Source organism: Enterobacter sp. 22466, from assembly GCF_052044775.1.
Classification (GTDB): Bacteria; Pseudomonadota; Gammaproteobacteria; order Enterobacterales; family Enterobacteriaceae; genus Enterobacter; species Enterobacter dissolvens.
In genome coordinates this window covers 1-51,901 of the sequence record NZ_JBQENX010000008.1, presented here as the reverse complement: position 1 = coordinate 51,901, position 51,901 = coordinate 1, and the positions used below count along the sequence as shown (strand labels likewise).

Genomic DNA, 51,901 nt, shown 5'->3' with positions numbered 1-51,901 from the left:
ACCGCTTCGGCATGGCTGCGCTCCACCAGCTTTTGCACCTCCTGCGGGTGGTGCAGGCTCACAGAGATATGCTCCTGCAGATCCAGCCCCACCTGGAAGGTGCGCAGCAGCCGTTTGTATTCGTGGTTCTTGTTGGCGGCCAGCATGTGCAGTTGCTGGTAGCACTGGCTTATCAGATCCACCACCTTCTGCTGGCGCGTCAGCAGCGGCGGCAGCGATTTTTCCGGGTCGGTATGCTGAGTCAGCAGCGTGTATTTGGCTTCGCAGTACTCTGCGAGCTGGACATAGAGCAGGCTCAGGGATTCACGCAGCGGCTGTTCCCGCCACAGCCAGAACCAGAACCAGTTAAACAGGCCATACCATAGCGTACCGAGGGCGTAGATCAGCAGCGGCTCCCATACCGGCATGTTACCTGCGAGACTGAGGGTAAAGATGGCCGCAATGAGTGAGGCGGGCAGTAAACGCGCGTGCAGCGAACTGATTTCGGCGGTCACCCCCAGCGTCATCGCCAGCACGCTCAGGATCAGCGGCAGCGGAATATCGCGGGCCAGCAACAGTTGCACGGCGAGGCTACACCCGGCAAACAGCGAACCGCCAATAATCAGTCGTTTGAAAAAACGCTTATGCGGGGTGTCGAGACCGGCAATATTGCAGCAGGCAGGTACGAGAGAGAACAGCAGCCCTTGTTGAAGATGTCCAAGGATCAGGCCCACGGCCACAGGAAGGCACAACACCAGCGTTTGTCGCAGTGCGTAGTTAACTTCCGGGTGATAAATCAGCCTGCGCCACATGAGGAGTAGAGACAAAAACGGCGTGACACCTTGCGATGGCACGCCGTTTTATCGGGATTAACGGGTTCCGTAAACCACGATGGTTTTACCGTGGGCAGAGATCAGGTTCTGATCTTCCAGCATTTTCAGGATACGGCCCACTGTTTCACGGGAGCAACCGACGATCTGACCAATTTCCTGGCGGGTAATTTTAATTTGCATGCCGTCAGGGTGGGTCATGGCGTCTGGCTGTTTCGCCAGGTTCAGCAGCGTTTGCGCGATACGGCCGGTCACGTCCAGGAAGGCGAGGTTACCCACTTTCTCTGATGTGACCTGCAGACGGCGAGCCATCTGCGAAGAAAGACGCATCAGGATATCAGGGTTAACCTGAATCAACTGACGGAATTTCTTGTAGGAAATTTCAGCCACTTCACATGCTGTCTTTGCACGAACCCAGGCGCTACGTTCCTGGCCTTCTTCAAACAGGCCCAGTTCACCGATGAAATCGCCCTGGTTCAGATAAGAAAGGATCATCTCTTTCCCTTCTTCATCTTTGATCAGCACTGCCACCGAGCCTTTGACGATGTAATACAACGTTTCCGCTTTTTCACCCTGGTGAATCAGCGTGCTCTTCGATGGGTACTTATGAATGTGGCAATGAGACAAGAACCATTCGAGAGTCGGGTCTGTTTGCGGTTTGCCAAGCACCATGCGCTGTTATCCTCTGTTATAAGCTGTCACCAGAGTCATAAGATGCATCCGGACTCTGGGGTTGCAATCGAATTCTTACCCATACCTGGGAAGTCGGCTGTCGTAACGTTTCGCAGCCAGTAAAGTTTGATGTCCTCTGCATACATGTGTAACGTCAATGTATTACTGTAGCATCCAGAGTGTTTTAGCATAGCTTTCGCCGCGTGTCTCCTGGTGTCTCGCTTCAGCATGACGCAGGTCGCCTTCCATTGCGAGAAATGTAACGCACGCGTAATCTGTCACCAAAAATGCAACGTTGGAGTTAATGAATATGCAAGCGCGCGTGAAATGGGTAGAAGGTTTAACGTTCCTGGGCGAGTCCGCTTCAGGACACCAGATTTTGATGGACGGTAACTCCGGCGATAAAGCACCCAGCCCAATGGAGATGGTGCTGATGGCGGCTGGGGGATGCAGCGCAATTGACGTGGTGTCGATTCTGCAAAAGGGCCGTCATGATGTGACGGATTGCGAAGTTAAGCTCACGTCTGAACGTCGCGAAGAGGCGCCACGCCTGTTCACCCACATCAACCTGCACTTTATTGTCACCGGGAAAGAACTGAAAGATGCGGCCGTTTCACGCGCGGTCGATCTGTCAGCGGAGAAATACTGCTCTGTGGCATTGATGCTGGAGAAGGCGGTAAAAATTACCCATTCGTATGAAGTGATCGAGGCGTGATTGATGGGGCATCGTGCGTGTTGATGCCCTCATCCTAACCCTCTCCCACCGGGAGAGGGAATATGATTATGTGATCTGTTTCCCTTCCATCAACCGCTGCACCAGCGGCGTCATGATCAACTCCATCGCCAGCCCCATTTTTCCGCCGGGCACCACTAACGTATTCATGTGAGAAATAAACGAACCCTGCAGCATCGCCAGCAGCCAGGGGTAATCGATGCCGTCGAGATTACGGAAATGGATCACCACAAAGCTCTCATCCAGCGACGGGATACTTTTGGCCGCGAACGGGTTGGAGGTGTCCACCGTCGGCACACGCTGGAAGTTGATGTGGGTGCGGGAAAACTGTGGTGTCAGATAATTGATGTAATCTTCCATTGAGCGCACAACCGAATCCATCACCGCCTCACGCGAATGGCCGCGCTCGCTGATATCACGCGTCAGCTTCTGGATCCACTCCAGGTTAACGATTGGCACCACGCCGACCAGCAGATCCACATGTCGCGCCACGTCGTGATGCGGCGTCACCACGCCACCGTGCAATCCTTCGTAAAACAGCACGTCGGTAGGTTCCGGCAGCGGCTGCCAGGGAGTAAAGGTGCCCGGGACCTGGTTCCAGGGAACGGCTTCGTCGTAGGTGTGCAGATATTTGCGGGACTGGCCTTTGCCGCTTAGGCCGTACTCCTGAAACGTTTGCTCCAGCAGGCCGAAGTCATTGGCCTCCGGGCCGAAGTAGCTGATGTGTTTGCCCAAATCGCGCGCTTTGCGGATGGCCATGTCCATCTCCGGGCGCGTGTAGCGGTGAAAGCTGTCGCCTTCGACCTCTGCCGCACGGAGATTCAACTGGGCGAAAATCTTGCGAAACGCGAGGCTGGTGGTGGTGGTTCCCGCACCACTCGACCCCGTAACGGCAATAACCGGATGTCTGGCAGACATAGCAACTCCCTGACTGGAAAGGTTGAAAGATCAGCCGTGAAACGCGTTGCGGGGCATGATATTGACCGTCTCATGCAGTTCAGACCACACCAGCACCACGTCGCCGCTTTTAAGCTGGCGTTTAACATCGTTGACCTTTTGCTCAAGCGAGCGTTCATGTTCACCATAATCGGTGCCTTCACGCAAGACAAAGGTTTCAATCAGATTATCGAGCGTTTCGGGCGCCAGATCCTGCCAGGGGATAATCATGTTGCACCGTCCAGGTAAGGGGTTAACCAGTCAGGAATGCGCGTCTCCAGCCACATTTTCGGGCGACGCAGCGTTCCGCCGACAAACCCCACGTGGCCGCCGTGCTCGGTCAGCTGATAGTGAACGTTGTCGGGCAGAAATTCCTGTGCAGGGATGGAGTGATGATCCATAAACGGGTCATCTTTCGCGTGAATGATCAGCGTCGGCTGAGTGATCTTGCTGAGCAGCGGCATGGCGCTGCACTGACGATAGTAGTCAATGGCATCGGCGAACCCATGAATTTTGGCGGTGATCAGGTCGTCGAACTCACGAATGCGGCGGACCTTTTTCAACTGACGCAGGCTCACCGGAAGGGTATCCGGATAGGCCTTCAGCTTGCGCGCCGCATTGGCTTTCAGCAGGTTGAGCAGGTAGCGCTGATAGACCCGGGAAAAGCCTTTCTCCATGTGGTAGCTGCACTGTTCCAGCATAAAGGGGGCAGAGACAATCACCGCAGCATTCAGCGGCACCGCGTCACCCTCTTTAGCCAGCAGACAGGCCAGCATATTTCCGCCGAGCGAATAGCCCACCGCGGCCGTCGGCACGGTACCGAAATTCTCCCGCAGCCAGTGCAAAAACCAGGTGCCATCTTCAGTTTCGCCGGAGTGATAGATGCGTTTCTGGCGATTCGGCTCGCCGCTGCATCCCCGAAAGTGCATCACCACGCCCAGCCAGCCGCGCGCTTTTGCTGCCTGAATTAACCCATGTGCATACGGGCTGTGCAGACTGCCTTCCAGACCGTGAAACACCACCAGACGGGGTTTGTGGCGCGCCTGTTCGGGAGCTTCGCTCCAGGCGAGATCCAGAAAGTCACCGTCCGGCAAATCCAGCCGCTGCCAGTGCGGGGTGAACTGCACCTTGCGGCGGATCAGGCGCGGCAGCATGGTCTGCATGTGGCAGTTGGCCACGCCGCGCATGGGCACGAACTCTGTGCTGTCTTCGGCGGTGAGGTCGAAGTCTGATGGAATGATTTGGGTCATAAGGGTGATGCTGATTCTTGTCGGAAATTTACGATACTTTCCGAATTGTACCCCGTTTAGCCTGGTTTGCCGAACCATGAACTGATCCCGATCACAAATATTTACCTTGATTATTACTCTCAGGCTAATGATTCCACTCTACGCTTAATTGATGCCTTTCTCGCCTGGGTGCAGACTTTACTCAGCGTTAAGCAAATCAAAATGATGTGCTGAATCAGGAGGTTAATAATGTTATCTGGGCAAATACCCACCCGGCAATGGAACACCCGACGCAGCGAAAAAGCGCGTCGTCTGGCCTCCGTACCGGTGCAGGGCAAGGTTCTGCCAACCGGCGATCTTGTCGCCATGCTGGAAAAGCTGATCGCACCAGGCGATAAGGTCGTTCTGGAAGGCAACAACCAGAAGCAGGCGGATTTTCTTTCCCGCTCGCTGGCCGAAGTAAACCCGCAAATTGTGCATGACCTGCACATGATCATGCCAAGCGTTGGCCGCAGTGAACATCTGGATATCTTTGAGAAGGGCATTGCCCGTAAGCTGGACTTCTCCTTCTCCGGCACGCAGAGCCTGCGCATCTCCCAGCTGCTGGAGGATGGTCAACTCGAAATCGGCGCCATTCATACCTATATCGAACTGTATTCACGTCTCTACGTTGACCTTTCACCAAACGTGGCGCTGATTGCCGGGTTTAAAGCAGACCGCAAAGGCAATCTCTATACCGGGGCAAGTACCGAAGATACCCCGGCGCTGGTGGAGGCCGCCGCGTTCCACGATGGAATCGTCATCGCACAGGTTAACGAGCTGGTGGACGACGAATGCGACCTGCCGCGCGTCGATATTCCTGGCTCCTGGATTGACTACGTGGTGGTGGCCGACAAGCCATTCTTTATTGAACCGCTGTTTACCCGCGACCCGCGCCTGATCAAACAGGAACATATCCTGATGGCGATGATGGCCATCAAAGGCATCTACGCTGAACATCAGGTGCAGTCCCTGAACCACGGGATCGGGTTTAACACCGCGGCAATTGAGCTGCTGCTGCCCACCTACGGTGAACAGCTCGGCCTGAAGGGCAAAATCTGTAAACACTGGACGCTGAACCCACATCCGACACTGATCCCGGCGATTGAAAGCGGCTGGGTGGAGAGCGTGCACTGCTTCGGGGGGGAACTGGGGATGGAAGAGTACATCCGCGCCCGTCCGGACGTGTTCTTCACCGGTGCTGACGGCTCCATGCGCTCCAACCGCGCCTTCTGCCAGCTGGCGGGCCAGTACGCTGTGGATATGTTTATCGGCTCCACCCTGCAGGTGGATGGTTACGCCAACTCCTCAACGGTGACCCGCGGTCGTCTCTCCGGCTTCGGCGGCGCGCCAAACATGGGCCATGATCCACACGGTCGTCGCCACGCCACCCCGGCCTGGCTGAACATGATCACCGAACCCGACCCGATGCAGCGCGGTAAAAAACTGGTCGTACAGATGGTGGAAACCTTCCAGGCGGGCGTGAAGCCTACCTTCGTGGAAAAACTGGACGCCGTTGACGTGGCGAAAGCCTCCGGTATGCCGCTGGCACCGGTGATGATTTACGGCGATGACGTCACCCACGTGCTGACGGAAGAGGGGATTGCCTACCTCTACCGGGCAAAAGATCTGGAAGAGCGTCGCGCCATGGTCGCGGCCGTGGCCGGTATCACCGATATCGGTCTGGGTGTGGATGCCAGACGCGTGGCGGAACTGCGCCAGAGCGGCAAAGTCGTGTACCCGGAAGACATGGGGATTCGTCGTACCGATGCCACCCGCTCTCTGCTGGCCGCGGGCAGCGTGGCTGACCTCGTTGAGTGGTCCGGCGGTCTCTACAACCCACCTGCGAAATTCCGGAGCTGGTAATGACACTTCTGCCCCAGATTCAGGTTGAAGGCGGTGCCGAATGGCTGGCGCGAACCGCCACGCAGTGTCTGATCGACGAAGCACGCTTAAGCCCGAAACCCGGTCTGGTGGACAGTCGGGGGAACGGTGCGCACCACGATTTATCGCTTGCGCTGATGGAGCGCTCCGCGCACAGCCTGACCTCCACGTTTCAGGCGCTGGCGCAGCAGAGCTGGCAGCGTCCGGCGGATATTGCCCTCAGGCAAACCGTTGGCCGCCTTGGCCGCGAAGGCGAACGGCAGATGATGATCGCCACCGACGGCGTGAATACGCACCGTGGCGCAATCTGGGCGCTGGGGCTGCTGGTGAGCGCGGTGGCGATGCTGGGCGGCGACGCCCGCGCGCAAACCGTCGCTAACACCGCTGCACAGCTGGCGAAACTCCCGGACGACGCTGCACCGAAGGTGTTCAGTAAGGGGTTACGCGCCACGCACCGCTACCGCGTGCCGGGCGCGCGGGAAGAGGCTCAGCAGGCGTTTCCGCACATCATGCAGCGCGCGCTGCCGCAGCTTCGCCTGAGCCGTCTCAACGGCAGCAGCGAAACGAACGCCAGACTCGACGCGCTGATGGCAATCATGACCTCACTCACCGATACCTGCGTGCTGTCGCGCGCCGGAATGGAGGGGCTGGACGTCATGCAGAACGGCGCCCGGGCGGTACTGAACGCCGGAGGATGCGCAACGCTCGCGGGGCAGCAGGCGCTGGCGCGATTAGATCGCCAGATGCTGACGCTCAATGCCTCACCGGGCGGTGCCGCCGACCTGCTTGCCGCCACGCTGTTTCTTGACCGTGTCGAAACGCCCTATTCAAAGCATTAAGAGGATGTTATGGAAAAAATCACATTGACCATGCCAGCCAGCCGCACGTTAAGCGGCCGGGCGCTGGCAGGGGTAGTTGGATCCGGGGATATGGAGGTGCTGTTCACCGCCGAACCGGGCCAGACCTTAACCATTGATATCACCACCTCCGTCGACAACAGCCGTGGGCGCTGGGAGGCGTTATTCAACCGTCTGGAGACCGTCAGCAGCCTGCCCGCAGGCAAACTGACCATCCACGACTTTGGCGCGACGCCGGGCGTGGCACGCATTCGTATCGAACAGGTTTTTGAAGGGGTGAGCCATGCGTGATGACAGCAGCTTTATCGAATTAAAAGCGCGCCAGCGTGCGCAGGCGCTGCTCGACGAGGGCAGCTACCGCGAACTGCTGGATCCGTTTGCAGGCATTATCTCTCCGTGGCTTGGGCCACAGGGCATTGTGCCGCAGGCCGATGATGGCATGGTGGTCGCGAAAGGGACTATCAACGGCCATCCTGCGGTCGTCGTGGCGATTGAAGGCGCGTTCCAGGGCGGCAGCATGGGCGAGGTCTCCGGCGCGAAAATGGCAGCAGCGCTGGAGCTGGCGGCGGAAGATAACCGTAACGGCATTCCGACTCAGGCCGTGCTGTGCCTCGAAACCGGCGGCGTACGCCTGCAGGAAGCCAACCTCGGCCTGGCGGCGATTGCCGATATCCATGCAGCGATTGTTGACCTGCGTCGCTACACGCCCGTTATCGGGATTGTCGCCGGGACCGTGGGCTGCTTCGGCGGGATGTCCATCGCGGCGGCGCTTTGCAGCTACCTGATTGTGACCCGCGAAGCGCGTCTGGGGCTAAACGGTCCACAGGTAATTGAGCAGGAAGCGGGCATTGAAGAGTACGACTCCCGCGACCGTCCGTTTATCTGGAGCATGACTGGCGGTGAGGTGCGCTATCAGAGCGGGCTGGTGGACGCGCTGGTCGGCGACGGCGTGAATGCGGTGAAAGCCGCGATGAACGAGGCCATCGCCAAAGGCGTACCGGCAAAACATCGTACCGATAACTACGACGATTACCTGAACCGCCTGATGAATTTCGACACCCGCAAGCAGGCCGATGCCGAACAGATTAACGCGCTTTTTGCCCGGGAGGTGAAATGATGAGTAACGCAATGAGCCGTGGCGAACGCTGGCTGGAAACCCTCTCCCCGAACGCCAAACGTATTGAGGGGCTGTGCCCGTCCGTGCAGGCGGCAGACGGCGAGCTGCACGGTGAAACGGTGCGTTTTATCGCCGTGGTGCCGGATGCAAATAACCATTTCCCGCGTGCGGCGCAGGGCGAAGTCGGTCTGCTGGAAGGCTGGACGCTGGCGAAAGTGGTCAGCGAAACCGTCGCGGCGGATGCCGATAAAGCCGTCAAACGCCCGATTGTGGCGGTGATTGACGTCCCAAGCCAGGCCTATGGCCGTCGTGAAGAGGCGTTTGGTATTCACCAGGCGCTGGCGGGAGCCGCTGCCGCGTATGCGAACGCGCGCCTGGCCGGTCATCCGGTGATTGGGCTTATCGTCGGCAAGGCGATGTCCGGTGCGTTTCTGGCGCACGGCTACCAGGCCAATCGCCTGATTGCCTTTAACGACAAAGGCGTGCTCATCCACGCCATGGGGAAAGCGTCTGCCGCGCGGATCACCCTGCGCAGCGTGGAGGCGCTGGAAAAACTGGCTGCCACTATTCCACCTATGGCATATGACATCAGCAACTACGCCACGCTGGGGCTGCTCTCCAGCCTGCTGGATATCAGCAACCCGGATGCCCCATCCGATAGCGACCTGACGCTGGTGAAAACCACCCTGCAACAGGCCATCAGTGACGCTCGTCAGGATCCGACGCTGAAAAGCCGTCTGGGTGCTGACAATCGCCGCAGCTCGGCGCTCGTACGCGAACGTATGCGCGCCAGCTGGTAAGTAAAAAGAGACCTGCCAGATGCACAACCTCACGGGCGTATCCGTTACGCCCGTGCGGGAAGCTGCATCCTGAAAATAATAATCATCGCGCCAGTGCTACTTCTTTTTAATCACAGGTGATTTATGACTTACGTAATTGTTCATGCTCTCGCACCGATTTTCGTCATCATGCTGCTGGGATTCTGGGCCGGTAAGGCAAAGATGGTCGATAACAAAAATGTTTCCCTGCTCAATATCTTCGTTATGGATTTTGCCCTGCCTGCCGCGCTGTTTAGCGCGACCGTGCAAACCCCGTGGACCGGTATCGTGGCGCAGTCGCCGCTGATCCTGGTGCTGACCCTGGCGATGTGGATCACCTACGCAGCTATCTATTTCCTTGCCACGAAGGTCTTTAAAAAATCCCCTCAGGATGCGGCCGTGCTGACGCTCACCGTCGCGCTGCCAAACTATGCGGCGCTTGGTCTGCCGATTCTGGGCAGCGTGCTGGGTGAAGGATCTTCCACGTCTCTGTCCGTGGCGGTCTCTATTGCCTGCGGTTCCGTGCTGATGACGCCGTTCTGTCTGCTTATTCTGGAGCGAGAAAAAGCGCGTTCCGAAGGCAATACCTCCGGCTCAACCCTCTCTATGCTGCCGGTGCTGATGTGGCGATCCATTAAAAAACCGATCGTGATGGGTCCGCTGCTCGGTGTGATTTTATCCGCTATCGGCATCAAAATGCCGGATCTGGTCCTCGCTGCGATTAAACCGCTGGGACTGTCCGCCACCGCCGCCGCGCTGTTCCTGACCGGGGTGATCCTCTCTGCCCGTAAGCTGCAGATCAACACCATGGTGATCACCTCGACCATCGCCAAACTGCTTATCCAGCCAGCCATTGCCTGGGGTATCGTTTTAATCTTCGGTCTGCACGGCTCCGTGGCGATCACCGCTATCCTGATGATTGCGCTGTCCGCGGGTTTCTTCGGGGTAGTGTTTGGTAACCGCTTTGGCGTGCAGTCACCGGATGCAGAAGCGGTACTGCTGTTAAGCTCAGTCCTGTGTATCCTGTCGCTGCCGCTGTTTATCTCATTGACGTCAGGAATGTAATCATGACCACAACATTACGCCCGCACGACCTCATCTGGCTTACCGCGCGTGACGCGCTGGAAGGGATCACTGAAACCTGGGTGGATGCCGCCTGGCATACCGGCCTGCCGGTGGTGGTGCGGCGTGATGTTGATAACGATGGCCGAATCCCCGTTGGCGTGCGCGGACTGCGCCGCGACCAGCGGGCGGCCGGATGGGTGAAGACGGAAAACGTACGCCGCGTGGTGTCACCTGAAGAGCTGTGCGTCACCGCCGATCTGCTGCGTTCTCCGTTTGTCACTCAGCCACCTGTTCAGGTGGCGTTACAGCTTGCGCAGCAGTCGTGGCCGTGGACGTGGGGCATTACCGGCAGCACCGGCTTTGCGCTGGCGACCGGCATTCCGGTGATCCATGCCGACAGCGATCTTGATCTGCTGATCCGCGCCCCGCAGCCGATATCACCCGACGCGTTTACCGCCTGGCAGTTGCAGTTAAGTGGTGCGCTGTGCCGGGCTGATACCCAGGTGGATACGCCAGAGGGTGGATTCGCGCTGGCGGAGTGGCTGCGCGATGGCAAAACGCTGCTGAAAACCCGCCGTGGGCCACGCCTGGTGGCAGACCCATGGCGCAGGGAGGAGTGATGAAAATACTGTTTACCTTTCCGGGGCAGGGTACGCAGCATGAAGGTATGCTGCAAAACCTGCCGGGAACGGAACTGGCTCAGGCGCGTGAGGTGCTGGGTGCCGAAGTTGATACGCTGGACAGTGCCGCCTCGTTAACCCATACCCGTGCGGTTCAGCTTTCCCTGCTCATTGCTGGCGTCGCATGGGCGCACGAGCTGGAGCGACGTGGCGTGTCGCCTGACATCGTCAGCGGTTTATCGATTGGCGCTTATCCCGCGGCGGTCGTGGCAGGGGCGCTGGAATTTACGGACGCCCTTAAGCTGGTGGCGCTGCGTGGCGATCTGATGGAGCAGGCGTATCCGCACGGCTACGGCCTGACGGCGATTATGGGGCTGACCCTGCCGCAGGTGGAGCAACTTATCGAAGGCACCGGAACGTATATTGCTAACCTGAACGCCGAAACGCAGATCGTCATTGCCGGATCCGATGGAGGGATGGCGCAGGTGGCAAAACGCGCCCTGGAAAAGGGGGCGAGCAAAGCGCAAAGGCTGGCAGTCAGCGTGCCATCCCATTGTGAACTGCTGGCGGAGCCGGCACAAAAGCTGGTCTCGGCGTTTGAAGCGGTCACCCTTTCCCGACCGCGCTGTGCGTACCTGAGCGGCAGCACCGGGCGCGTGCTCTGGCAACCGGAGAGAATCGCGGACGATCTGGCGATGAACATGGCGCGCACCGTGCGCTGGCAGGAGGCGATGATTTCCGCGAACGAACGTGAAGCCCGGCTGGCGATCGAGATGCCGCCCGGCGGCGTACTGACCTGTCTGACGCGACAGGCCGCGTGGGAAGGGGAGACCCTTTCACTGGAGCGCAGCGGGGCGGATGTGGCGGTGCATCTGGCAGGAAGGCTTCGTGCGTGAGTTTTTAGCCCGGTAAGCGTAGCGCCACCGGGCAATACATCAGACTCCGTCCTGCAGGCTGCGGGCATACATTCGCCCTTCGGCGGCCAGCGCCCGCAGACTCGGGTCCTGTTCGCGGTTGCGGGCAAAGACAATCGCGATTAACTGCTGCATCTGGTACGGCTGCGCCAGCTTTAACAGCTGCACCGAGTTCTCATACACCTTCTTCATCCTGCCCGGCATCAGCGTAAAGCCGACGCCCGCCTGAACCAGGCTGAGCATTGAGAAAATGTCATTCACGCGGGTGACAATTTCCGGTTCAAATCCGGCGATATGAAATGCCTCCTGGAACCCCGCATAGGTGGCAAACCCTTCTGCCAGCGAGACAAATTTCTGATCTTTATAATCGCGTAAATCAGCCAGCCCGCTGGTATTCAGCGTGGCAGAGGCAGGCGCGGCCAGGAAAATGTCATCATGAAACAGGGGCAGGACTTCAAGGCTGTTGCGGTCGATATCGCTTTCGGAAATCGAGATGAGGATCGCGTCCAGCGAACCCTCGTCCAGCATATGCAGCAACGTATCGTTGGAGCCCATGGTCAGGTCCATCTCCAGATCCGGGCGACGCAGCTTCATGCCCATGATCAGGCGCGGCACGGTTTCCAGCGTCAGCGAGTAGAGCGTGCCGACGCGCAACCGCCCCTGACCAATACCGGCGATTTTACGGGACTCTTCCAGCCCGCGCTCCATCACCTGCATAACTTCCTGACAATACTCCAGCAGCGTCCAGGCGGACGGAAGGGCAATCAGGTTACGTCCCTTATGGGTAAAGAGCGGACAGCGGACGTTCTCTTCCAGAGTATGCAGCGCACGATGCACGCTGACACCGCTCAGACCCAGCGTTTCGGCGGTACGGGCGATATTGCCCTTCTCCATAAACGTCATGAAGATGCTGAGCTTACGGAATGTAATTTCGCTCGTGATATCGAACCCCATAACCCTCCCGGCGGTCAGTCAGCCTGCAGCATCGCTTCCAGCTGTTCCTGGGCATCCAGCCATGCCATTTCGCACTCTTCGAGGCTGGATTTGGTCTTCGCCTGGGTTTGCAGGCAGTCGGTCAGCTCCGCTTTACGGCTCTGGTCGTACAGACCGCTGTCGCCCAGTTTTTCTTCAACGTCTGCAAGCGTGGCGTTGAGTTTCTCCATCTCTTTTTCGAGACGGGCAATCTCTTTACGCAGTGGCTGAGTCTGCGTACGCAGTTCAGCTTCACGGCGCTTCTGATCTTTACGCGCCTGCGCGCTGTTGGCGTTCTCTTTCGCCGACTCTTCCGGCTGGTTTTCCTGCTTCTGCACGTCCGTCAGCCACTGCTGATAGTCTTCCAGGTCGCCGTCAAACGGCTCGACTTTTCCGTCGTGCACCAGATAGAGATCGTCCGTGGTGGAGCGGATCAGGTGGCGGTCGTGCGAGACCACAACCAGCGCGCCCTCAAACTCAATCAGCGCTTCGGTCAGCGCCTGACGCATGTCAAGGTCGAGGTGGTTGGTCGGTTCATCGAGCAGCAGCAGGTTCGGGCGCTGCCAGACAATCAGCGCCAGCACCAGACGGGCTTTTTCGCCGCCGGAGAAACGCTCGGTGTTTTCGGTGACCTTATCGCCCTGGAAGCCAAAGCCGCCGAGGTAGTCGCGTAGCTTTTGCTCCATCTCCTGTGGTGCCAGACGCGCCAGGTGCTGGATAGGGGATTCATCCGCGCGTAAAAATTCCAGCTGATGCTGGGCGAAGTAGCCAAGCTTGATACCTTTTGCCAGGCCGATCTCGCCGCTTACCGGGTTAAGCTCGCCCGCCAGCAGTTTGATGAGTGTTGATTTACCGGCGCCATTACGTCCCAGCAGACCAATACGCGAACCCGGCACCAGGTTGAGTTTGATGGAGTCGAGGATGATGCGATCGCCGTATCCGGCGCTCACTTTTTCCATCTTCAGCAGCGGGTTTGGCAGGCTTTCCGGCTCGCGGAAGCTGAAGTGGAACGGGTTATCCACGTGCGCCGGGGCGATCATCTCCATGCGTTCCAGCATCTTGATGCGGCTTTGGGCCTGTTTGGCCTTCGAGGCTTTGGCCTTGAAGCGGTCAACAAAACTCTGCAGATGCGCCACGCGCTGCTGCTGGCTTTCGTACATCGCCTGTTGTTGAGCGAGGCGCGTTGCGCGCTGGCGTTCGAAAGAGCTGTAGTTTCCGGTGTACTCGAACATATTTTGCTGTTCGATATGAATGATTTTATCCACCACCGGATCGAGGAAGTCACGGTCGTGGGAGATCAGAATCAGAGTGCCCTGATAGCTCTTGAGCCACTTCTCCAGCCAAATGACCGCATCGAGATCGAGGTGGTTCGTCGGTTCATCGAGCAGCAGCAAATCAGAGCGGCAGATCAGCGCCTGCGCCAGGTTAAGACGCATACGCCAGCCACCGGAGAAGTCGCTGACGGGACGTTCAAGCTGTTCGTTGCTGAACCCCAGGCCGTGGAGCAGGCTGGAGGCGCGGGAGCGAATGGTCCACGCGTCGATGGCGTCCAGCTTGCCGTGGACGGTGGCGATGGCGTGGCCATCGTTGCGCTCGTTGGCGGCGTTCAGTTCCGCTTCCAGCTTACGGTATTCACGATCGCCATCAATAACATAGTCGAGCGCCGGCTCACTCAGGGCGGGCGTCTCCTGGTTTACCCAGGCGAGCTGCCAGTTTCCCGGATACGTAAAGTTACCGCCATCCGCGCTAATCTCGTTTTTCAGCAGCGCCAGCAGGGTGGATTTACCGCAGCCGTTTTTGCCGACCAGACCCACTTTTTGACCTGGATTAATGGTGGCGGTGGCGTTATCCAGCAGGACGCGCACGCCGCGACGAATTTGTAACGAGGAGAAAACAATCATAGAAGCGCCGTATGTTCCGACTATGTTAATTTGTCATTATGATAATGTAAGGTGTGGGCCATTTTCCGCACCGGGCCGCCATGGTAGCCCAAAACAACGACGATACACAAAAACAGAAACAGAACCGGGAGGGGAGTGATGTCTCAGACAGCAAAAGTGCTGCTGCTGTATGCCCATCCGGAATCTCAGGACTCGGTGGCAAACCGCGTCCTGCTTAAGCCGGCTACTCAGCTCAGTAACGTGACGGTGCACGATCTCTACGCGCACTACCCTGATTTCTTTATCGATATTCCGTACGAGCAGGAATTGCTGCGTCAGCATGACGTGATTGTGTTCCAGCATCCGCTCTATACCTATAGCTGTCCGGCCCTGCTAAAAGAGTGGCTGGATCGGGTGCTGAGTCGGGGATTTTCCAGCGGGGTGGGGGGCAACCAACTGGCGGGAAAGTACTGGCGTAGCGTGATTACCACCGGTGAGCCGGAGAGCGCTTACCGCTACGATGGCCTTAACCGTTATCCGATGAGCGATATCCTGCGGCCCTTCGAGCTGACGGCGGCGATGTGCCGTATGCACTGGATGAGCCCAATTATTATCTACTGGGCGCGGCGTCAGGATCCGAAGGAGCTGGCGAGCCACGCCAGAGCGTACGGTGAATGGCTGGCATCACCGATTCCGGCAGGAGGGCGTTAATGGAAGGATCGAATTTACTCCTCGCCGGGGTGCTGTTTTTGTTTGCCGCGGTGGTGGCGGTACCGTTGGCCGCACGGCTCGGTATTGGCGCGGTGCTCGGGTATCTGCTGGCGGGGATCGCAATTGGCCCCTGGGGGCTGGGATTCATCAGCGATGTCGATGAAATTCTCCATTTCTCCGAGCTGGGCGTGGTGTTCCTGATGTTCATCATTGGCCTGGAGCTGAACCCGTCAAAGCTGTGGCAGCTCCGGCGCTCAATCTTTGGCGTTGGCGCGGCGCAGGTGGTGTTCAGCGCAGCCATTCTGGCCGGGCTGCTGATGCTCACTGACTTTTCGTGGCAGGCGGCGACCATCGGCGGTATTGGCCTTGCCATGTCCTCAACGGCGATGGCATTGCAGCTGATGCGTGACAAGGGCATGAACCGCAGTGAGTCGGGGCAACTGGGCTTTTCGGTGCTGCTGTTTCAGGATTTAGCGGTGATCCCGGCGTTGGCGCTGGTGCCGCTGTTGGCCGGGCCCGGTGACGATCATTTCGACTGGGCAAAAGTCTCCATGAAGGTGCTGGCCTTTGCGGGCATGCTGATTGGGGGGCGTTTCCTGCTGCGTCCGGTGTTCCGCTTTATCGCCGCGTCAGGCGTGCGTGAGGTGTTTACCGCCGCAACGCTGCTGCTGGTACTGGGCTCTGCGCTGTTTATGGACGCGCTGGGGCTGTCGATGGCGCTCGGTACGTTCATCGCTGGGGTGCTGCTCGCCGAGAGCGAATACCGCCACGAACTGGAAATTGCGATCGAACCCTTTAAAGGGCTGCTGTTAGGGCTGTTCTTTATTTCGGTAGGCATGGCGCTCAATCTCGGTGTGCTCTATACCCATCTGCTGTGGGTTATTGTGAGCGTGGCTGTGCTGGTGGCGGTGAAAACCCTGGTGCTGTACGTCATGGCGCGTATATCCGGGCTGCGCAGTTCGGAACGCATGCAGTTTGCCAGCGTGCTTAGCCAGGGGGGAGAGTTCGCGTTTGTGCTGTTCTCTACGGCGTCGTCGCAGAAACTGTTCAAAGACGATCAGATGGCGCTTCTGCTGGTGACGGTCACGCTGTCGATGATGACCACGCCGCTGCTGATGAAGCTGGTGGATAAACTGCTGTCGCGCCGCTTAAACCCGGCTGACGATGAAGATGAAGCTCCGTGGGTGGAAGACGATAAGCCGCAGGTGATTGTGGTGGGGTTTGGCCGCTTCGGGCAGGTGATCGGTCGTCTGCTGATGGCGAACAAAATGCGCATCACGGTGCTGGAGCGGGATATCAGCGCGGTCAACCTGATGCGCAAATACGGTTATAAGGTTTATTACGGTGATGCGACGCAGCTCGAACTGCTGCGATCCGCAGGCGCGGAGGCGGCGGAGTCGATCGTCATTACCTGTAACGATCCGGAAGACACGATGAAGCTGGTAGAACTTTGTCAGCAGCATTTCCCGCATCTGCATATCCTGGCGCGTGCGCGGGGACGTGTGGAAGCGCACGAACTGTTGCAGGCGGGGGTGAAACACTTCTCGCGTGAGACGTTTTCCAGTGCGCTTGAGTTAGGGCGAAAAGCGCTGATTTCGCTGGGCATGCACCCGCATCAGGCGCAGCGTGCCCAGATGCACTTCCGCCGGCTGGATATGCGTATGCTGCGCGAGCTGATGCCCGTGCACACGGATACAGCGCAGATCTCCCGCGTGCGGGAAGCGCGTCGTGAGCTGGAGGAGATTTTCCAGCGCGAGATGCAGCAGGAACGACGCCAGCTGGACGGCTGGGACGAATTTGAATAAAGGGTAACCAAATATGGCTGTACGTAAACGCTTTATCGCGGGCGCAAAATGCCCGACCTGCCAGGCACAAGATACCCTGGCGATGTGGCGTGAGAATAATATTGATGTAGTTGAGTGCGTTAAGTGCGGTCACCAGATGCGTGAGGCCGACAAAGAAGCACGCGATCACGTGCGCAAAGAAGAGCAAGTGATCGGCATTTTTCATCCGGACTAGCGATATGCCCTGAGTTTTTTTAAGCTAAAGGGTACACGGGTGCAGATTTCCGCTACAATCTGCGCCAGCAATTTTCCCACGCTCAGGAGATATCATGAAAGTAGCAAAAGACCTGGTGGTCAGCCTGGCCTATCAGGTACGTACAGAAGACGGTGTGTTGGTTGATGAGTCTCCGGTGAGTGCGCCGCTGGACTACCTGCATGGTCACGGTTCCCTGATTTCCGGCCTGGAAAACGCGCTGGAAGGTCATGAAGTTGGCGATAAATTTGATGTTGCTGTAGGCGCGAACGACGCTTACGGTCAGTATGACGACAACCTGGTTCAGCGCGTTCCTAAAGACGTGTTCATGGGCGTTGACGAACTGCAGGTTGGCATGCGCTTCCTGGCGGAAACTGACCAGGGCCCGGTTCCGGTTGAAATTACTGAAGTTGAAGACGACCACGTTGTGGTTGATGGCAACCACATGCTGGCTGGCCAGAACCTGAAGTTCAACGTAGAAGTTGTCGCTATCCGTGAAGCAACGGAAGAAGAGCTGGCTCATGGCCACGTTCACGGTGCGCACGGTCACGACCATGACCACGATCACGGCCACGACGGCTGCTGCGGTGGTCACGGCCACGACCACGACCATGGTCACGACCACGGTAAAGGTGGTTGCGGTAACGGCGGCTGCGGTTGCCACTGATTCCGTATGACGGAAAATAAAAAAGCGGGATAATCCCGCTTTTTTTACGCCTCAATAATGAGGCGGTGGCGTCTCTTCAGACTGTGAGGCGATGTTTGACGGCTGCGTTGCCTTCAGCTTTTCCGTCAGCAGGCGCATATGATCCCGCAGTTTCGCCATTTCGAGTTCATGCGCGGTCACGGTCTGGTTAAGCTCTTCGATGGTGATGTCCTGAAAAGCCAGGCGGCTTTCCAGTTCAGCCAGTCTCGCTTCAATCGTTGTGTCCTTCATCATTCACCTCGTCTGTTTCTGATTCGCCATAGTGGGCCAGCGGCGGCGAAGTTTAACTGAGTTTGTCCCTTCGTGCAGTATCCATCCCTTTGGCAAGAAACTTATTTAAACAAAAATAGTCTGAAAAGTGGCGAGAATCGGGAGAGTCTGTCTGTAGATTTCTTCCACAACGTTTTATAGTACGTAGCTCATTTACGTTTAATGCTGGGGTGAGAGTCCCCAGGCCCTGGAGATATGGATGAAATCACTGTTTAAAGTAACGCTGCTGGCGACGACGATGGCTGTTGCGCTGAACGCGCCGCTGTCCTTCGCTGCTGATACTGCTGCGAAGCCTGCTGCAACTGCAGACAGCAAAGCGGCGTTCAAAAATGACGACCAGAAATCTGCCTACGCACTGGGCGCATCTCTGGGTCGTTACATGGAAAACTCTCTGAAAGAACAAGAGAAACTGGGTATCAAACTGGACAAAGCTCAGCTGATCGCGGGTGTTCAGGATGCATTTGCTGATAAGAGCAAACTGTCTGACCAGGAAATTGAACAGACTCTGCAGGCGTTTGAAGCGCGTGTGAAAGGTGCCGCTCAGACGAAGATGGAAGCGGACGCTAAAGACAACGAAGCGAAAGGCAAAGCCTACCGCGATACCTTTGCTAAAGAGAAGGGCGTAAAAACCTCTTCTACCGGTCTGGTATACAAAGTTGAGAAAGAAGGTACCGGTGACGCACCGAAAGACAGCGATACTGTCGTGGTGAACTACAAAGGTACGCTGATCGACGGTAAAGAATTCGATAACTCTTACACCCGTGGTGAGCCGCTCTCCTTCCGTCTGGATGGTGTGATCCCAGGCTGGACCGAAGGCCTGAAAAACATCAAGAAAGGCGGTAAGATCAAGCTGGTTATTCCACCGGATCTGGCCTATGGCAAAACCGGCGTTCCGGGTATCCCTGCCAATTCTACGCTGGTGTTTGACGTAGAGCTGCTGGACATCAAACCGGCACCGAAAGCCGATGCGAAACCAGAAGCGCAGGCAGATCAGAAAGCTGCCGCAGACGCGAAGAAGTAATCGTATGAAAACCGCCGCCTTTAAGGCGGCGGTTTTTTTATTGTGGGGCAGATATAATTAACACTGGAAAGCGTTAGGCACGCTGTATTAATTTAGTTGTCCGTGTAGATAATGAGCCTGCCCTGAAAACCTAACGACAGGCTCCTGAAAAGGAGTGTTTTTTTCATGTCCAGGTCGCTTTTAACCAACGAAACCAGTGAACTTGATTTGCTGGATCAACGTCCTTTCGACCAGACCGACTTCGATATTCTGAAATCCTACGAAGCGGTGGTGGACGGGTTAGCGATGCTCATTGGGTCCCACTGCGAAATCGTATTGCACTCCCTGCAAGATCTGAAGTGTTCCGCCATCCGCATTGCTAATGGTGAGCATACTGGCCGTAAAATTGGTTCGCCAATCACCGACCTTGCATTGCGCATGTTGCATGACATGACCGGCGCGGACAGCAGCGTCTCCAAATGTTATTTCACTCGCGCCAAAAGCGGCGTGCTGATGAAATCAGAAACCATTGCTATTCGAAACCGCGAGCACCGTGTGATTGGACTGCTGTGCATCAACATGAACCTTGATGTGCCATTCTCGCAAATAATGAGCACCTTTATTCCGCCAGAAACGCCAGACGTGGGCTCTTCTGTTAACTTTGCCTCCTCTGTTGAAGATCTCGTGACGCAGACTCTCGAGTTCACGATTGAAGAAGTGAATGCCGATCGCAACGTATCGAACAACGCCAAGAACCGTCAGATCGTGCTGAATCTCTATGAAAAAGGCATTTTTGATATCAAAGACGCGATTAACCAGGTGGCCGATCGTCTGAACATCTCCAAACATACGGTTTATCTCTACATTCGCCAGTTCAAAAGCGGTGATTTCCTGGGACAAGATAAGTAATGCGTTTTGCGTTAATGGTGACAGGCCCGGCGTATGGTACTCAGCAGGCCAGCAGCGCGCTGCAGTTTGCCCAGGCGCTGCTACAAGCCGGACATGAACTTGTGAGTGTCTTCTTCTATCGGGAAGGGGTCTATAACGCGAACCAGTTTACGTCACCGGCAAGCGATGAATTTGATCTGGTGCGCGCCTGGCAGGCGTTAAATGAGGCGCAGGGTGTTGAACTGCATATCTGTGTGGCAGCGGCCCTGCGTCGCGGTGTGACGGATGCAGCCGAAGCTGAACGCCTGGGTTTGCCGGGCGCTAACCTGCAGCCTGGTTTTTCGTTGAGTGGTCTTGGCGCGCTGGCCCAGGCGGCGTTAACCTGCGACAGAGTGGTGCAATTCTGATGAAGCGTGTGGCATTTGTTTTTACTTCTGCGCCGCACGGAAGCGCCTCAGGCCGCGAAGGTCTGGATGCGCTGCTTGCGACATCGGCATTAACAGAAGATATCGGCGTCTTCTTTTTAGGGGACGGGGTGTTTCAAATGCTGGCGGGGCAACAGCCGCAAGCCATTCTGGCGCGCGACTATATCGCAACCTTCAAAGTGCTTCCGCTTTACGATATTGAAAACTGCTATGTCTGTGCCGACTCTTTAACTGCGCGCGGTTTGAGCGATAAGACCCCTTTCGTGCTGGACGTGACGACCTTACCTTCTGCTGCGCTGCGCGAACAACTCTCCCACTACGACACTGTTCTGACTTTCTGAGGCCGCCATGCTCCATACCCTGAGCCGCTCACCGTGGCAATGTGATATCGACACGTTACTGAGCATGCTGCGCGAAGGTGATGATCTGCTGTTGATTCAGGATGGCGTACTCGCTGCGCTGGAAGGCAGCCGTTTCGTTGAAATCCTCACGAATGCCCCCATAACTGTCTCTGCGCTAAAGGACGATCTGGATGCGCGGGGTCTTTCTGGTCAAATTTCAGCCAAAATTGACGTGGTTGGCTATACTGATTTCGTCAATCTTACTGTGACGCACGCCAGTCAAATGAACTGGTGATTTGAGATCGCTGTATATTTCTTGACACCTTTTCGACGTAGCCCTAAAATTTCGCGTCCTCATATTGTATGAGGTCGTTTTATTACGTGTTTACGAAGCAAAAGCTAAAACCAGGAGCTATTTAATGGCAACAGTTAACCAGCTGGTACGCAAACCACGTGCACGCAAAGTTGCAAAGAGCAACGTGCCTGCGCTGGAAGCATGCCCGCAGAAACGTGGTGTATGTACTCGTGTGTATACCACCACTCCTAAAAAACCAAACTCCGCACTGCGTAAAGTATGCCGTGTGCGTTTGACTAACGGTTTCGAAGTGACTTCCTACATCGGTGGTGAAGGTCACAACCTGCAGGAGCACTCCGTGATCCTGATCCGTGGCGGTCGTGTTAAAGACCTTCCGGGTGTTCGTTACCACACCGTTCGTGGTGCGCTGGACTGCTCAGGTGTTAAAGACCGTAAGCAGGCTCGCTCCAAGTACGGCGTGAAGCGTCCTAAGGCTTAATGGTTCTCCGTTAAGTAAGGCCAAACTGATTTATCTTAATGTCAAACTAAACTCGTAGAGTTTTGGACAATCCTGAATTAACAACGGAGTATTCCCATGCCACGTCGTCGCGTCATTGGTCAGCGTAAAATTCTTCCAGATCCGAAATTCGGATCAGAACTGCTGGCAAAATTTGTAAATATCCTGATGGTAGATGGTAAAAAATCTACTGCAGAAGCAATCGTATACAGCGCGCTGGAGACCCTGGCTCAGCGTTCTGGTAAAAATGAACTGGAAGCTTTCGAAGTCGCTCTCGACAACGTTCGCCCAACTGTAGAAGTTAAGTCCCGCCGCGTTGGTGGTTCTACTTATCAGGTTCCAGTTGAAGTTCGTCCGGTTCGTCGTAATGCCCTGGCAATGCGTTGGATCGTTGAAGCTGCTCGTAAACGCGGTGATAAATCCATGGCTCTGCGTCTGGCGAACGAACTTTCTGATGCTGCAGAAAACAAAGGTACTGCAGTTAAGAAACGTGAAGACGTTCACCGTATGGCAGAAGCCAACAAGGCGTTCGCACACTACCGTTGGTAATCCCTTCGGAGTATTAGTCACCAGGCGGGCGCTTCAGAGAAGCCGCCCGCTCTGGGTTACTTAACTGAACGCCTAAAGAAACAAACGAGGAATCAAATGGCTCGTACAACACCCATCGCACGCTACCGTAACATCGGTATCAGTGCGCACATCGACGCCGGTAAGACCACTACTACCGAACGTATTCTGTTCTACACCGGTGTAAACCACAAAATCGGTGAAGTTCATGACGGCGCAGCCACCATGGACTGGATGGAACAGGAGCAGGAGCGTGGTATTACTATCACCTCCGCAGCGACTACTGCATTCTGGTCAGGTATGGCTAAGCAGTACGAACCGCATCGCGTAAACATCATCGACACCCCAGGGCACGTTGACTTCACCATCGAAGTAGAACGTTCCATGCGTGTTCTTGACGGCGCGGTAATGGTTTATTGCGCAGTTGGTGGTGTTCAGCCACAGTCTGAAACCGTATGGCGTCAGGCGAACAAATATAAAGTTCCACGCATCGCGTTCGTTAACAAAATGGACCGTATGGGTGCTAACTTCCTGAAAGTTGTTGGTCAGATCAAAACCCGTCTGGGCGCGAACCCTGTTCCGCTGCAGCTGGCAATTGGTGCTGAAGAAGGCTTCACCGGCGTTATCGACCTGGTGAAAATGAAAGCCATCAACTGGAACGATGCAGACCAGGGCGTTACCTTCGAATACGAAGATATCCCGGCTGAGATGCAGGACCTGGCTGACGAATGGCACCAGAACCTGATCGAATCCGCTGCTGAAGCTTCTGAAGAGCTGATGGAGAAATACCTGGGTGGTGAAGAACTGACTGAAGAAGAGATCAAAAAAGCTCTGCGTCAGCGTGTTCTGAACAACGAAATCATCCTGGTAACCTGTGGTTCTGCGTTCAAGAACAAAGGTGTTCAGGCGATGCTGGATGCGGTAGTTGACTACCTGCCATCCCCGGTTGACGTTCCTGCGATCAACGGCATCCTGGACGACGGTAAAGATACTCCGGCTGAGCGTCACGCAAGCGACGACGAGCCGTTCTCTGCACTGGCGTTCAAAATTGCTACCGACCCATTCGTGGGTAACCTGACCTTCTTCCGCGTATACTCTGGTGTGGTTAACTCCGGTGACACCATCCTGAACTCCGTGAAAGCGGCGCGTGAACGTTTTGGCCGTATCGTACAGATGCACGCTAACAAACGTGAAGAGATCAAAGAAGTTCGTGCGGGCGACATCGCTGCAGCTATCGGTCTGAAAGACGTGACCACTGGTGACACCCTGTGTGACCCGGATCACCCGATCATTCTGGAGCGTATGGAATTCCCTGAGCCGGTAATCTCCATCGCGGTTGAACCAAAAACCAAAGCTGACCAGGAAAAAATGGGTCTGGCTCTGGGCCGTCTGGCGAAAGAAGACCCATCATTCCGCGTATGGACTGATGAAGAATCTAACCAGACCATCATCGCAGGTATGGGTGAACTGCACCTGGACATCATCGTTGACCGTATGAAACGCGAATTCAACGTTGAAGCGAACGTGGGTAAACCTCAGGTTGCTTACCGCGAAGCGATTCGCGCGAAAGTTACCGATATTGAAGGTAAACACGCTAAGCAGTCTGGTGGTCGCGGTCAGTACGGTCACGTTGTGATCGACATGTACCCACTGGAGCCGGGCTCTAACCCGAAAGGTTACGAGTTCATCAACGACATCAAAGGTGGTGTAATTCCTGGCGAATACATCCCTGCCGTTGATAAAGGCATCCAGGAACAGCTGAAAGCGGGCCCTCTGGCTGGCTATCCGGTTGTTGACATGGGTATCCGTCTGCACTTCGGTTCTTACCACGACGTTGACTCCTCTGAACTGGCGTTTAAACTGGCTGCGTCTATTGCCTTTAAAGAAGGCTTTAAGAAAGCAAAACCAGTTCTGCTTGAGCCAATCATGAAGGTTGAAGTAGAAACTCCTGAAGAGAACACCGGTGACGTTATCGGTGACTTGAGCCGTCGTCGCGGTATGCTGCGCGGTCAGGAATCCGAAGTAACTGGCGTTAAGATCCATGCTGAAGTTCCGCTGTCTGAAATGTTCGGATATGCAACTCAGCTGCGTTCTCTGACCAAAGGTCGTGCATCATACACCATGGAATTCCTGAAGTATGATGATGCGCCTAACAACGTTGCTCAGGCCGTTATTGAAGCCCGTGGTAAGTAATCCACAGGATTAAAACCTAAGTCCCGTGCTCTCTCCTGAGGGGAGAGCACTATAGTAAGGAATATAGCCGTGTCTAAAGAAAAATTTGAACGTACAAAACCGCACGTCAACGTTGGTACTATCGGCCACGTTGACCATGGTAAAACTACCCTGACTGCTGCAATCACTACCGTTCTGGCTAAAACCTACGGTGGTTCTGCTCGTGCATTCGACCAGATCGATAACGCACCAGAAGAAAAAGCTCGTGGTATCACCATCAACACCTCTCACGTTGAATATGACACCCCGACTCGCCACTACGCACACGTAGACTGCCCAGGCCACGCCGACTATGTTAAAAACATGATCACCGGTGCTGCGCAGATGGACGGCGCGATCCTGGTAGTAGCTGCGACTGACGGCCCAATGCCTCAGACTCGTGAGCACATCCTGCTGGGTCGTCAGGTAGGCGTTCCTTACATCATCGTGTTCCTGAACAAATGTGACATGGTTGATGACGAAGAGCTGCTGGAACTGGTAGAGATGGAAGTTCGTGAACTGCTGTCTCAGTACGATTTCCCAGGCGACGACACTCCAATCGTTCGTGGTTCCGCGCTGAAAGCGCTGGAAGGCGAAGCAGAGTGGGAAGCGAAAATCATCGAACTGGCTGGCTTCCTGGATTCTTACATCCCAGAACCAGAGCGTGCGATTGACAAGCCATTCCTGCTGCCAATCGAAGACGTATTCTCCATCTCCGGTCGTGGTACCGTTGTTACCGGTCGTGTAGAGCGCGGTATCATCAAAGTGGGTGAAGAAGTTGAAATCGTTGGTATCAAAGAGACTGCGAAGTCTACCTGTACTGGCGTTGAAATGTTCCGCAAACTGCTGGACGAAGGCCGTGCTGGTGAGAACGTTGGTGTTCTGCTGCGTGGTATCAAACGTGAAGAAATCGAACGTGGTCAGGTACTGGCGAAGCCAGGCTCAATCAAGCCACACACCAAGTTCGAATCTGAAGTGTACATCCTGTCCAAAGACGAAGGCGGCCGTCATACTCCGTTCTTCAAAGGCTACCGTCCACAGTTCTACTTCCGTACAACTGACGTGACCGGTACCATCGAACTGCCAGAAGGCGTAGAGATGGTAATGCCAGGCGACAACATCAAGATGGTTGTGACTCTGATCCACCCAATCGCGATGGACGACGGTCTGCGTTTCGCAATCCGTGAAGGCGGCCGTACCGTTGGCGCGGGCGTTGTTGCAAAAGTTCTGGGCTAATTAATTATCCCCGAATAAAAAAGGACGCTTCGGCGTCCTTTTTTGTTTTCTTAGCGTGTGTACTTGTCACAAATTTTCGCATTTTTTGTTTGCTCCCGCCCCGCATACTGGCGTTTGTGCTATTGTAATCATAACCATTCTCACTTACACTTTGCACATATTTTGAACGGGAGTCTTTATGTACGTTTGTTTATGTAATGGTGTGAGTGACAAAAAAATACGTCAGGCCGTTCGCCAGTTTCAGCCACAGTCCTTCCAGCAACTTCGCAAGTTTGTTCCAGTGGGAAATCAATGCGGTAAATGCGTACGTGCTGCCCGTGAGATTATGCAGGACGAACTGATGCAGATCCCGGAATACAAAGAGATCGCGTAAGCGCCCATCTTTTTTTTGACATCCCTGTAGCCCGATCTACGCTTCAATGAGTGGAAGCGGAGGGACTATATAATGAAAGGTGATGTTAAAATCATAAGTTATCTCAATAAATTATTGGGAAATGAGCTTGTCGCAATCAACCAGTATTTTCTCCATGCGAGAATGTTTAAGAACTGGGGCCTTATGCGCCTCAACGATGTCGAATACCACGAATCCATCGATGAGATGAAACATGCCGATAAGTATATCGAGCGTATTTTATTTCTCGAAGGCATCCCCAACCTGCAGGACCTCGGCAAACTTGGTATCGGCGAAGATGTGGAAGAGATGCTGCGATCCGATCTCAGACTTGAGCTTGAAGGCGCAAAAGACCTTCGCGAAGCTATTGCCTACGCAGACAGCGTCCATGACTACGTTAGCCGCGATATGATGATCCAGATTCTGGCCGATGAAGAAGGGCATATCGACTGGCTGGAAACCGAGCTGGATCTCATTGGTAAAATTGGCCTGCAAAACTATCTCCAGTCGCAGATTAAGGTGGAAGATTAACCAGCGTCTGCCAACCTACGCATAAACCCGCTGTCGCCAGAAATGGCCCAAAAGGCAGTGGGTTTTTTAATGTCTGTCTGGCAGGGTTGAACAACGAAGTCATAAGAAGATAGAGCAGCGCCAATAGTGCGGCAACCAGTGCCAGTTCGGGCAACACGCACCAACCATGCCATGCACCGAGTGCCGAAAGGTACTTCACATCGCCATAGCCCATCCCTTCACGGCGAAATATGAGCCGATAACCCCAGTAGATCATGGCAAAGCCGACATACCCTGCCATTGCCCCGACCACTGCGCCAGGCAGAAAATCAGGGTGAAGACAGAGTTGATAGAGCAAACCAGCCCATAACAGGGGACAGAGATATTTATCAGGGAGAATGCCTGAGCGAATATCTTCACGCACCAGTAAACCTGAGAGAACAAAATAGATGAGCAGGAAGGGGAGGAGAGTAAGCATGAACGAAACCTCAAGGTGAATTTCAGCGCATACTCTTCACACCACGAATGCCTGGCAATAGCCAAAAAATGAAATTGCGTAATGGTTTCATAAGAACAGAGGAAAGGGGACGGATTGCAGAAAATAGTACGAGGCCTTACGCAAGGTACACCTTTGGCGCTTAAATTCTAAACGGCACTTGCGTCTTGCCCAGATTTACGTATAATGCGCGGGCTTGTCGTAATTGACGGCGGGTTCAATCTGAACCGGAGTGACTCATTTTGTTACTCAACAATGCTCCCAATTGGGGAGCTACGTAAGAACGGTTACACTCTCCCATCAATCGTAATGGGTTTGAGGAGTAATCATTTTCGTTTATAAAATAATTGGAGCTCTGGTCTCATGCAGAACCAAAGAATCCGTATCCGCCTTAAAGCGTTTGATCATCGTCTGATCGATCAATCAACCGCGGAAATCGTCGAGACTGCTAAGCGCACTGGTGCGCAAGTCCGTGGTCCGATCCCGCTGCCGACCCGCAAAGAGCGCTTCACCGTTCTGATCTCCCCGCACGTTAACAAAGACGCGCGTGATCAGTACGAAATCCGCACTCACAAGCGTCTGGTTGACATCGTTGAGCCAACTGAGAAAACCGTTGATGCTCTGATGCGTCTGGATCTGGCTGCCGGTGTAGACGTGCAGATCAGCCTGGGTTAATCAGGTCATCGAGCGATTGAGAGGTTGAAACAATGATTGGTTTAGTCGGTAAAAAAGTGGGTATGACCCGCATCTTCACTGAAGATGGCGTTTCTATCCCAGTAACCGTAATCGAAGTTGAAGCAAACCGCGTTACTCAGGTTAAAGATCTGGCTAACGATGGCTACCGCGCTATTCAGGTTACCACTGGTGCTAAAAAAGCTAACCGTGTAACCAAACCAGAAGCGGGTCACTTCGCTAAAGCTGGCGTTGAAGCTGGCCGTGGTCTGTGGGAATTCCGTCTTGCTGAAGGCGAAGAGTTCACCGTAGGTCAGGACATTAGCGTTGAGCTGTTTGCTGACGTTAAAAAAGTTGACGTAACCGGTACCTCTAAAGGTAAAGGTTTTGCTGGTACCGTTAAGCGCTGGAACTTCCGTACCCAGGACGCTACTCACGGTAACTCCTTGTCTCACCGCGTTCCGGGTTCTATCGGTCAGAACCAGACTCCGGGCAAAGTGTTCAAAGGCAAGAAAATGGCAGGTCAGCTGGGCAACGAACGTGTAACTGTTCAGAGCCTGGACGTAGTACGTGTTGACGCTGAGCGCAACCTGCTGCTGGTTAAAGGTGCGGTCCCGGGTGCAACCGGTAGCGACCTGATCGTTAAACCAGCTGTGAAGGCGTAAGGGGATAGCAATGGAATTAGTATTGAAAGACGCGCAGAGCGCGCTGACTGTTTCCGAAACTACCTTCGGTCGTGATTTCAACGAAGCGCTGGTTCACCAGGTTGTTGTTGCTTATGCAGCTGGTGCTCGTCAGGGTACTCGTGCTCAGAAGACTCGTGCTGAAGTAACTGGTTCTGGCAAAAAGCCATGGCGCCAGAAAGGTACCGGCCGTGCGCGTTCAGGTTCTATTAAGAGCCCGATCTGGCGTTCAGGTGGCGTGACCTTCGCTGCGCGTCCACAGGACCACAGTCAAAAAGTTAACAAAAAGATGTACCGCGGCGCGCTGAAAAGCATTCTGTCCGAGCTGGTACGTCAGGATCGTCTGATCGTTGTCGAGAAGTTCTCTGTAGAAGCGCCTAAAACTAAGCTGCTGGCACAGAAACTGAAAGACATGGCTCTGGAAGATGTGCTGATCATCACCGGTGAGCTGGACGAGAACCTGTTCCTGGCCGCGCGTAACCTGCACAAGGTTGACGTACGCGACGCGACTGGTATCGACCCGGTTAGCCTGATCGCCTTCGACAAAGTCGTAATGACTGCTGATGCTGTTAAGCAAGTTGAGGAGATGCTGGCATGATTCGTGAAGAACGTCTGCTGAAGGTGCTGCGCGCACCGCACGTTTCTGAAAAAGCGTCTACTGCGATGGAAAAAACAAACACCATCGTTCTCAAAGTTGCTAAAGACGCGACCAAAGCAGAGATCAAAGCTGCTGTGCAGAAACTGTTTGAAGTCGAAGTCGAAGTCGTTAACACCCTGGTAGTTAAAGGGAAAGTTAAACGTCACGGACAGCGTATCGGTCGTCGTAGCGACTGGAAAAAAGCTTACGTCACCCTGAAAGAAGGCCAGAACCTGGACTTCGTTGGCGGCGCTGAGTAAGTCGGAGGAGTAATACAATGGCAGTTGTTAAATGTAAACCGACATCTCCGGGTCGTCGCCACGTAGTTAAAGTGGTTAACCCTGAGCTGCACAAGGGCAAACCTTTTGCTCCGTTGCTGGAAAAAAACAGCAAATCCGGTGGTCGTAACAACAATGGCCGTATCACCACTCGTCACATCGGTGGTGGCCACAAGCAGGCTTATCGTATTGTTGACTTCAAACGCAACAAAGACGGTATCCCAGCAGTTGTTGAGCGTCTTGAGTACGATCCGAACCGTTCCGCGAACATCGCGCTGGTTCTGTACAAAGACGGCGAACGCCGTTACATCCTGGCCCCTAAAGGCCTGAAAGCTGGCGACCAGATTCAGTCTGGCGTTGATGCTGCAATCAAAGCAGGCAACACCCTGCCGATGCGCAATATCCCGGTTGGTTCTACCGTTCATAACGTAGAAATGAAACCAGGTAAAGGCGGTCAGCTGGCGCGTTCCGCGGGTACTTACGTTCAGATCGTTGCGCGTGACGGTGCTTATGTCACCCTGCGTCTGCGTTCTGGTGAAATGCGTAAAGTCGAAGCAGACTGCCGCGCTACTCTGGGCGAAGTTGGCAATGCTGAGCATATGCTGCGCGTTCTGGGTAAAGCTGGTGCTGCACGCTGGCGTGGTGTTCGTCCTACCGTTCGCGGTACTGCGATGAACCCAGTAGACCACCCACATGGTGGTGGTGAAGGTCGTAACTTTGGTAAGCACCCGGTAACTCCGTGGGGCGTTCAGACCAAAGGTAAGAAGACCCGCAGCAACAAGCGTACTGATAAATTTATCGTACGTCGCCGTAGCAAATAATTTTAGAGGATAAGCCATGCCACGTTCTCTCAAGAAAGGTCCTTTTATTGACCTGCACTTGCTGAAGAAGGTAGAGAAAGCGGTGGAAAGCGGAGACAAGAAGCCCCTGCGCACTTGGTCCCGTCGTTCAACGATCTTTCCTAACATGATCGGTTTGACCATCGCTGTCCATAATGGTCGTCAGCACGTTCCAGTCTTTGTTACCGACGAAATGGTTGGTCACAAACTGGGTGAATTCGCACCGACTCGTACTTATCGCGGCCACGCTGCTGATAAAAAAGCGAAGAAGAAATAAGGTAGGAGGAAGAGATGGAAACTTTAGCTCAACATCGCCATGCTCGTTCTTCTGCACAGAAGGTTCGCCTTGTTGCTGACCTGATTCGCGGTAAGAAAGTGTCGCAGGCCCTGGACATCCTGACCTATACCAACAAGAAAGCTGCGGTATTGGTCAAGAAAGTACTGGAATCTGCCATTGCTAACGCTGAACACAACGATGGCGCTGACATCGACGATCTGAAAGTCGCGAAAATTTTCGTAGATGAAGGCCCAAGCATGAAGCGCATTATGCCGCGTGCGAAAGGTCGTGCAGATCGCATCCTGAAGCGCACCAGCCACATTACTGTGGTTGTGTCCGATCGCTGAGACTCTGGAGACTAGCAATGGGTCAGAAAGTACATCCTAATGGTATTCGCCTGGGTATTGTAAAACCATGGAACTCTACCTGGTTTGCGAACACCAAAGAATTCGCTGACAACCTGGACAGCGATTTTAAAGTACGTCAGTACCTGACTAAGGAACTGGCTAAAGCGTCCGTATCTCGTATCGTTATCGAGCGTCCGGCTAAGAGCATCCGTGTAACCATTCACACTGCTCGTCCTGGCATCGTTATCGGTAAGAAAGGCGAAGACGTAGAAAAACTGCGCAAGGTCGTAGCGGATATCGCTGGCGTTCCTGCACAGATCAATATCGCTGAAGTTCGTAAGCCTGAACTGGACGCTAAATTGGTTGCTGACAGCATCACTTCTCAGCTGGAACGTCGTGTTATGTTCCGTCGTGCTATGAAGCGTGCTGTACAGAACGCAATGCGTCTGGGCGCTAAAGGTATCAAAGTTGAAGTTAGCGGCCGTCTGGGCGGCGCGGAAATCGCTCGTACCGAATGGTACCGTGAAGGTCGCGTACCGCTGCACACTCTGCGTGCTGACATCGACTACAACACCTCTGAAGCGCACACCACTTACGGTGTAATCGGCGTTAAGGTATGGATCTTCAAAGGTGAGATCCTGGGTGGTATGGCTGCTGTTGAACAACCGGAAAAACCGGCTGCTCAACCTAAAAAGCAGCAGCGTAAAGGCCGTAAATAAGGAGCGTCGCTGATGTTACAACCAAAGCGTACAAAATTCCGTAAAGTGCACAAAGGCCGCAACCGTGGTCTGGCGCAGGGTACGGATGTTAGCTTCGGCACTTTCGGTCTGAAAGCTGTTGGCCGTGGTCGTCTGACTGCACGTCAGATCGAAGCAGCACGTCGTGCAATGACCCGTGCAGTTAAGCGTCAAGGTAAGATCTGGATCCGTGTATTCCCGGACAAACCGATCACCGAGAAGCCGCTGGAAGTTCGTATGGGTAAAGGTAAAGGTAACGTGGAGTACTGGGTTGCCTTGATCCAACCGGGCAAAGTCCTGTATGAAATGGACGGTGTTCCGGAAGAGCTGGCCCGTGAAGCCTTCGGCCTGGCAGCAGCGAAACTGCCTATCAAAACCACCTTTGTAACTAAGACGGTGATGTAATGAAAGCAAAAGAGCTGCGTGAAAAGAGCGTTGAAGAGCTGAACGCTGAGCTGCTGAACCTGCTGCGCGAGCAGTTCAACCTGCGTATGCAGGCTGCAAGTGGCCAGCTGCAACAGACCCACCTGCTGAAGCAAGTGCGTCGCAATGTTGCACGCGTTAAGACTTTACTGACTGAGAAGGCGGGTGCGTAATGACCGATAAAATCCGTACTCTGCAAGGTCGTGTTGTTAGCGACAAAATGGAGAAATCCATTGTTGTTGCTATCGAACGCATTGTGAAACACCCGATCTACGGTAAATTCATCAAGCGTACGACCAAACTGCACGTACATGACGAGAACAACGAATGTGGTATCGGCGACAAGGTTGAAATCCGTGAATGCCGTCCACTGTCCAAGACTAAGTCCTGGACGCTGGTTCGCGTTGTAGAGAAAGCGGTTCTGTAATACAGTACCCGTTCTCAATACGAATAAACGGCTCAGCGATGAGCCGTTTATTTTTTCTACCCATATTGCAGAAGCGGTGTTATAATGCCGCGCCCTCGATATGGGGCTTTTTAACGGCTCTGATTTTAGAGTCTCAGGTAGTAGTTGACATTAGCGGAGCACTAAAATGATCCAAGAACAGACTATGCTGAACGTCGCCGACAACTCCGGTGCACGTCGCGTAATGTGTATCAAGGTTCTGGGTGGCTCGCACCGTCGCTACGCAGGCGTAGGCGACATCATCAAGATCACCATCAAAGAAGCAATTCCACGTGGTAAGGTCAAAAAAGGTGATGTGCTGAAAGCGGTAGTGGTGCGCACCAAGAAGGGTGTTCGTCGCCCTGACGGTTCTGTCATTCGCTTCGATGGTAATGCATGCGTTATTTTGAACAATAACAGCGAGCAGCCAATCGGCACGCGTATCTTTGGGCCGGTAACTCGTGAACTTCGTACTGAGAAGTTCATGAAAATTATCTCTCTGGCACCAGAAGTACTCTAAGGAGCGAATCATGGCAGCGAAAATCCGTCGTGATGACGAAGTTATCGTGTTAACCGGTAAAGATAAAGGTAAACGCGGTAAAGTAAAAAATGTCCTGTCTTCCGGCAAGGTCATTGTTGAAGGTATCAACCTGGTTAAGAAACATCAGAAGCCGGTTCCGGCCCTGAACCAACCAGGCGGCATCGTTGAAAAAGAAGCTGCTATTCAGGTTTCTAACGTTGCAATCTTCAATGCGGCAACCGGCAAGGCTGACCGTGTAGGCTTTAGATTCGAAGACGGCAAAAAAGTCCGTTTCTTCAAGTCTAACAGCGAAACTATCAAGTAATTTGGAGTAGTACGATGGCGAAACTGCATGATTACTACAAAGACGAAGTAGTTAAGAAACTCATGACTGAGTTTAACTACAATTCTGTCATGCAAGTCCCTCGGGTCGAGAAGATCACCCTGAACATGGGTGTTGGTGAAGCGATCGCTGACAAGAAACTGCTGGATAACGCAGCAGCTGACCTGACAGCAATCTCCGGTCAAAAACCGCTGATCACCAAAGCACGCAAATCAGTTGCAGGCTTCAAAATCCGTCAGGGCTATCCGATCGGCTGTAAAGTAACTCTGCGTGGCGAACGCATGTGGGAGTTCTTTGAGCGCCTGATCACTATTGCTGTACCTCGTATCCGTGACTTCCGTGGCCTGTCCGCTAAGTCATTCGACGGTCGTGGTAACTACAGCATGGGTGTCCGTGAGCAGATCATCTTCCCAGAAATCGACTACGATAAAGTCGACCGCGTGCGTGGTTTGGATATTACCATTACCACTACTGCGAAATCTGACGAAGAAGGCCGTGCTCTGCTGGCTGCCTTTGACTTCCCGTTCCGCAAGTAAGGTAGGGTTACTGAATGGCTAAGCAATCAATGAAAGCACGCGAAGTAAAACGCGTAGCTTTAGCTGATAAATTCTTCGCTAAACGCGCTGAACTGAAAGCGATCATCTCTGATGTGAACGCTTCCGACGAAGATCGTTGGAACGCAGTTCTCAAGCTGCAAACTCTGCCGCGTGATTCCAGCCCGTCTCGTCAGCGTAACCGCTGCCGTCAAACAGGTCGTCCACATGGTTATGTGGGCAAGTTCGGGTTGAGCCGTATTAAGCTGCGTGAAGCCGCCATGCGCGGTGAAGTGCCAGGCTTGAAAAAGGCTAGCTGGTAATTGTCACCAATTGAATCACGGGAGTAAAGACAGATGAGCATGCAAGATCCGATCGCGGATATGCTGACCCGTATCCGTAACGGTCAGGCCGCGAATAAAGCTGCGGTCACCATGCCTTCCTCCAAGCTGAAAGTGGCAATCGCCAACGTGCTGAAGGACGAAGGTTTTATTGAAGATTTTAAAGTTGAAGGCGACACCAAGCCGGAACTGGAAGTGACTCTTAAGTACTTCCAGGGTAAAGCTGTTGTAGAAAGCATTCAGCGTGTCAGCCGCCCAGGTCTGCGCATCTATAAGAAAAAAGATGAGCTGCCAAAAGTTATGGCCGGTCTGGGTATCGCAGTTGTTTCTACCTCTAAAGGTGTTATGACTGATCGTGCAGCGCGCCAGGCTGGTCTTGGCGGCGAAATTATCTGCTACGTAGCCTAATCGGAGGAAAAAATGTCTCGTGTTGCTAAAGCACCGGTCGTTGTTCCTGCCGGCGTTGATGTAAAAATCAACGGTCAGGTTATTACGATCAAAGGTAAAAACGGCGAGCTGACTCGTACTCTCAACGATGCTGTTGAAGTTAAACATGCAGATAATGCTCTGACCTTCGGTCCGCGTGATGGTTACGCAGACGGCTGGGCTCAGGCTGGTACCGCGCGTGCCCTGCTGAACTCAATGGTTATCGGTGTTACCGAAGGCTTCACTAAGAAGCTGCAGCTGGTTGGTGTAGGTTATCGTGCAGCGATCAAAGGGAATGCAGTAGGCCTGTCTCTGGGCTTCTCTCACCCTGTTGAGCATCCGCTGCCGGCCGGTATCACTGCAGAATGTCCAACTCAGACTGAGATCGTGCTGAAAGGCGCTGATAAACAGCTGATTGGTCAGGTTGCAGCAGATCTGCGCGCCTACCGTCGTCCTGAGCCTTATAAAGGCAAGGGTGTTCGTTACGCCGACGAAGTCGTGCGTACCAAAGAGGCTAAGAAGAAGTAAGGTAACACTATGGATAAGAAATCTGCTCGTATCCGTCGTGCGACCCGCGCACGCCGCAAGCTCAAAGAGCTGGGTGCAACTCGCCTGGTGGTACATCGTACCCCGCGTCACATTTACGCACAGGTAATTGCACCGAACGGTTCTGAAGTTCTGGTAGCTGCTTCTACTGTAGAAAAAGCTATCGCAGAACAATTGAAGTACACCGGTAACAAAGACGCTGCTGCAGCTGTAGGTAAAGCTGTTGCTGAACGCGCTCTGGAAAAAGGCATCAGCAATGTATCCTTTGACCGTTCCGGGTTCCAATATCATGGTCGTGTCCAGGCACTGGCAGATGCTGCCCGTGAAGCTGGCCTTCAGTTCTAAGGTAGAGGTGTAAGATGGCTCACATCGAAAAACAAGCTGGCGAACTGCAGGAAAAGCTGATCGCGGTAAACCGCGTATCTAAAACCGTTAAAGGTGGTCGTATTTTCTCCTTCACAGCTCTGACTGTAGTTGGCGATGGTAACGGTCGCGTTGGTTTTGGTTACGGTAAAGCGCGTGAAGTTCCAGCAGCGATCCAGAAAGCGATGGAAAAAGCCCGTCGCAATATGATTAACGTCGCGCTGAACAACGGCACCCTGCAGCACCCAGTTAAAGGTGTTCACACGGGTTCTCGTGTATTCATGCAGCCAGCTTCAGAAGGTACCGGTATCATCGCCGGTGGTGCAATGCGCGCCGTTCTGGAAGTTGCTGGGGTTCATAACGTTCTGGCTAAAGCATACGGTTCCACCAACCCGATCAACGTGGTTCGTGCAACTATTGATGGCCTGGAAAATATGAATTCTCCAGAAATGGTCGCTGCCAAGCGTGGTAAATCCGTTGAAGAAATTCTGGGGTAATTGACCATGGCAAAGACTATTAAAATCACTCAAACCCGCAGTGCAATCGGTCGTCTGCCGAAACACAAGGCAACGCTGCTTGGCCTGGGTCTGCGTCGTATTGGTCATACCGTTGAGCGCGAGGATACTCCTGCTGTTCGCGGTATGGTCAACGCGGTTTACTTCATGGTTAAAGTTGAGGAGTAAGAGATGCGTTTAAATACTCTGTCTCCGGCCGAAGGCTCTAAAAAGGCGGGTAAACGCCTGGGTCGTGGTATCGGTTCTGGCCTCGGCAAAACCGGTGGTCGTGGTCACAAAGGTCAGAACTCTCGTTCTGGCGGTGGCGTACGTCGCGGTTTCGAGGGTGGCCAGATGCCACTGTACCGTCGTCTGCCGAAGTTCGGCTTCACTTCTCGCAAAGCAGCGATCACAGCGGAAGTCCGTCTGTCTGACCTGGCGAAAGTTGAAGGCGGCGTTGTAGACCTGAACACGCTGAAAGCGGCTAACATTATCGGTATCCAGATCGAGTTCGCGAAAGTGATCCTGGCTGGTGAAGTTTCTACTCCGGTAACTGTTCGTGGCCTGCGTGTTACTAAAGGTGCTCGTGCTGCTATCGAAGCTGCTGGCGGTAAAATTGAGGAATAAGTAGCAGATGGCTAAGCAACCGGGATTAGATTTTCAAAGTGCCAAAGGTGGATTTGGTGAGCTGAAACGCAGACTGCTGTTTGTAATCGGCGCGCTGATTGTGTTCCGTATTGGCTCTTTTATTCCGATCCCTGGTATCGATGCCGCTGTACTTGCCAAACTGCTTGAGCAACAGCGAGGCACCATCATTGAAATGTTTAACATGTTCTCTGGTGGTGCTCTCAGCCGTGCTTCTATCTTCGCGCTGGGTATTATGCCGTATATTTCGGCATCCATTATTATCCAGCTGCTGACGGTCGTTCATCCGGCCCTGGCAGAACTGAAGAAAGAAGGGGAGTCTGGACGTCGTAAGATTAGTCAGTACACCCGCTACGGTACTCTGGTGCTGGCAATATTCCAGTCGATCGGTATTGCTACCGGTCTTCCGAATATGCCTGGTATGCAGGGCCTGGTCTTAAACCCAGGCTTTGCATTCTATTTCACCGCTGTTGTTAGTCTGGTCACAGGGACAATGTTCCTGATGTGGCTCGGCGAACAGATTACTGAACGTGGTATCGGTAACGGTATCTCAATCATTATCTTCGCCGGTATTGTTGCGGGTCTCCCGCCAGCCATCGCCCATACTATCGAGCAAGCGCGTCAAGGCGACCTGCACTTCCTCCTGTTGCTGTTGGTTGCAGTATTAGTATTTGCAGTGACGTTCTTTGTTGTCTTCGTTGAACGTGGTCAACGCCGCATTGTGGTGAACTACGCGAAACGTCAGCAGGGTCGTCGTGTCTATGCTGCACAGAGCACACATTTGCCGCTGAAAGTGAATATGGCAGGGGTAATCCCGGCGATCTTCGCTTCCAGTATTATTCTGTTCCCGGCAACCATCGCGTCATGGTTCGGGGGCGGTACTGGTTGGAACTGGCTGACAACAATTTCGCTGTATTTGCAGCCTGGGCAACCACTTTATGTGTTACTCTATGCGTCTGCGATCATCTTCTTCTGTTTCTTCTACACGGCGTTGGTCTTCAACCCGCGTGAAACAGCAGATAACCTGAAGAAGTCCGGTGCATTTGTACCAGGAATTCGTCCGGGAGAGCAAACGGCGAAGTATATCGATAAAGTAATGACTCGCCTGACTTTGGTTGGTGCGCTTTACATTACTTTTATCTGCCTGATCCCGGAGTTCATGCGTGATGCAATGAAAGTACCGTTCTACTTCGGTGGGACCTCACTGCTTATCGTTGTTGTCGTGATTATGGACTTTATGGCTCAAGTGCAAACTCTGATGATGTCCAGTCAGTATGAGTCTGCATTGAAGAAGGCGAACCTGAAAGGCTACGGCCGCTAATTGGTCGCCTGAGAAGTTACGGAGAGTAAAAATGAAAGTTCGTGCTTCCGTCAAGAAATTATGCCGTAACTGCAAAATCGTTAAGCGTGATGGTGTCATCCGTGTGATTTGCAGTGCCGAGCCGAAGCATAAACAGCGCCAAGGCTGATTATTTCGCATATTTTTCTTGCAAAGTTGGGTTGAGCTGGCTAGATTAGCCAGCCAATCTTTTGTATGTCTGTACGTTTCCATTTGAGTATCCTGAAAACGGGCTTTTCAGCATGGTGCGTACATATTAAATAGTAGGAGTGCATAGTGGCCCGTATAGCAGGCATTAACATTCCTGATCAGAAACATGCTGTGATCGCATTAACTTCGATCTACGGCATCGGCAAGACCCGTTCTAAAGCCATCCTGGCTGCAGCGGGTATCGCTGAAGATGTTAAGATCAGTGAGCTGTCTGAAGGACAAATCGACACGCTGCGTGACGAAGTTGCCAAATTTGTCGTTGAAGGTGATCTGCGCCGTGAAATCAGCATGAGCATCAAGCGCCTGATGGATCTTGGTTGCTATCGCGGTTTGCGTCATCGTCGTGGTCTGCCAGTGCGCGGTCAGCGTACTAAGACCAACGCACGTACCCGTAAGGGTCCGCGCAAACCGATCAAGAAATAATCGGGGTGATTGAATAATGGCAAAGGCACCAATTCGTGCACGTAAACGTGTAAGAAAACAAGTCTCTGACGGCGTGGCTCATATCCATGCTTCTTTCAACAACACCATCGTTACTATTACTGATCGTCAGGGTAACGCATTGGGTTGGGCAACAGCCGGTGGTTCCGGTTTCCGTGGTTCTCGCAAATCCACTCCGTTTGCAGCTCAGGTTGCAGCAGAGCGTTGCGCAGAAGCCGTAAAAGAATACGGCATCAAGAATCTGGAAGTTATGGTTAAAGGTCCGGGTCCGGGTCGTGAATCTACTGTTCGCGCTCTGAACGCCGCTGGTTTCCGCATCACTAATATTACTGATGTGACTCCGATCCCTCATAACGGTTGTCGTCCGCCGAAAAAACGTCGCGTATAACGCTAGTTTTTTAGGTTAGTTGGAGATAGAAAATGGCAAGATATTTGGGTCCTAAGCTCAAGCTGAGCCGTCGTGAGGGCACCGACTTATTCCTTAAGTCTGGCGTTCGCGCGATCGATACCAAGTGTAAAATTGAACAAGCTCCTGGCCAGCACGGTGCGCGTAAACCGCGTCTGTCTGACTATGGTGTGCAGTTGCGTGAAAAGCAAAAAGTTCGCCGTATCTACGGTGTGCTGGAGCGTCAGTTCCGTAACTACTATAAAGAAGCAGCACGTCTGAAAGGCAACACAGGTGAAAACCTGCTGGCTCTGCTGGAAGGTCGTCTGGACAACGTTGTATACCGTATGGGCTTCGGCGCTACTCGTGCTGAATCACGCCAGCTGGTTAGCCACAAAGCAATCATGGTAAACGGTCGTGTTGTTAACATCGCTTCTTATCAGGTTAAAGCGAATGACGTTGTTAGCATTCGTGAGAAAGCGAAAAAGCAATCTCGCGTGAAAGCCGCTCTGGAGCTGGCTGAGCAGCGTGAAAAGCCAACCTGGCTGGAAGTTGATGCTGGCAAGATGGAAGGTACGTTCAAGCGTCAGCCAGAACGTTCTGATCTGTCTGCGGACATTAACGAACACCTGATCGTCGAGCTTTACTCCAAGTAAAGCTTAGTACCAAAGAGAGGACACAATGCAGGGTTCTGTGACAGAGTTTCTAAAACCGCGCCTGGTAGATATCGAGCAAGTGAGTTCGACGCACGCCAAGGTGACCCTTGAGCCTTTAGAGCGTGGCTTTGGCCATACTCTGGGTAACGCACTGCGCCGTATTCTGCTCTCATCGATGCCGGGTTGCGCGGTGACCGAGGTTGAGATTGATGGTGTACTTCATGAGTACAGCACCAAAGAAGGCGTTCAGGAAGATATCCTTGAAATCCTGCTCAACCTGAAAGGGCTGGCGGTGAGAGTTCAGGGTAAAGATGAAGTTATTCTTACTCTGAATAAATCTGGCATTGGCCCTGTGACTGCAGCCGACATCACCCACGACGGTGATGTTGAAATCGTCAAGCCGCAGCACGTGATCTGCCACCTGACCGATGAGAACGCAGCTATTAGCATGCGTATCAAAGTTCAGCGCGGTCGTGGTTATGTGCCGGCTTCTGCCCGAATTCATTCGGAAGAAGATGAGCGCCCAATCGGCCGTCTGCTGGTCGACGCATGCTACAGCCCTGTAGAGCGTATTGCCTACAATGTTGAAGCAGCGCGTGTAGAACAGCGTACCGACCTGGACAAGCTGGTCATCGAAATGGAAACCAATGGCACAATCGATCCTGAAGAGGCGATTCGTCGTGCGGCAACCATCCTGGCAGAACAACTGGAAGCTTTCGTTGACTTACGTGATGTACGTCAGCCGGAAGTGAAAGAAGAGAAACCAGAATTCGATCCGATCCTGCTGCGCCCTGTTGACGATCTCGAATTGACTGTCCGCTCTGCTAACTGCCTTAAGGCAGAAGCTATCCACTATATCGGTGATCTGGTACAGCGTACCGAGGTTGAGTTGCTGAAAACGCCGAACCTGGGTAAAAAATCTCTTACTGAGATTAAAGACGTGCTGGCTTCACGTGGTCTGTCTCTGGGCATGCGCCTGGAAAACTGGCCACCAGCAAGCATTGCTGACGAGTAACCGGATCACAGGTTAAGGTTTTACTGAGAAGGATAAGGTCATGCGCCATCGTAAGAGTGGTCGTCAACTGAACCGCAACAGCAGCCATCGCCAGGCTATGTTCCGCAACATGGCAGGTTCACTGGTTCGTCATGAAATCATCAAGACGACCCTGCCTAAAGCGAAAGAGCTGCGTCGTGTAGTTGAGCCGCTGATTACTCTTGCCAAGACTGACAGCGTTGCTAATCGTCGTCTGGCATTCGCCCGTACTCGTGATAACGAGATCGTGGCAAAACTGTTTAACGAGCTGGGCCCGCGTTTTGCGAGCCGTGCCGGTGGTTACACTCGTATTCTGAAGTGTGGCTTCCGCGCAGGCGACAACGCTCCGATGGCTTACATCGAGCTGGTTGATCGTTCTGAGTCGAAAGCAGAAGCTGCTGCAGAGTAATCTGCAGTAACGTAAAAAAACCCGCTCCGGCGGGTTTTTTTATATCCGCACTATCACCACTTCTCTACAATATCTGTATTAATTCTGTTCATCCCCTGGAGTTTATGATGTGGTTGCTCGACCAGTGGGCAGAACGCCATATTCGCGATGCCCAAACAAAAGGTGAATTCGATAATCTGCCCGGTAGCGGTGAACCGCTCGTGCTGGATGATGATTCGCATATTCCCCCTGAACTACGGGCTGGATATCGCTTACTGAAAAATGCGGGGTGTCTACCCCCGGAGCTCGAACAGCGTAAAGAGGCTGTTGAGCTTGCTGACTTGCTGAAAGGGATCCGTAAAGACGATCCACAGCACGGAGAATTATGTCGCCGGTTGGCTCTGGTTGAACTCAAACTGCGCCAGGCGGGGATTGCTACTGACTTTCTGCATGGTGAGTATAGTGAAAGACTGATGCAGAAGATAAATGAGGAGTAGGCATGTATCGTATCGGTGAACTTGCAAAGCTTGCGAACGTGACACCGGATACCATCCGTTACTATGAAAAGCAGCAGATGATCGATCACGAGGTGCGAACCGAAGGTGGATTCCGTCTCTACACGGACAACGATCTGCAACGGCTGCGGTTTATTCGTTATGCGCGGCAATTGGGGTTCACGCTGGATTCGATCCGCGAGCTATTGTCGATCCGTATCGATCCGGCACATCACACCTGTCAGGAATCGAAAAGCATTGTCCAGGCCCGTCTGGATGAAGTGGAAGCGCGTATTCAGGAGCTGCAAACTATGCAGCGCTCCCTGCAAAGACTGAATGATGCGTGCTGTGGTACAGCTCACAGCAGTATATATTGCTCAATTCTGGAAGCCCTTGAACAAGGGGCCAGTGGAGAAACCCAGGGTTGTTGATTTTTTATCATCCCGGGTCTAGACTCCCCTCGACATAAACCATGCTCAGGAGAAATTATGAGTCACTATCAGCATACGAAGGGACAAATTAAAGATAACGCCATTGAGGCTTTACTTCACGACCCGCTTTTTCGACAGCGAGTTGAAAAGAACAAAAAAGGGAAGGGAAGTTATCTGCGTAAAAACAAGCATGCAAAACGGGGTAACTGGGAGGCCAGTGGCAAGCAAGCGAATCGCTTATTTACCACTGGCCTTCCTGCTTTTAGCTGTTAAACGCGATTATTCTGCTCTTTTAACAGATCGCGAATTTCAGTCAGTAACACTTCTTCTTTCGTTGGGGCAGGTGCCGCAGCAGGCTCTTCTTTTTTACGGTTCAGCCTGTTAATGAGCTTGATGGCCATAAAAATGGCAAACGCTACGATCACGAAATCAAATACGTTCTGAATAAACACGCCATAGTGCATCACAACTGCCGGGATATCCCCCTGGGCTTCCCGAAGCGTGAAGGCGAATTGTTTGAAATCAATGCCCCCAATTAACAGCCCTAAAGGTGGCATGATAATGTCAGCCACTAAAGATGAAACGATCTTGCCGAACGCCGCACCAATAATGACACCCACTGCCAAATCCACTACATTCCCGCGCATCGCAAATTCGCGAAATTCTTTAATAAAACTCATTATGTTCTCCTTGTGCCAGCTGACGACTATAAGTTTAACAAATGATTAGCTAATTGCCATTGGGGATAAATAAACGTTATGAAAATAAAAGGCACAGGAATCAGATGGATAATGCTCAGGTGCTCTGTCACGAGCACCTGAATCATTAAAGGAAGAATGGACTTGGCTGGAATAAACGTTCGACGTCGGTAATAAATTTTTTATCCGTCAGGAACATAATAACGTGATCGCCTTGTTCAATACGCAAATTATCATTGGCAATCATGACATCATTCCCGCGTACTACGGCGCCGATGATTGTGCCAGGCGGCAGCTTAATTTCATCAATGGCACGACCCACTACGCGTGATGTGGTTTCATCACCGTGAGCGACAGCTTCAATGGCTTCAGCGACGCCGCGACGCAGTGATGACACGCCAACAATGTCGGCTTTACGTACATGGCTCAGCAGTGCGGAAATCGTTGCCTGCTGCGGCGAAATCGCAATATCAATCACGCTCCCCTGCACCAGGTCAACATAGGCACGACGCTGAATAAGCACCATCACCTTTTTTGCCCCCATGCGTTTGGCGAGCATGGCGGACATAATATTTGCTTCATCGTCGTTGGTGACGGCAATAAACAGATCAACTTGATCGATATGCTCTTCGGCCAGTAATTCCTGATCCGATGCATCACCATAAAACACGATCGTGTTTTGTAACTTTTCTGCGAGTTCAGAGGCACGCTGTTGATCGCGCTCGATCAATTTTACGCTGTAGTCTTTTTCCAGACGGCGGGCGAGACCTGCGCCGATATTACCACCGCCGACCAGCATGATGCGTTTGTAGGGCTTTTCGAGGCGCTGAAGTTCACTCATAACGGCACGAATATGTTGAGAGGCAGCAATGAAGAAGACTTCATCTCCTGCTTCGACAATGGTCGAGCCCTGAGGTCGAATAGGTCTGTCGTGACGGAAAATGGCTGCGACGCGGGTATCGATATGCGGCATATGTTCGCGCATAGTAGACAGCGCGTTTCCGATCAACGGACCACCATAATAGGCCTTAACGACGGCCAGACTCACTTTCCCTTCTGCAAAGTTCACGACCTGCAGTGCGCCGGGATATTCGATCAGGCGATAAATATTATCGATAACCAGCTGTTCCGGCGCGATGAGATGGTCAATTGGTACTGCTTCTGAGTTAAAGAGTTTTTCCGCATCGCGGACATAATCCGGGGAGCGGATACGGGCGATTCGGTTCGGTGTGTTGAAAAGCGAATAGGCCACCTGACAAGCGACCATATTGGTTTCATCAGAGCTGGTCACGGCCACTAACATATCGGCATCGTCAGCACCGGCTTCACGGAGGACACGTGGATGCGAACCGTGCCCCTGCACAACGCGAAGGTCAAATTTATCCTGCAGAACGCGCAGTCGATCGCCGTTGGTATCGACGATCGTAATGTCGTTGTTTTCACCTACAAGGTTTTCCGCCAGCGTCCCGCCGACCTGTCCTGCGCCCAGAATGATAATCTTCATATCTCGTGACCTGTTCTCAACATCACTCTTTGATTAGCTTAGCGTAAAAGAAGCCATCACCCTCTTCAGCGCCAGGCAGGTTCTGCTGGCCCGGATGCTCCGGTGTCCCCGTCTCGCGTAGCGTAGCGCCAGGGGTGCGTTTAAGGAAAGCCGAAATTTGCTGACTGTTCTCTTCAGGAAGTATGGAACACGTTGCATAGACCAGCGTTCCACCTGGTTTCAGGTGTGGCCAAATGGCATCAAGGATCTCGGATTGCAGTTGTGCAAGCTCCTTAATATCACGATCGCGACGCAGCCACTTAATGTCCGGATGACGGCGAATAACGCCGGTTGCCGAGCAGGGAGCATCCAGCAAGATACGGTCGAATTGCATCTCGCCACACCATTCTGCGGGCTTACGTCCGTCGCCTTGCTTAACCTGTGCCTTCATTCCTAAACGCTTCAGGTTATCGTAGACACGCGAAAGACGCTGCTCATCAACATCTACAGCCATTACGTTTGCCTGCGGTGCGACTTCCAGAATATGCGTCGTTTTGCCGCCAGGCGCGGCACACAGGTCGAGGATCTGTTCACCATTTTTGGGCTCGAGCCAGGTCATACAGCCCTGGGCAGAAGCGTCCTGAACGGTTACCCAGCCCTCATCGAACCCGGGTAATGCGTGCACCGGCACAGGAGAGGCTAAACGCACGGCATCAGGATAGGCGTCATGCGTGAAACCACTCATTCCGGCTTCTTCCAGCAAGGCCAGCCAGGCATCGCGGGTATGATGATTACGGTTAACGCGTAACCACATCGGCGGACGTTGATTATTCGCTTCGGCAATCTCCTGCCACCGTTGCGGGTACGCTTTTTTGAGGCGATTCAGAAGCCAGTCGGGGTGCAGGAAACGGGTTTCGCTTTGCTCAAATTCCGCCAGAAGTTCTTCCTGCTGGCGCTGGAACTGACGCAGTACGCCGTTGATCAGTCCTTTGAGCTGGGGACGTTTAATCACGACGGCGCCTTCTACCGTCTCAGCCAACGCAGCATGAGGTGGGATACGGGTATGAAGAAGCTGATAAAAGCCAACCATAATCAAATAATGCACGGTACGCTGCTTTCCGGTCATGGGGCGCGACATCAGCTTATTAATCAGCCACTCAAGCTGAGAAAGGGTGCGCAGGACGCCAAAACAGAGCTCCTGAAGCAGAGCTTTGTCTTTGTCGGACACTTTTTGCTGCAGTGGAGGCAGGACATTACTGAGTGACTGACCCTGCTCGACAACCTGCTCAACGGCCTGTGCCGCCAGACTGCGTAGATTTTGTTTTTTCATAACCGTAAAAATAAAAATGCCCGGAAACACCGGGCTTTAAGTATAAAGTTGCTCAGGCAAGACGAGTGCCAGGGATAAACCATTCGCGACGGGAATTTAACAGATCCTGAGCGCTCATCGCCTTTTTACCCGCTGGCTGCAGTGATTCCAGATTCAGGATCCCTTCCGCGGTTGCCACCTGGATACCGTTCTTGCTGACTTCGATAATTGTTCCGGGCTCAGCAGATGTGTTGCCTTCAATGACGGAGGCTTTCCAGACTTTGACAGGTTGCTCATCGATCATCATCCAGCTCATCGGCCATGGATTAAAGGCGCGAATGCAACGTTCAAGCTGTGCGGCAGAGAGGGACCAGTCGACCCGCGCCTCTTCTTTGCTGAGTTTTTCGGCGTAGGTTACCAGGGCCTCATCCTGAACTTCAGGGGCTGCTGTATTATCAGCAAGCTGCTGCAAAGTTTTGATGAGTCCTTGCGGGCCAAGGTCCGCAAGCTTGTCATACAGCGTGGCGCTGGTATCGTCTGCAGTAATTGGACAGGCCAGTTTATACAGCATGTCGCCAGTGTCTAAACCTACATCCATCTTCATGATGGTAACACCGGTTTCAGCATCACCCGCCCACAGCGAACGTTGGATCGGCGCCGCACCACGCCAGCGTGGAAGCAAAGAACCATGTACGTTGATACAACCCAGTCGTGGCATATCCAGCACGGCTTTCGGCAGAATTAACCCATAAGCCACCACCACCATGACATCGGCATTCAGGCCAGCAACAAGCTGCTGGTTTTCCGGGGGCCGCAGGGATGCTGGCTGATAAACCGGTAACCCGTGTTCTTCTGCCAGCACTTTCACCGGGCTGGGCATCAGTTTTTTACCACGGCCTGCCGGGCGATCCGGTTGGGTAAAAACGCCAACAACCTGGTGGCCAGAAGATAACAGCGCGTCAAGATGACGCGCTGCAAAATCAGGGGTACCCGCGAAGATAATACGTAGTGTTTTAGACACGATGATCCTTGTATCCGGGGGGATGTTATGCGCGGGAGCGCAAACGATCCAGTTTCTCTACTTTCTGACGAATACGTTGCTGCTTCAGTGGTGAGAGGTAATCGATAAACAGTTTACCGACCAGGTGATCCATCTCATGCTGAATACAAATCGCCAGCAGATCGTCTGCTTCCAGTTCGAACGGGTTGCCTTCACGATCCAGGGCGCGAATTTTCACTTTTTCGGCACGTGGAACTAAAGCACGCTGTTCAGGAATGGACAGACAACCTTCCTCAATACCTGTTTCACCGCTCTTTTCCAACAGCTCAGGGTTGATCAGCACCAGACGGCCATCGCGATTCTCAGAAACGTCGATCACGATAATACGCTTGTGAATGTCCACCTGAGTTGCCGCAAGGCCAATGCCTTCTTCGGCGTACATGGTATCGAACATATCATCAACGATACGCTGAATTTCTGCATTCACTTCTTTGACCGGTTCAGCGACGATGCGAAGGCGCTCGTCCGGAATATGTAACACTTGCAAAACTGCCATAAATTTCCAGAGTCGTGTTCAGGAGTTGATAAGAATATTATCTCTATTCTAGACAAATCCCCCATCGATTGACAGCATCCGTGACCAATCGCAATGATTGCAGAGGCTGCTTATGGCAGGGAAAAGGATGACATCTACCGAGATATGGTTACGGCTAATCAATACAGGCTCTCTGTGTGGGGATCAGATGCTGGCAGCGGCAGCACGGCTACATATGCAGGCAAGGATTGATGATGTCGTTGTCAGAGATGCCGGGCTGTCAACAAAGCAGGTTCAACGGTTCTTTGTGCTCAATGAAAGTGAACTGCAACGTAATCTGGCGTGGCTTGAACAGCCAGAAAACCATTTGCTGACGGCGGATGATCCTCGTTATCCCCCTTTACTCCGCACGATCCCTGACTATCCCGGGGCATTGTTTGTTAAAGGCAATCCTGAAGCCCTCAACTCTGTTCAACTGGCGGTTGTCGGAAGCCGCGCGCCATCGTGGTACGGTGAGCGATGGGGGAAAATCCTGTGTGAACAACTCTCACAAAGTGGTTTCACGATCACCAGCGGGCTGGCCTGCGGTATTGACGGCATCGCTCATCACGCCACGCTGTCGGCAAAAGGGAGAAGTGTCGCGGTGCTTGGGAACGGGCTTTTTAGCATTTATCCCCGTCGGCATCAGGCTCTGGCTGCACGGCTTATCGAATCAGAGGGGGCTATTGTGTCGGAGTTCCCGCTGTCAGCGCCGCCCTGGCCGGCAAATTTTCCACGTCGTAACCGAATTATCAGCGGTCTGAGTCTGGGTGTGCTGGTGGTGGAGGCCGCTTTAAGAAGCGGCTCACTCGTCACGGCACGGTATGCGCTAGAACAGGGGCGAGAAGTCTTTGCCTTACCTGGCCCGATAGGTAACCCCGGGTGTGAGGGGCCGCACTGGCTAATCAAGCAGGGTGCAACACCCGTAACGGACGCAGGGGACATCCTTGAAAATTTGCGATATGGCTTGCACTGGTTAACAGACGAACCCGAAAAGCGACATTTTTCATCAGATCAGGAGAACGTGGCATTGCCATTTCCCAGCCTCCTGGCTAACGTAGGAGATGAGGTAACACCTGTTGACGTTGTCGCTGAACGTGCCGGCCAACCTGTGCCAGTAACGGTAGCACAGCTACTCGAACTGGAGTTAGCAGGGTGGATCGCAGCTGTACCCGGCGGCTATGTCCGATTAAGGAGGGCAAGCCATGTTCGACGTACTGATGTATTTGTTTGAGACTTACATCCATAACGAAGCAGAAATGCGAGTGGATCAGGACAAATTGACACAGGATCTTACCGATGCGGGGTTTGAGCGGGAAGATATTTATAATGCGTTGATGTGGCTGGAAAAACTGGCTGATTATCAGGAAGGCCTTGCCGAACCGATGCAGCTAGCTTCTGACCCATTGTCTGTGCGCATCTATACAGCTGAAGAGTGTGAAAGGCTGGACGCCAGCTGCCGGGGATTCATCTTATTCCTTGAGCAGATTCAGGTGCTAAACCTCGAAACAAGAGAAATGGTGATAGAGCGTGTCATGGCGCTGGATACGGCAGAGTTTGAACTGGATGACCTCAAGTGGGTGATCCTGATGGTTCTGTTTAATATCCCGGGCTGTGAAAATGCCTATCAGCAAATGGAAGAATTACTCTTTGAAGTGAATGAAGGTATGCTGCACTAATTCAATGTGCAGCACCAAGAGTTGTTATGGCCAAATCAGCACTGTTCACGGTGCATAAAAACGAGCCCTGCCCACAGTGCGGGGCTGAACTTGTCATTCGGTCCGGGAAACACGGTCCGTTTCTCGGTTGTTCACACTATCCGGAATGTGATTATGTTCGTCCCCTGAAGAGCCAGGCGGACGGACATATCGTTAAAATTCTGGAGGGGCAACTTTGCCCACAGTGCGGCGGTGAACTGGCGTTACGCCAGGGCCGTTTTGGTATGTTTATTGGTTGCAGTCGCTATCCTGAATGTGAGCATACAGAACAAATTGATAAGCCAGATGAAACAGCAATTGCCTGTCCCCAGTGCCAGCGTGGACAACTGGTACAGCGTCGTTCTCGTTTTGGCAAGACCTTCCATTCCTGCGATCGCTATCCTGAATGCCAGTTCGTTATCAATTTTAAACCGGTAGCGGGTATCTGCCCTCATTGCGATTATCCGTTACTTATAGAGAAGAAAACGGCGCAAGGTATGAAACGCTTTTGTGCCAGTAAACAATGTGGAAAGCCGGTTTCGGCGGATTAAACCTGTGAATAATAACCTGCCATCAGGATCCATTGCGCATGCAGTGGAGGTTCTGAAAAATGAAGAAGTCATCGCCTATCCAACAGAAGCTGTCTTTGGGGTCGGTTGCGATCCTGACAGCGAGACAGCTGTGAATCGCTTACTTACGCTAAAACAGAGACCTGTCGAAAAAGGATTGATTTTGATCGCTGCTAATTATGAGCAGCTTAAACCTTATATTGATGATTCCATGCTCACGCCGGCGCAACGGGATACCATTTTCTCTGCGTGGCCAGGGCCGGTGACCTTTGTTTTCCCGGCGCAGCCAACAACGCCCCGCTGGTTAACAGGCCGTTTCGATTCCCTCGCTGTCCGTGTCACCGATCATCCGCTGGTGGTTGAGCTATGTCTGGCGTTTGGTAAACCGCTGGTCTCAACCAGTGCCAACCTTACCGGGCAGCCTCCTTGCCGGAGCACCGAAGAGGTGCTGGCGCAGTTCGGGAATGACTTCCCGGTAGCCGTCGGTGAAACCGGAGGTCGTCTTAATCCATCGGAAATCCGCGACGCCTTGACCGGCGAACGTTTTCGCCAGGGGTAATATGATGGAAACCTATGCCGTTTTTGGTAATCCGATCGCACACAGCAAGTCGCCGTTGATCCATCAGCAGTTTGCTGAACAACTGCAGATAGATCATCCCTATGGCCGAGTGCTGGCACCTGTTGACGCCTTTGTTACCACCCTGAATGCTTTTTTTGACGCGGGGGGGAAAGGTGCCAATGTCACAGTGCCTTTTAAAGAAGACGCTTTTGAACGTGCGGATGAGCTGACTGAGCGCGCTTCTCTTGCGGGTGCCGTGAATACGCTTAAACGGCTGGAGGATGGCCGCCTTTTGGGAGACAACACTGACGGAATCGGCTTACTGAGCGATCTGGAAAGGCTCTCATTCATCAAACCCGGGTTCCGGGTTCTGTTGATTGGTGCCGGTGGGGCATCGCGAGGCGTATTGTTACCGCTCCTTTCACTGGATTGTGCGGTCACTATTACCAATCGAACCTTTGCCCGAGCGGAAGCGTTGGCGGCGTTGTTTGCACATACTGGCAGCGTGAGCGCGATCGCTCTTGATGAACTTGCACATCATGAGTTTGATCTTATCATTAATGCCACCTCCAGCGGCATTGGTGGTGAAGTACCGGCGATCCCGTCCTCGTTGATAAACAGCCACCTCTATTGCTACGACATGTTTTATCAGAAAGGGAAAACCCCCTTCCTGAGCTGGTGTGAACAACACGGCGCAAAACATTTGGCTGATGGCCTGGGCATGCTGGTGGGGCAGGCTGCGCATGCAGTACTGCTCTGGCACGGTGTGTTACCCGCTGTAGAACCGGTCATTGAAAAGCTGAAGCAGGAACTTACGACGTGAACCAGGCGATCCACTTTCCCGACAGAGAACACTGGGACGAGAGTAAGCAAGCGGTCTGTTTTCCGGTGCTCGTACACGGAATGCAACTGACATGTGCCATTACCGGTGAAACGTTGAAGCGCCGCTTTGGTGGCTCAACTCCATTAGAGGTATTTTGTGAAAATCGCTGGGATCTTGAGGAGGAAGCCAGCGATTTAATCCGCGATCAGCAGGAAGACGATCAGGGCTGGATCTGGTTGTCCTGATCCAGATACTCATCTTTCCATTTCACGTAATTATTCGCTGAATATTTCAGACCTTCTCTTTCCGCTTCTGTTAAGGGGCGGATCTGCTTTACCGGACTGCCTAAATAGAGATAACCGCTTTCGAGCCGTTTATGTTGTGGGACAAGACTCCCGGCACCAATCATCACGTCATCCTCCACGATGACGCCATCCAGCAGAATCGACCCCATTCCTACCAGTACCCGATTTCCGACCGTGCAGCCGTGAAGCATGACTTTATGGCCGACGGTAACATCCTCTCCGATGAGGAGTGGATTGCCGTCCGGGTTATAGGAGGATTTGTGGGTGACATGCAGCACGCTGCCATCCTGAATATTGGTGCGTGCGCCGATTGCTACGTAGTTAACGTCTCCTCTGATCGCAACGAGCGGCCAGATGCTGACATCGTCGGCCATTCGGACATCGCCAATGACCACACTGCTGGCATCGATCATCACGCGATTGCCTTTTTGTGGGAACAGATCTTTATAAGGACGTAAGACTGCAGACATATCTACCTCGACAGATGAGCGCTATACAGAAGACTTTGATCATATTATTGGATCGAGGCAAGGCAAATTACGTCAATATTTAAGCAGATCGGGCGGGATTTCAGCGAAAAGCGCGGAAAATCAGCAGTCAGAAAAAAAGATCTAAAAAATACTTGTGCTTAAAAATGGGATCCCTATAATGCGCCTCCATCGACACGGCGGATGTGAATCACTTCACAAACAGCCCGGTCGGTTGAAGAGAAAAAATCCTGAAAATCAGGGTTGACTCTGAAAGAGGAAAGCGTAATATACGCCACCTCGCGACAGAGCGCTGAAGCGCGTCGCAACTGCTCTTTAACAATT

Annotated in this window: 76 protein-coding genes (1 of these 76 cut by a window edge); 61 read left to right on the top strand and 15 right to left on the bottom strand. The window is 53.3% G+C overall.

Annotation, left to right across the window (positions count from 1 at the left end; genetic code table 11):
- On the bottom strand, positions 1–791 hold the beginning of the coding sequence (locus tag ACTJJI_RS19280; protein WP_014833534.1) for a YccS/YhfK family putative transporter. Its footprint begins 1,297 nt before the window's first position; only the first 791 of its 2,088 coding nucleotides appear in the window; its start codon is at positions 789–791; the stop codon falls past the left edge of the window.
- Between the two features lie 57 nt (positions 792–848).
- Positions 849–1,481 (bottom strand): cAMP-activated global transcriptional regulator CRP, encoded by a 633-nt coding sequence (gene crp / locus ACTJJI_RS19275; protein WP_000242758.1) that lies wholly within the window; start codon positions 1,479–1,481, stop codon positions 849–851.
- Between the two features lie 310 nt (positions 1,482–1,791).
- Between crp and ACTJJI_RS19270 the strand changes: the two genes are divergently transcribed.
- Positions 1,792–2,196: an OsmC family protein gene (locus ACTJJI_RS19270; RefSeq protein ID WP_010436331.1), complete on the top strand. Its 405-nt coding sequence runs from the start codon at positions 1,792–1,794 to the stop codon at positions 2,194–2,196.
- Positions 2,197–2,262: 66 nt separating this feature from the next.
- Here ACTJJI_RS19270 and ACTJJI_RS19265 read toward each other — a convergent pair whose 3' ends face one another.
- From ACTJJI_RS19265 to ACTJJI_RS19255, 3 genes are read right to left on the bottom strand one after another with little or no spacing between them, the layout of a single operon-like run.
- Entirely contained in the window at positions 2,263–3,132 is an 870-nt protein-coding gene (locus ACTJJI_RS19265) for a phosphoribulokinase (RefSeq protein WP_063426068.1), read from the bottom strand.
- A 30-nt stretch (positions 3,133–3,162) separates the two neighbouring features.
- Positions 3,163–3,381, bottom strand: coding sequence for a YheU family protein (locus ACTJJI_RS19260; protein WP_440655223.1), 219 nt, complete (start codon positions 3,379–3,381; stop codon positions 3,163–3,165).
- Positions 3,378–4,400 (bottom strand): hydrolase, encoded by a 1,023-nt coding sequence (locus ACTJJI_RS19255; RefSeq protein ID WP_440655221.1) that lies wholly within the window; start codon positions 4,398–4,400, stop codon positions 3,378–3,380. The genes ACTJJI_RS19260 and ACTJJI_RS19255 overlap by 4 nt, the downstream gene beginning before the upstream one ends.
- 228 nt (positions 4,401–4,628) lie before the next feature.
- On the opposite strand from ACTJJI_RS19255, the gene mdcA reads away from it, so the two are divergent.
- The 8 genes from mdcA to mdcH all read left to right on the top strand — a co-directional run bounded on the left by mdcA (position 4,629) and on the right by mdcH (position 11,675).
- Positions 4,629–6,284 carry a malonate decarboxylase subunit alpha gene (gene mdcA, locus ACTJJI_RS19250; RefSeq protein ID WP_013099050.1) on the top strand — a complete coding sequence of 552 codons (1,656 nt, stop codon included), beginning with the start codon at positions 4,629–4,631 and terminating at the stop codon, positions 6,282–6,284.
- The gene (locus tag ACTJJI_RS19245; RefSeq protein WP_047360506.1) at positions 6,284–7,141 is read left to right on the top strand and encodes a triphosphoribosyl-dephospho-CoA synthase; all 858 of its coding nucleotides are present in this window, start codon (positions 6,284–6,286) and stop codon (positions 7,139–7,141) included. Before mdcA ends, ACTJJI_RS19245 begins: the two co-directional genes overlap by 1 nt.
- 9 nt (positions 7,142–7,150) lie before the next feature.
- A complete protein-coding gene (mdcC, locus tag ACTJJI_RS19240; RefSeq protein WP_014833531.1) occupies positions 7,151–7,450 on the top strand; it encodes a malonate decarboxylase acyl carrier protein in 300 nt (99 codons plus the stop codon).
- Positions 7,443–8,276 (top strand): biotin-independent malonate decarboxylase subunit beta, encoded by an 834-nt coding sequence (locus ACTJJI_RS19235; protein ID WP_440655218.1) that lies wholly within the window; start codon positions 7,443–7,445, stop codon positions 8,274–8,276. The genes mdcC and ACTJJI_RS19235 overlap by 8 nt, the downstream gene beginning before the upstream one ends.
- Positions 8,276–9,076 (top strand): biotin-independent malonate decarboxylase subunit gamma, encoded by an 801-nt coding sequence (gene mdcE, locus ACTJJI_RS19230; protein ID WP_118283862.1) that lies wholly within the window; start codon positions 8,276–8,278, stop codon positions 9,074–9,076. The genes ACTJJI_RS19235 and mdcE overlap by 1 nt, the downstream gene beginning before the upstream one ends.
- A 123-nt stretch (positions 9,077–9,199) precedes the next feature.
- Positions 9,200–10,159: an AEC family transporter gene (locus ACTJJI_RS19225; protein WP_014833528.1), complete on the top strand. Its 960-nt coding sequence runs from the start codon at positions 9,200–9,202 to the stop codon at positions 10,157–10,159.
- 2 nt (positions 10,160–10,161) lie between these two features.
- On the top strand, positions 10,162–10,779 hold the full coding sequence (locus ACTJJI_RS19220) for a malonate decarboxylase holo-ACP synthase (protein WP_050859986.1): 618 nt from the start codon (positions 10,162–10,164) through the stop codon (positions 10,777–10,779).
- On the top strand, positions 10,779–11,675 hold the full coding sequence (gene mdcH / locus ACTJJI_RS19215; protein ID WP_046889430.1) for a malonate decarboxylase subunit epsilon: 897 nt from the start codon (positions 10,779–10,781) through the stop codon (positions 11,673–11,675). Before ACTJJI_RS19220 ends, mdcH begins: the two co-directional genes overlap by 1 nt.
- A 39-nt stretch (positions 11,676–11,714) precedes the next feature.
- On the opposite strand, the gene ACTJJI_RS19210 is transcribed toward mdcH, so the two are convergent.
- Together ACTJJI_RS19210 and ACTJJI_RS19205 are read right to left on the bottom strand one after the other, a co-directional pair.
- Entirely contained in the window at positions 11,715–12,647 is a 933-nt protein-coding gene (locus ACTJJI_RS19210) for a LysR substrate-binding domain-containing protein (protein WP_014833525.1), read from the bottom strand.
- 14 nt (positions 12,648–12,661) lie between these two features.
- Entirely contained in the window at positions 12,662–14,566 is a 1,905-nt protein-coding gene (locus tag ACTJJI_RS19205; protein ID WP_083021872.1) for an ABC transporter ATP-binding protein, read from the bottom strand.
- A 138-nt stretch (positions 14,567–14,704) separates the two neighbouring features.
- On the opposite strand from ACTJJI_RS19205, the gene kefG reads away from it, so the two are divergent.
- The 4 genes from kefG to slyD all read left to right on the top strand — a co-directional run bounded on the left by kefG (position 14,705) and on the right by slyD (position 17,960).
- Positions 14,705–15,256 (top strand): glutathione-regulated potassium-efflux system ancillary protein KefG, encoded by a 552-nt coding sequence (gene kefG, locus ACTJJI_RS19200; protein ID WP_014833523.1) that lies wholly within the window; start codon positions 14,705–14,707, stop codon positions 15,254–15,256.
- Positions 15,256–17,061, top strand: a complete 1,806-nt coding sequence (gene kefB, locus ACTJJI_RS19195; RefSeq protein ID WP_440655214.1) for a glutathione-regulated potassium-efflux system protein KefB — start codon at positions 15,256–15,258, stop codon at positions 17,059–17,061. Before kefG ends, kefB begins: the two co-directional genes overlap by 1 nt.
- Positions 17,062–17,074: 13 nt before the next feature.
- A complete protein-coding gene (locus ACTJJI_RS19190; RefSeq protein WP_010436300.1) occupies positions 17,075–17,275 on the top strand; it encodes a YheV family putative zinc ribbon protein in 201 nt (66 codons plus the stop codon).
- A gap of 94 nt (positions 17,276–17,369) precedes the next feature.
- Positions 17,370–17,960 carry a peptidylprolyl isomerase gene (slyD, locus tag ACTJJI_RS19185; protein WP_014833521.1) on the top strand — a complete coding sequence of 197 codons (591 nt, stop codon included), beginning with the start codon at positions 17,370–17,372 and terminating at the stop codon, positions 17,958–17,960.
- Positions 17,961–18,011: 51 nt separating this feature from the next.
- Here slyD and ACTJJI_RS19180 read toward each other — a convergent pair whose 3' ends face one another.
- A complete protein-coding gene (locus ACTJJI_RS19180; protein WP_003861693.1) occupies positions 18,012–18,230 on the bottom strand; it encodes a protein SlyX in 219 nt (72 codons plus the stop codon).
- 238 nt (positions 18,231–18,468) lie between these two features.
- Between ACTJJI_RS19180 and fkpA the strand changes: the two genes are divergently transcribed.
- From fkpA to bfr, 11 genes are all read left to right on the top strand, one after another.
- On the top strand, positions 18,469–19,290 hold the full coding sequence (gene fkpA, locus ACTJJI_RS19175; protein WP_013099036.1) for an FKBP-type peptidyl-prolyl cis-trans isomerase: 822 nt from the start codon (positions 18,469–18,471) through the stop codon (positions 19,288–19,290).
- 165 nt (positions 19,291–19,455) lie between these two features.
- Positions 19,456–20,178, top strand: a complete 723-nt coding sequence (locus tag ACTJJI_RS19170; protein ID WP_003861697.1) for a helix-turn-helix transcriptional regulator — start codon at positions 19,456–19,458, stop codon at positions 20,176–20,178.
- Positions 20,178–20,564: a sulfurtransferase complex subunit TusD gene (gene tusD, locus ACTJJI_RS19165; protein WP_014833520.1), complete on the top strand. Its 387-nt coding sequence runs from the start codon at positions 20,178–20,180 to the stop codon at positions 20,562–20,564. Before ACTJJI_RS19170 ends, tusD begins: the two co-directional genes overlap by 1 nt.
- On the top strand, positions 20,564–20,923 hold the full coding sequence (tusC, locus tag ACTJJI_RS19160; protein WP_257256487.1) for a sulfurtransferase complex subunit TusC: 360 nt from the start codon (positions 20,564–20,566) through the stop codon (positions 20,921–20,923). Before tusD ends, tusC begins: the two co-directional genes overlap by 1 nt.
- A 7-nt stretch (positions 20,924–20,930) precedes the next feature.
- Positions 20,931–21,218 (top strand): sulfurtransferase complex subunit TusB, encoded by a 288-nt coding sequence (gene tusB / locus ACTJJI_RS19155; RefSeq protein ID WP_013099033.1) that lies wholly within the window; start codon positions 20,931–20,933, stop codon positions 21,216–21,218.
- A gap of 124 nt (positions 21,219–21,342) precedes the next feature.
- The gene (rpsL, locus tag ACTJJI_RS19150; protein WP_000246815.1) at positions 21,343–21,717 is read left to right on the top strand and encodes a 30S ribosomal protein S12; all 375 of its coding nucleotides are present in this window, start codon (positions 21,343–21,345) and stop codon (positions 21,715–21,717) included.
- 96 nt (positions 21,718–21,813) lie between these two features.
- Positions 21,814–22,284, top strand: coding sequence for a 30S ribosomal protein S7 (gene rpsG, locus ACTJJI_RS19145; RefSeq protein WP_003861706.1), 471 nt, complete (start codon positions 21,814–21,816; stop codon positions 22,282–22,284).
- A gap of 96 nt (positions 22,285–22,380) precedes the next feature.
- A complete protein-coding gene (fusA, locus tag ACTJJI_RS19140; RefSeq protein ID WP_013099032.1) occupies positions 22,381–24,495 on the top strand; it encodes an elongation factor G in 2,115 nt (704 codons plus the stop codon).
- 69 nt (positions 24,496–24,564) lie between these two features.
- Positions 24,565–25,749 (top strand): elongation factor Tu, encoded by a 1,185-nt coding sequence (gene tuf / locus ACTJJI_RS19135; RefSeq protein WP_023326212.1) that lies wholly within the window; start codon positions 24,565–24,567, stop codon positions 25,747–25,749.
- A gap of 178 nt (positions 25,750–25,927) precedes the next feature.
- Positions 25,928–26,122, top strand: coding sequence for a bacterioferritin-associated ferredoxin (gene bfd / locus ACTJJI_RS19130; RefSeq protein ID WP_008503493.1), 195 nt, complete (start codon positions 25,928–25,930; stop codon positions 26,120–26,122).
- Between the two features lie 72 nt (positions 26,123–26,194).
- Entirely contained in the window at positions 26,195–26,671 is a 477-nt protein-coding gene (gene bfr / locus ACTJJI_RS19125; RefSeq protein WP_013099029.1) for a bacterioferritin, read from the top strand.
- Here bfr and ACTJJI_RS19120 read toward each other — a convergent pair.
- Entirely contained in the window at positions 26,655–27,128 is a 474-nt protein-coding gene (locus ACTJJI_RS19120) for a prepilin peptidase (RefSeq protein WP_440655208.1), read from the bottom strand. The two genes, bfr and ACTJJI_RS19120, sit on opposite strands and share 17 nt — an antisense overlap.
- Positions 27,129–27,509: 381 nt before the next feature.
- Here ACTJJI_RS19120 and rpsJ point away from each other — a divergent pair, with 381 nt between their 5' ends.
- From rpsJ to ACTJJI_RS18965, 31 genes are all read left to right on the top strand, one after another.
- Positions 27,510–27,821, top strand: a complete 312-nt coding sequence (rpsJ, locus tag ACTJJI_RS19115) for a 30S ribosomal protein S10 (RefSeq protein ID WP_001181005.1) — start codon at positions 27,510–27,512, stop codon at positions 27,819–27,821.
- Between the two features lie 32 nt (positions 27,822–27,853).
- Positions 27,854–28,483 carry a 50S ribosomal protein L3 gene (gene rplC / locus ACTJJI_RS19110; RefSeq protein WP_003863274.1) on the top strand — a complete coding sequence of 210 codons (630 nt, stop codon included), beginning with the start codon at positions 27,854–27,856 and terminating at the stop codon, positions 28,481–28,483.
- 10 nt (positions 28,484–28,493) lie between these two features.
- The gene (rplD, locus tag ACTJJI_RS19105) at positions 28,494–29,099 is read left to right on the top strand and encodes a 50S ribosomal protein L4 (RefSeq protein ID WP_000424395.1); all 606 of its coding nucleotides are present in this window, start codon (positions 28,494–28,496) and stop codon (positions 29,097–29,099) included.
- Complete coding sequence (gene rplW, locus ACTJJI_RS19100) at positions 29,096–29,398, top strand: 50S ribosomal protein L23 (RefSeq protein ID WP_000617546.1); 303 nt, start codon at positions 29,096–29,098, stop codon at positions 29,396–29,398. Before rplD ends, rplW begins: the two co-directional genes overlap by 4 nt.
- Before the next feature lie 17 nt (positions 29,399–29,415).
- Positions 29,416–30,237: a 50S ribosomal protein L2 gene (gene rplB, locus ACTJJI_RS19095; protein ID WP_000301859.1), complete on the top strand. Its 822-nt coding sequence runs from the start codon at positions 29,416–29,418 to the stop codon at positions 30,235–30,237.
- Between the two features lie 16 nt (positions 30,238–30,253).
- On the top strand, positions 30,254–30,532 hold the full coding sequence (gene rpsS, locus ACTJJI_RS19090) for a 30S ribosomal protein S19 (RefSeq protein ID WP_001138117.1): 279 nt from the start codon (positions 30,254–30,256) through the stop codon (positions 30,530–30,532).
- A 14-nt stretch (positions 30,533–30,546) separates the two neighbouring features.
- The gene (gene rplV / locus ACTJJI_RS19085; RefSeq protein WP_002919773.1) at positions 30,547–30,879 is read left to right on the top strand and encodes a 50S ribosomal protein L22; all 333 of its coding nucleotides are present in this window, start codon (positions 30,547–30,549) and stop codon (positions 30,877–30,879) included.
- Positions 30,880–30,896: 17 nt separating this feature from the next.
- Positions 30,897–31,598 carry a 30S ribosomal protein S3 gene (gene rpsC, locus ACTJJI_RS19080; RefSeq protein WP_000529945.1) on the top strand — a complete coding sequence of 234 codons (702 nt, stop codon included), beginning with the start codon at positions 30,897–30,899 and terminating at the stop codon, positions 31,596–31,598.
- A 12-nt stretch (positions 31,599–31,610) separates the two neighbouring features.
- Positions 31,611–32,021 (top strand): 50S ribosomal protein L16, encoded by a 411-nt coding sequence (gene rplP, locus ACTJJI_RS19075; RefSeq protein WP_002919759.1) that lies wholly within the window; start codon positions 31,611–31,613, stop codon positions 32,019–32,021.
- On the top strand, positions 32,021–32,212 hold the full coding sequence (rpmC, locus tag ACTJJI_RS19070; RefSeq protein WP_013099027.1) for a 50S ribosomal protein L29: 192 nt from the start codon (positions 32,021–32,023) through the stop codon (positions 32,210–32,212). The genes rplP and rpmC overlap by 1 nt, the downstream gene beginning before the upstream one ends.
- Entirely contained in the window at positions 32,212–32,466 is a 255-nt protein-coding gene (gene rpsQ, locus ACTJJI_RS19065) for a 30S ribosomal protein S17 (protein ID WP_008503489.1), read from the top strand. The genes rpmC and rpsQ overlap by 1 nt, the downstream gene beginning before the upstream one ends.
- A 166-nt stretch (positions 32,467–32,632) precedes the next feature.
- Positions 32,633–33,004, top strand: a complete 372-nt coding sequence (rplN, locus tag ACTJJI_RS19060; protein WP_002919748.1) for a 50S ribosomal protein L14 — start codon at positions 32,633–32,635, stop codon at positions 33,002–33,004.
- 10 nt (positions 33,005–33,014) lie between these two features.
- Positions 33,015–33,329, top strand: a complete 315-nt coding sequence (gene rplX / locus ACTJJI_RS19055) for a 50S ribosomal protein L24 (RefSeq protein ID WP_000729185.1) — start codon at positions 33,015–33,017, stop codon at positions 33,327–33,329.
- A 14-nt stretch (positions 33,330–33,343) separates the two neighbouring features.
- Positions 33,344–33,883: a 50S ribosomal protein L5 gene (rplE, locus tag ACTJJI_RS19050; protein WP_001096202.1), complete on the top strand. Its 540-nt coding sequence runs from the start codon at positions 33,344–33,346 to the stop codon at positions 33,881–33,883.
- Positions 33,884–33,897: 14 nt separating this feature from the next.
- Positions 33,898–34,203 carry a 30S ribosomal protein S14 gene (rpsN, locus tag ACTJJI_RS19045; protein WP_013099026.1) on the top strand — a complete coding sequence of 102 codons (306 nt, stop codon included), beginning with the start codon at positions 33,898–33,900 and terminating at the stop codon, positions 34,201–34,203.
- Positions 34,204–34,236: 33 nt separating this feature from the next.
- Positions 34,237–34,629, top strand: a complete 393-nt coding sequence (rpsH, locus tag ACTJJI_RS19040; protein WP_013099025.1) for a 30S ribosomal protein S8 — start codon at positions 34,237–34,239, stop codon at positions 34,627–34,629.
- A gap of 12 nt (positions 34,630–34,641) precedes the next feature.
- Positions 34,642–35,175 (top strand): 50S ribosomal protein L6, encoded by a 534-nt coding sequence (gene rplF / locus ACTJJI_RS19035; protein WP_013099024.1) that lies wholly within the window; start codon positions 34,642–34,644, stop codon positions 35,173–35,175.
- 9 nt (positions 35,176–35,184) lie between these two features.
- Positions 35,185–35,538 carry a 50S ribosomal protein L18 gene (gene rplR, locus ACTJJI_RS19030; protein ID WP_013099023.1) on the top strand — a complete coding sequence of 118 codons (354 nt, stop codon included), beginning with the start codon at positions 35,185–35,187 and terminating at the stop codon, positions 35,536–35,538.
- A gap of 14 nt (positions 35,539–35,552) precedes the next feature.
- Positions 35,553–36,053, top strand: a complete 501-nt coding sequence (rpsE, locus tag ACTJJI_RS19025) for a 30S ribosomal protein S5 (RefSeq protein WP_003863299.1) — start codon at positions 35,553–35,555, stop codon at positions 36,051–36,053.
- A 6-nt stretch (positions 36,054–36,059) separates the two neighbouring features.
- Positions 36,060–36,239 carry a 50S ribosomal protein L30 gene (rpmD, locus tag ACTJJI_RS19020; RefSeq protein WP_003863301.1) on the top strand — a complete coding sequence of 60 codons (180 nt, stop codon included), beginning with the start codon at positions 36,060–36,062 and terminating at the stop codon, positions 36,237–36,239.
- Between the two features lie 3 nt (positions 36,240–36,242).
- A complete protein-coding gene (gene rplO, locus ACTJJI_RS19015; protein WP_013099022.1) occupies positions 36,243–36,677 on the top strand; it encodes a 50S ribosomal protein L15 in 435 nt (144 codons plus the stop codon).
- Between the two features lie 7 nt (positions 36,678–36,684).
- Positions 36,685–38,016, top strand: a complete 1,332-nt coding sequence (secY, locus tag ACTJJI_RS19010; protein WP_003863305.1) for a preprotein translocase subunit SecY — start codon at positions 36,685–36,687, stop codon at positions 38,014–38,016.
- Between the two features lie 31 nt (positions 38,017–38,047).
- On the top strand, positions 38,048–38,164 hold the full coding sequence (gene rpmJ / locus ACTJJI_RS19005) for a 50S ribosomal protein L36 (RefSeq protein ID WP_000868187.1): 117 nt from the start codon (positions 38,048–38,050) through the stop codon (positions 38,162–38,164).
- Between the two features lie 146 nt (positions 38,165–38,310).
- Positions 38,311–38,667: a 30S ribosomal protein S13 gene (gene rpsM, locus ACTJJI_RS19000; RefSeq protein ID WP_013099021.1), complete on the top strand. Its 357-nt coding sequence runs from the start codon at positions 38,311–38,313 to the stop codon at positions 38,665–38,667.
- 16 nt (positions 38,668–38,683) lie between these two features.
- Positions 38,684–39,073, top strand: a complete 390-nt coding sequence (rpsK, locus tag ACTJJI_RS18995; protein ID WP_003031137.1) for a 30S ribosomal protein S11 — start codon at positions 38,684–38,686, stop codon at positions 39,071–39,073.
- Between the two features lie 32 nt (positions 39,074–39,105).
- Positions 39,106–39,726 (top strand): 30S ribosomal protein S4, encoded by a 621-nt coding sequence (gene rpsD / locus ACTJJI_RS18990; protein ID WP_003863314.1) that lies wholly within the window; start codon positions 39,106–39,108, stop codon positions 39,724–39,726.
- A gap of 25 nt (positions 39,727–39,751) precedes the next feature.
- Complete coding sequence (locus tag ACTJJI_RS18985; RefSeq protein ID WP_002919219.1) at positions 39,752–40,741, top strand: DNA-directed RNA polymerase subunit alpha; 990 nt, start codon at positions 39,752–39,754, stop codon at positions 40,739–40,741.
- Positions 40,742–40,781: 40 nt separating this feature from the next.
- On the top strand, positions 40,782–41,168 hold the full coding sequence (gene rplQ / locus ACTJJI_RS18980; RefSeq protein ID WP_001216372.1) for a 50S ribosomal protein L17: 387 nt from the start codon (positions 40,782–40,784) through the stop codon (positions 41,166–41,168).
- Positions 41,169–41,275: 107 nt separating this feature from the next.
- Entirely contained in the window at positions 41,276–41,644 is a 369-nt protein-coding gene (locus ACTJJI_RS18975) for a DUF1992 domain-containing protein (RefSeq protein WP_248060806.1), read from the top strand.
- Positions 41,645–41,646: 2 nt separating this feature from the next.
- The gene (gene zntR, locus ACTJJI_RS18970; RefSeq protein ID WP_014833516.1) at positions 41,647–42,072 is read left to right on the top strand and encodes a Zn(2+)-responsive transcriptional regulator; all 426 of its coding nucleotides are present in this window, start codon (positions 41,647–41,649) and stop codon (positions 42,070–42,072) included.
- A gap of 57 nt (positions 42,073–42,129) precedes the next feature.
- On the top strand, positions 42,130–42,345 hold the full coding sequence (locus tag ACTJJI_RS18965; RefSeq protein ID WP_013099018.1) for an alternative ribosome-rescue factor A: 216 nt from the start codon (positions 42,130–42,132) through the stop codon (positions 42,343–42,345).
- Here ACTJJI_RS18965 and mscL read toward each other — a convergent pair.
- From mscL to def, 5 genes are all read right to left on the bottom strand, one after another.
- Positions 42,342–42,752 carry a large-conductance mechanosensitive channel protein MscL gene (mscL, locus tag ACTJJI_RS18960; protein ID WP_014833515.1) on the bottom strand — a complete coding sequence of 137 codons (411 nt, stop codon included), beginning with the start codon at positions 42,750–42,752 and terminating at the stop codon, positions 42,342–42,344. The genes ACTJJI_RS18965 and mscL overlap by 4 nt on opposite strands.
- A gap of 145 nt (positions 42,753–42,897) precedes the next feature.
- Positions 42,898–44,274, bottom strand: a complete 1,377-nt coding sequence (gene trkA, locus ACTJJI_RS18955; protein ID WP_013099016.1) for a Trk system potassium transporter TrkA — start codon at positions 44,272–44,274, stop codon at positions 42,898–42,900.
- 22 nt (positions 44,275–44,296) lie between these two features.
- The gene (rsmB, locus tag ACTJJI_RS18950) at positions 44,297–45,583 is read right to left on the bottom strand and encodes a 16S rRNA (cytosine(967)-C(5))-methyltransferase RsmB (RefSeq protein WP_096928790.1); all 1,287 of its coding nucleotides are present in this window, start codon (positions 45,581–45,583) and stop codon (positions 44,297–44,299) included.
- A gap of 52 nt (positions 45,584–45,635) precedes the next feature.
- A complete protein-coding gene (fmt, locus tag ACTJJI_RS18945) occupies positions 45,636–46,583 on the bottom strand; it encodes a methionyl-tRNA formyltransferase (protein WP_440655201.1) in 948 nt (315 codons plus the stop codon).
- A gap of 25 nt (positions 46,584–46,608) precedes the next feature.
- Complete coding sequence (def, locus tag ACTJJI_RS18940; protein WP_013099013.1) at positions 46,609–47,118, bottom strand: peptide deformylase; 510 nt, start codon at positions 47,116–47,118, stop codon at positions 46,609–46,611.
- 127 nt (positions 47,119–47,245) lie between these two features.
- Here def and dprA point away from each other — a divergent pair, with 127 nt between their 5' ends.
- The 6 genes from dprA to ACTJJI_RS18910 are packed head-to-tail and all read left to right on the top strand — an operon-like array spanning position 47,246 to position 51,029.
- On the top strand, positions 47,246–48,370 hold the full coding sequence (dprA, locus tag ACTJJI_RS18935; RefSeq protein ID WP_096928789.1) for a DNA-protecting protein DprA: 1,125 nt from the start codon (positions 47,246–47,248) through the stop codon (positions 48,368–48,370).
- Positions 48,342–48,815 (top strand): DUF494 family protein Smg, encoded by a 474-nt coding sequence (gene smg, locus ACTJJI_RS18930; RefSeq protein ID WP_013099011.1) that lies wholly within the window; start codon positions 48,342–48,344, stop codon positions 48,813–48,815. Before dprA ends, smg begins: the two co-directional genes overlap by 29 nt.
- 26 nt (positions 48,816–48,841) lie before the next feature.
- Positions 48,842–49,384 carry a DNA topoisomerase family protein gene (locus tag ACTJJI_RS18925; protein WP_014833511.1) on the top strand — a complete coding sequence of 181 codons (543 nt, stop codon included), beginning with the start codon at positions 48,842–48,844 and terminating at the stop codon, positions 49,382–49,384.
- A gap of 4 nt (positions 49,385–49,388) precedes the next feature.
- Positions 49,389–49,961: an L-threonylcarbamoyladenylate synthase type 1 TsaC gene (gene tsaC / locus ACTJJI_RS18920; protein WP_014833510.1), complete on the top strand. Its 573-nt coding sequence runs from the start codon at positions 49,389–49,391 to the stop codon at positions 49,959–49,961.
- A gap of 4 nt (positions 49,962–49,965) precedes the next feature.
- A complete protein-coding gene (aroE, locus tag ACTJJI_RS18915; protein WP_046889862.1) occupies positions 49,966–50,784 on the top strand; it encodes a shikimate dehydrogenase in 819 nt (272 codons plus the stop codon).
- Positions 50,781–51,029 (top strand): DUF1488 domain-containing protein, encoded by a 249-nt coding sequence (locus ACTJJI_RS18910; protein ID WP_046889856.1) that lies wholly within the window; start codon positions 50,781–50,783, stop codon positions 51,027–51,029. The genes aroE and ACTJJI_RS18910 overlap by 4 nt, the downstream gene beginning before the upstream one ends.
- On the opposite strand, the gene ACTJJI_RS18905 is transcribed toward ACTJJI_RS18910, so the two are convergent.
- Positions 51,005–51,559: a gamma carbonic anhydrase family protein gene (locus ACTJJI_RS18905; RefSeq protein WP_440655196.1), complete on the bottom strand. Its 555-nt coding sequence runs from the start codon at positions 51,557–51,559 to the stop codon at positions 51,005–51,007. The genes ACTJJI_RS18910 and ACTJJI_RS18905 overlap by 25 nt on opposite strands.
- Positions 51,560–51,901: the final 342 nt, after the last annotated feature.

Coding starts and splice junctions, on each gene's coding strand:
- rpsS (WP_001138117.1), top strand. CDS start 30,254: ATGCCACGTTCTCTCAAGAAAGGTCCTTTTATTGACCTGCACTTGCTG.
- rpsQ (WP_008503489.1), top strand. CDS start 32,212: ATGACCGATAAAATCCGTACTCTGCAAGGTCGTGTTGTTAGCGACAAA.
- rpsG (WP_003861706.1), top strand. CDS start 21,814: ATGCCACGTCGTCGCGTCATTGGTCAGCGTAAAATTCTTCCAGATCCG.
- rplB (WP_000301859.1), top strand. CDS start 29,416: ATGGCAGTTGTTAAATGTAAACCGACATCTCCGGGTCGTCGCCACGTA.
- ACTJJI_RS18925 (WP_014833511.1), top strand. CDS start 48,842: ATGGCCAAATCAGCACTGTTCACGGTGCATAAAAACGAGCCCTGCCCA.
- rplV (WP_002919773.1), top strand. CDS start 30,547: ATGGAAACTTTAGCTCAACATCGCCATGCTCGTTCTTCTGCACAGAAG.
- ACTJJI_RS19235 (WP_440655218.1), top strand. CDS start 7,443: ATGCGTGATGACAGCAGCTTTATCGAATTAAAAGCGCGCCAGCGTGCG.
- def (WP_013099013.1), bottom strand. CDS start 47,118: ATGGCAGTTTTGCAAGTGTTACATATTCCGGACGAGCGCCTTCGCATC.
- ACTJJI_RS19120 (WP_440655208.1), bottom strand. CDS start 27,128: ATGCTTACTCTCCTCCCCTTCCTGCTCATCTATTTTGTTCTCTCAGGT.
- fkpA (WP_013099036.1), top strand. CDS start 18,469: ATGAAATCACTGTTTAAAGTAACGCTGCTGGCGACGACGATGGCTGTT.
- rpsL (WP_000246815.1), top strand. CDS start 21,343: ATGGCAACAGTTAACCAGCTGGTACGCAAACCACGTGCACGCAAAGTT.
- rpsN (WP_013099026.1), top strand. CDS start 33,898: ATGGCTAAGCAATCAATGAAAGCACGCGAAGTAAAACGCGTAGCTTTA.
- ACTJJI_RS19190 (WP_010436300.1), top strand. CDS start 17,075: ATGGCTGTACGTAAACGCTTTATCGCGGGCGCAAAATGCCCGACCTGC.
- bfd (WP_008503493.1), top strand. CDS start 25,928: ATGTACGTTTGTTTATGTAATGGTGTGAGTGACAAAAAAATACGTCAG.
- rplN (WP_002919748.1), top strand. CDS start 32,633: ATGATCCAAGAACAGACTATGCTGAACGTCGCCGACAACTCCGGTGCA.
- crp (WP_000242758.1), bottom strand. CDS start 1,481: ATGGTGCTTGGCAAACCGCAAACAGACCCGACTCTCGAATGGTTCTTG.
- tusB (WP_013099033.1), top strand. CDS start 20,931: ATGCTCCATACCCTGAGCCGCTCACCGTGGCAATGTGATATCGACACG.
- rpsJ (WP_001181005.1), top strand. CDS start 27,510: ATGCAGAACCAAAGAATCCGTATCCGCCTTAAAGCGTTTGATCATCGT.
- rplQ (WP_001216372.1), top strand. CDS start 40,782: ATGCGCCATCGTAAGAGTGGTCGTCAACTGAACCGCAACAGCAGCCAT.
- rplF (WP_013099024.1), top strand. CDS start 34,642: ATGTCTCGTGTTGCTAAAGCACCGGTCGTTGTTCCTGCCGGCGTTGAT.
- ACTJJI_RS19220 (WP_050859986.1), top strand. CDS start 10,162: ATGACCACAACATTACGCCCGCACGACCTCATCTGGCTTACCGCGCGT.
- rpmC (WP_013099027.1), top strand. CDS start 32,021: ATGAAAGCAAAAGAGCTGCGTGAAAAGAGCGTTGAAGAGCTGAACGCT.
- rplC (WP_003863274.1), top strand. CDS start 27,854: ATGATTGGTTTAGTCGGTAAAAAAGTGGGTATGACCCGCATCTTCACT.
- fusA (WP_013099032.1), top strand. CDS start 22,381: ATGGCTCGTACAACACCCATCGCACGCTACCGTAACATCGGTATCAGT.
- rsmB (WP_096928790.1), bottom strand. CDS start 45,583: ATGAAAAAACAAAATCTACGCAGTCTGGCGGCACAGGCCGTTGAGCAG.
- ACTJJI_RS19205 (WP_083021872.1), bottom strand. CDS start 14,566: ATGATTGTTTTCTCCTCGTTACAAATTCGTCGCGGCGTGCGCGTCCTG.
- rplE (WP_001096202.1), top strand. CDS start 33,344: ATGGCGAAACTGCATGATTACTACAAAGACGAAGTAGTTAAGAAACTC.
- ACTJJI_RS18905 (WP_440655196.1), bottom strand. CDS start 51,559: ATGTCTGCAGTCTTACGTCCTTATAAAGATCTGTTCCCACAAAAAGGC.
- ACTJJI_RS19265 (WP_063426068.1), bottom strand. CDS start 3,132: ATGTCTGCCAGACATCCGGTTATTGCCGTTACGGGGTCGAGTGGTGCG.
- rpmD (WP_003863301.1), top strand. CDS start 36,060: ATGGCAAAGACTATTAAAATCACTCAAACCCGCAGTGCAATCGGTCGT.
- ACTJJI_RS18975 (WP_248060806.1), top strand. CDS start 41,276: ATGTGGTTGCTCGACCAGTGGGCAGAACGCCATATTCGCGATGCCCAA.
- rplO (WP_013099022.1), top strand. CDS start 36,243: ATGCGTTTAAATACTCTGTCTCCGGCCGAAGGCTCTAAAAAGGCGGGT.
- aroE (WP_046889862.1), top strand. CDS start 49,966: ATGGAAACCTATGCCGTTTTTGGTAATCCGATCGCACACAGCAAGTCG.
- ACTJJI_RS18985 (WP_002919219.1), top strand. CDS start 39,752: ATGCAGGGTTCTGTGACAGAGTTTCTAAAACCGCGCCTGGTAGATATC.
- mdcA (WP_013099050.1), top strand. CDS start 4,629: ATGTTATCTGGGCAAATACCCACCCGGCAATGGAACACCCGACGCAGC.
- mscL (WP_014833515.1), bottom strand. CDS start 42,752: ATGAGTTTTATTAAAGAATTTCGCGAATTTGCGATGCGCGGGAATGTA.
- ACTJJI_RS19255 (WP_440655221.1), bottom strand. CDS start 4,400: ATGACCCAAATCATTCCATCAGACTTCGACCTCACCGCCGAAGACAGC.
- rplX (WP_000729185.1), top strand. CDS start 33,015: ATGGCAGCGAAAATCCGTCGTGATGACGAAGTTATCGTGTTAACCGGT.
- rplR (WP_013099023.1), top strand. CDS start 35,185: ATGGATAAGAAATCTGCTCGTATCCGTCGTGCGACCCGCGCACGCCGC.
- kefG (WP_014833523.1), top strand. CDS start 14,705: ATGTCTCAGACAGCAAAAGTGCTGCTGCTGTATGCCCATCCGGAATCT.
- ACTJJI_RS19260 (WP_440655223.1), bottom strand. CDS start 3,381: ATGATTATCCCCTGGCAGGATCTGGCGCCCGAAACGCTCGATAATCTG.
- ACTJJI_RS18965 (WP_013099018.1), top strand. CDS start 42,130: ATGAGTCACTATCAGCATACGAAGGGACAAATTAAAGATAACGCCATT.
- ACTJJI_RS19170 (WP_003861697.1), top strand. CDS start 19,456: ATGTCCAGGTCGCTTTTAACCAACGAAACCAGTGAACTTGATTTGCTG.
- bfr (WP_013099029.1), top strand. CDS start 26,195: ATGAAAGGTGATGTTAAAATCATAAGTTATCTCAATAAATTATTGGGA.
- rpmJ (WP_000868187.1), top strand. CDS start 38,048: ATGAAAGTTCGTGCTTCCGTCAAGAAATTATGCCGTAACTGCAAAATC.
- rpsH (WP_013099025.1), top strand. CDS start 34,237: ATGAGCATGCAAGATCCGATCGCGGATATGCTGACCCGTATCCGTAAC.
- slyD (WP_014833521.1), top strand. CDS start 17,370: ATGAAAGTAGCAAAAGACCTGGTGGTCAGCCTGGCCTATCAGGTACGT.
- trkA (WP_013099016.1), bottom strand. CDS start 44,274: ATGAAGATTATCATTCTGGGCGCAGGACAGGTCGGCGGGACGCTGGCG.
- tusC (WP_257256487.1), top strand. CDS start 20,564: ATGAAGCGTGTGGCATTTGTTTTTACTTCTGCGCCGCACGGAAGCGCC.
- rpsC (WP_000529945.1), top strand. CDS start 30,897: ATGGGTCAGAAAGTACATCCTAATGGTATTCGCCTGGGTATTGTAAAA.
- rplW (WP_000617546.1), top strand. CDS start 29,096: ATGATTCGTGAAGAACGTCTGCTGAAGGTGCTGCGCGCACCGCACGTT.
- rplP (WP_002919759.1), top strand. CDS start 31,611: ATGTTACAACCAAAGCGTACAAAATTCCGTAAAGTGCACAAAGGCCGC.
- rpsD (WP_003863314.1), top strand. CDS start 39,106: ATGGCAAGATATTTGGGTCCTAAGCTCAAGCTGAGCCGTCGTGAGGGC.
- rpsE (WP_003863299.1), top strand. CDS start 35,553: ATGGCTCACATCGAAAAACAAGCTGGCGAACTGCAGGAAAAGCTGATC.
- mdcC (WP_014833531.1), top strand. CDS start 7,151: ATGGAAAAAATCACATTGACCATGCCAGCCAGCCGCACGTTAAGCGGC.
- kefB (WP_440655214.1), top strand. CDS start 15,256: ATGGAAGGATCGAATTTACTCCTCGCCGGGGTGCTGTTTTTGTTTGCC.
- dprA (WP_096928789.1), top strand. CDS start 47,246: ATGACATCTACCGAGATATGGTTACGGCTAATCAATACAGGCTCTCTG.
- ACTJJI_RS19245 (WP_047360506.1), top strand. CDS start 6,284: ATGACACTTCTGCCCCAGATTCAGGTTGAAGGCGGTGCCGAATGGCTG.
- mdcE (WP_118283862.1), top strand. CDS start 8,276: ATGAGTAACGCAATGAGCCGTGGCGAACGCTGGCTGGAAACCCTCTCC.
- zntR (WP_014833516.1), top strand. CDS start 41,647: ATGTATCGTATCGGTGAACTTGCAAAGCTTGCGAACGTGACACCGGAT.
- rpsK (WP_003031137.1), top strand. CDS start 38,684: ATGGCAAAGGCACCAATTCGTGCACGTAAACGTGTAAGAAAACAAGTC.
- ACTJJI_RS19210 (WP_014833525.1), bottom strand. CDS start 12,647: ATGGGGTTCGATATCACGAGCGAAATTACATTCCGTAAGCTCAGCATC.
- rplD (WP_000424395.1), top strand. CDS start 28,494: ATGGAATTAGTATTGAAAGACGCGCAGAGCGCGCTGACTGTTTCCGAA.
- smg (WP_013099011.1), top strand. CDS start 48,342: ATGTTCGACGTACTGATGTATTTGTTTGAGACTTACATCCATAACGAA.
- mdcH (WP_046889430.1), top strand. CDS start 10,779: ATGAAAATACTGTTTACCTTTCCGGGGCAGGGTACGCAGCATGAAGGT.
- ACTJJI_RS19225 (WP_014833528.1), top strand. CDS start 9,200: ATGACTTACGTAATTGTTCATGCTCTCGCACCGATTTTCGTCATCATG.
- tusD (WP_014833520.1), top strand. CDS start 20,178: ATGCGTTTTGCGTTAATGGTGACAGGCCCGGCGTATGGTACTCAGCAG.
- ACTJJI_RS19270 (WP_010436331.1), top strand. CDS start 1,792: ATGCAAGCGCGCGTGAAATGGGTAGAAGGTTTAACGTTCCTGGGCGAG.
- ACTJJI_RS19180 (WP_003861693.1), bottom strand. CDS start 18,230: ATGAAGGACACAACGATTGAAGCGAGACTGGCTGAACTGGAAAGCCGC.
- secY (WP_003863305.1), top strand. CDS start 36,685: ATGGCTAAGCAACCGGGATTAGATTTTCAAAGTGCCAAAGGTGGATTT.